At 66.5% G+C, this 47,419-nt stretch carries 41 protein-coding genes (1 of these 41 running past the window's edge); 19 read left to right on the forward strand and 22 right to left on the reverse strand.

What is annotated here, in order from left to right; translation table 11 throughout:
- A protein-coding gene (locus E3T46_RS15890) for a catalase (RefSeq protein WP_134579283.1) crosses the window boundary here: on the forward strand, positions 1-1,201 show its 3' portion. 290 nt of this gene lie to the left of the window's left edge; only the last 1,201 of its 1,491 coding nucleotides appear in the window; the start codon falls outside the window, past its left edge; the stop codon is at positions 1,199-1,201.
- A 109-nt stretch (positions 1,202-1,310) separates the two neighbouring features.
- Here E3T46_RS15890 and E3T46_RS15895 read toward each other — a convergent pair whose 3' ends face one another.
- From E3T46_RS15895 to E3T46_RS15915, 5 genes are all read right to left on the reverse strand, one after another.
- A complete protein-coding gene (locus E3T46_RS15895) occupies positions 1,311-1,670 on the reverse strand; it encodes a Fe-S oxidoreductase (protein ID WP_134467270.1) in 360 nt (119 codons plus the stop codon).
- Between the two features lie 3 nt (positions 1,671-1,673).
- Complete coding sequence (locus E3T46_RS15900; protein ID WP_134579284.1) at positions 1,674-3,137, reverse strand: NAD(P)/FAD-dependent oxidoreductase; 1,464 nt, start codon at positions 3,135-3,137, stop codon at positions 1,674-1,676.
- A gap of 146 nt (positions 3,138-3,283) precedes the next feature.
- Positions 3,284-4,072, reverse strand: coding sequence for a crotonase/enoyl-CoA hydratase family protein (locus tag E3T46_RS15905; RefSeq protein WP_134472207.1), 789 nt, complete (start codon positions 4,070-4,072; stop codon positions 3,284-3,286).
- 195 nt (positions 4,073-4,267) lie between these two features.
- Positions 4,268-5,101 carry an arginase family protein gene (locus tag E3T46_RS15910; RefSeq protein ID WP_134579285.1) on the reverse strand — a complete coding sequence of 278 codons (834 nt, stop codon included), beginning with the start codon at positions 5,099-5,101 and terminating at the stop codon, positions 4,268-4,270.
- Positions 5,102-5,246: 145 nt separating this feature from the next.
- Entirely contained in the window at positions 5,247-5,978 is a 732-nt protein-coding gene (locus tag E3T46_RS15915; RefSeq protein ID WP_134441711.1) for a PspA/IM30 family protein, read from the reverse strand.
- Between the two features lie 218 nt (positions 5,979-6,196).
- Here E3T46_RS15915 and E3T46_RS15920 point away from each other — a divergent pair, with 218 nt between their 5' ends.
- Positions 6,197-6,970 carry a gamma-glutamyl-gamma-aminobutyrate hydrolase family protein gene (locus tag E3T46_RS15920; RefSeq protein ID WP_134579286.1) on the forward strand — a complete coding sequence of 258 codons (774 nt, stop codon included), beginning with the start codon at positions 6,197-6,199 and terminating at the stop codon, positions 6,968-6,970.
- A gap of 428 nt (positions 6,971-7,398) precedes the next feature.
- On the opposite strand, the gene E3T46_RS15925 is transcribed toward E3T46_RS15920, so the two are convergent.
- Entirely contained in the window at positions 7,399-7,629 is a 231-nt protein-coding gene (locus E3T46_RS15925) for a hypothetical protein (protein WP_206751487.1), read from the reverse strand.
- Positions 7,630-7,840: 211 nt separating this feature from the next.
- Here E3T46_RS15925 and E3T46_RS15930 point away from each other — a divergent pair, with 211 nt between their 5' ends.
- Positions 7,841-8,365 carry a hypothetical protein gene (locus tag E3T46_RS15930; protein WP_134579288.1) on the forward strand — a complete coding sequence of 175 codons (525 nt, stop codon included), beginning with the start codon at positions 7,841-7,843 and terminating at the stop codon, positions 8,363-8,365.
- 38 nt (positions 8,366-8,403) lie between these two features.
- Here the strand turns inward: E3T46_RS15930 and E3T46_RS15935 are convergent, their stop codons facing one another.
- The 7 genes from E3T46_RS15935 to E3T46_RS15965 form a co-directional block, all read right to left on the reverse strand.
- The gene (locus E3T46_RS15935) at positions 8,404-9,330 is read right to left on the reverse strand and encodes an FHA domain-containing protein (RefSeq protein WP_134579289.1); all 927 of its coding nucleotides are present in this window, start codon (positions 9,328-9,330) and stop codon (positions 8,404-8,406) included.
- Between the two features lie 41 nt (positions 9,331-9,371).
- The gene (locus E3T46_RS15940) at positions 9,372-9,644 is read right to left on the reverse strand and encodes a hypothetical protein (RefSeq protein ID WP_241980834.1); all 273 of its coding nucleotides are present in this window, start codon (positions 9,642-9,644) and stop codon (positions 9,372-9,374) included.
- Between the two features lie 146 nt (positions 9,645-9,790).
- On the reverse strand, positions 9,791-10,069 hold the full coding sequence (locus E3T46_RS15945; protein WP_092451256.1) for an HPr family phosphocarrier protein: 279 nt from the start codon (positions 10,067-10,069) through the stop codon (positions 9,791-9,793).
- A 44-nt stretch (positions 10,070-10,113) separates the two neighbouring features.
- On the reverse strand, positions 10,114-11,844 hold the full coding sequence (gene ptsP, locus E3T46_RS15950; RefSeq protein ID WP_277870986.1) for a phosphoenolpyruvate--protein phosphotransferase: 1,731 nt from the start codon (positions 11,842-11,844) through the stop codon (positions 10,114-10,116).
- 96 nt (positions 11,845-11,940) lie between these two features.
- A complete protein-coding gene (locus E3T46_RS15955; RefSeq protein WP_134579291.1) occupies positions 11,941-13,965 on the reverse strand; it encodes a fructose-specific PTS transporter subunit EIIC in 2,025 nt (674 codons plus the stop codon).
- Entirely contained in the window at positions 13,962-14,963 is a 1,002-nt protein-coding gene (locus E3T46_RS15960; protein ID WP_134579292.1) for a 1-phosphofructokinase, read from the reverse strand. The genes E3T46_RS15955 and E3T46_RS15960 overlap by 4 nt, the downstream gene beginning before the upstream one ends.
- A complete protein-coding gene (locus E3T46_RS15965) occupies positions 14,960-15,748 on the reverse strand; it encodes a DeoR/GlpR family DNA-binding transcription regulator (protein ID WP_134579293.1) in 789 nt (262 codons plus the stop codon). The genes E3T46_RS15960 and E3T46_RS15965 overlap by 4 nt, the downstream gene beginning before the upstream one ends.
- A 175-nt stretch (positions 15,749-15,923) precedes the next feature.
- Here E3T46_RS15965 and E3T46_RS15970 point away from each other — a divergent pair, with 175 nt between their 5' ends.
- From E3T46_RS15970 to E3T46_RS15990, 5 genes are all read left to right on the forward strand, one after another.
- Positions 15,924-17,105, forward strand: coding sequence for an exonuclease SbcCD subunit D (locus E3T46_RS15970; protein WP_134579294.1), 1,182 nt, complete (start codon positions 15,924-15,926; stop codon positions 17,103-17,105).
- Positions 17,102-20,128 carry an SMC family ATPase gene (locus E3T46_RS15975; protein ID WP_134579295.1) on the forward strand — a complete coding sequence of 1,009 codons (3,027 nt, stop codon included), beginning with the start codon at positions 17,102-17,104 and terminating at the stop codon, positions 20,126-20,128. Before E3T46_RS15970 ends, E3T46_RS15975 begins: the two co-directional genes overlap by 4 nt.
- Positions 20,129-20,257: 129 nt before the next feature.
- Positions 20,258-20,809: a hypothetical protein gene (locus E3T46_RS15980; protein WP_134579296.1), complete on the forward strand. Its 552-nt coding sequence runs from the start codon at positions 20,258-20,260 to the stop codon at positions 20,807-20,809.
- A 346-nt stretch (positions 20,810-21,155) separates the two neighbouring features.
- Complete coding sequence (locus tag E3T46_RS15985) at positions 21,156-21,485, forward strand: hypothetical protein (RefSeq protein ID WP_092451242.1); 330 nt, start codon at positions 21,156-21,158, stop codon at positions 21,483-21,485.
- Positions 21,482-21,778, forward strand: a complete 297-nt coding sequence (locus E3T46_RS15990; RefSeq protein WP_134441689.1) for a hypothetical protein — start codon at positions 21,482-21,484, stop codon at positions 21,776-21,778. The genes E3T46_RS15985 and E3T46_RS15990 overlap by 4 nt, the downstream gene beginning before the upstream one ends.
- Positions 21,779-21,943: 165 nt before the next feature.
- Here the strand turns inward: E3T46_RS15990 and E3T46_RS15995 are convergent, their stop codons facing one another.
- From E3T46_RS15995 to E3T46_RS16010, 4 genes are all read right to left on the reverse strand, one after another.
- Complete coding sequence (locus E3T46_RS15995; RefSeq protein ID WP_134579297.1) at positions 21,944-22,810, reverse strand: amino acid ABC transporter ATP-binding protein; 867 nt, start codon at positions 22,808-22,810, stop codon at positions 21,944-21,946.
- Positions 22,797-23,465 (reverse strand): amino acid ABC transporter permease, encoded by a 669-nt coding sequence (locus tag E3T46_RS16000; protein WP_134579298.1) that lies wholly within the window; start codon positions 23,463-23,465, stop codon positions 22,797-22,799. Before E3T46_RS16000 ends, E3T46_RS15995 begins: the two co-directional genes overlap by 14 nt.
- Before the next feature lie 12 nt (positions 23,466-23,477).
- On the reverse strand, positions 23,478-24,266 hold the full coding sequence (locus E3T46_RS16005) for an amino acid ABC transporter substrate-binding protein (RefSeq protein ID WP_134579299.1): 789 nt from the start codon (positions 24,264-24,266) through the stop codon (positions 23,478-23,480).
- Between the two features lie 131 nt (positions 24,267-24,397).
- Positions 24,398-26,536: a DEAD/DEAH box helicase gene (locus E3T46_RS16010; RefSeq protein ID WP_134579300.1), complete on the reverse strand. Its 2,139-nt coding sequence runs from the start codon at positions 26,534-26,536 to the stop codon at positions 24,398-24,400.
- Positions 26,537-27,067: 531 nt separating this feature from the next.
- On the opposite strand from E3T46_RS16010, the gene E3T46_RS16015 reads away from it, so the two are divergent.
- Both E3T46_RS16015 and E3T46_RS16020 read left to right on the forward strand, forming a co-directional pair.
- A complete protein-coding gene (locus E3T46_RS16015) occupies positions 27,068-27,805 on the forward strand; it encodes a hypothetical protein (protein ID WP_134579301.1) in 738 nt (245 codons plus the stop codon).
- Between the two features lie 48 nt (positions 27,806-27,853).
- On the forward strand, positions 27,854-29,131 hold the full coding sequence (locus E3T46_RS16020) for a M18 family aminopeptidase (RefSeq protein WP_134579302.1): 1,278 nt from the start codon (positions 27,854-27,856) through the stop codon (positions 29,129-29,131).
- A gap of 223 nt (positions 29,132-29,354) precedes the next feature.
- Here E3T46_RS16020 and E3T46_RS16025 read toward each other — a convergent pair whose 3' ends face one another.
- A complete protein-coding gene (locus E3T46_RS16025; protein WP_134579303.1) occupies positions 29,355-30,269 on the reverse strand; it encodes an oxygenase MpaB family protein in 915 nt (304 codons plus the stop codon).
- An 824-nt stretch (positions 30,270-31,093) separates the two neighbouring features.
- Here E3T46_RS16025 and E3T46_RS16030 point away from each other — a divergent pair.
- The 4 genes from E3T46_RS16030 to E3T46_RS16045 all read left to right on the forward strand — a co-directional run bounded on the left by E3T46_RS16030 (position 31,094) and on the right by E3T46_RS16045 (position 36,601).
- Positions 31,094-32,602, forward strand: a complete 1,509-nt coding sequence (locus E3T46_RS16030; RefSeq protein WP_134579304.1) for an AMP-binding protein — start codon at positions 31,094-31,096, stop codon at positions 32,600-32,602.
- Entirely contained in the window at positions 32,599-33,858 is a 1,260-nt protein-coding gene (locus E3T46_RS16035; protein WP_134579305.1) for a beta-ketoacyl-[acyl-carrier-protein] synthase family protein, read from the forward strand. Before E3T46_RS16030 ends, E3T46_RS16035 begins: the two co-directional genes overlap by 4 nt.
- Positions 33,859-33,871: 13 nt before the next feature.
- The gene (locus E3T46_RS16040; protein WP_134579306.1) at positions 33,872-35,056 is read left to right on the forward strand and encodes an acyl-CoA dehydrogenase family protein; all 1,185 of its coding nucleotides are present in this window, start codon (positions 33,872-33,874) and stop codon (positions 35,054-35,056) included.
- A 426-nt stretch (positions 35,057-35,482) separates the two neighbouring features.
- Positions 35,483-36,601, forward strand: coding sequence for a pyridoxal-phosphate dependent enzyme (locus E3T46_RS16045; RefSeq protein ID WP_134579307.1), 1,119 nt, complete (start codon positions 35,483-35,485; stop codon positions 36,599-36,601).
- Between the two features lie 35 nt (positions 36,602-36,636).
- On the opposite strand, the gene E3T46_RS16050 is transcribed toward E3T46_RS16045, so the two are convergent.
- Both E3T46_RS16050 and E3T46_RS16055 read right to left on the reverse strand, forming a co-directional pair.
- Positions 36,637-36,861, reverse strand: coding sequence for a hypothetical protein (locus tag E3T46_RS16050; RefSeq protein ID WP_134579308.1), 225 nt, complete (start codon positions 36,859-36,861; stop codon positions 36,637-36,639).
- Positions 36,862-37,047: 186 nt separating this feature from the next.
- Complete coding sequence (locus E3T46_RS16055) at positions 37,048-38,049, reverse strand: 2-oxoglutarate and iron-dependent oxygenase domain-containing protein (RefSeq protein ID WP_134579309.1); 1,002 nt, start codon at positions 38,047-38,049, stop codon at positions 37,048-37,050.
- A 253-nt stretch (positions 38,050-38,302) separates the two neighbouring features.
- Between E3T46_RS16055 and E3T46_RS16060 the strand changes: the two genes are divergently transcribed.
- Both E3T46_RS16060 and E3T46_RS16065 read left to right on the forward strand, forming a co-directional pair.
- On the forward strand, positions 38,303-39,775 hold the full coding sequence (locus E3T46_RS16060; protein ID WP_134579310.1) for a sugar porter family MFS transporter: 1,473 nt from the start codon (positions 38,303-38,305) through the stop codon (positions 39,773-39,775).
- Between the two features lie 291 nt (positions 39,776-40,066).
- Entirely contained in the window at positions 40,067-41,326 is a 1,260-nt protein-coding gene (locus E3T46_RS16065) for an exonuclease domain-containing protein (RefSeq protein WP_134579311.1), read from the forward strand.
- A 50-nt stretch (positions 41,327-41,376) separates the two neighbouring features.
- On the opposite strand, the gene E3T46_RS16070 is transcribed toward E3T46_RS16065, so the two are convergent.
- Entirely contained in the window at positions 41,377-41,763 is a 387-nt protein-coding gene (locus tag E3T46_RS16070) for a TraR/DksA C4-type zinc finger protein (protein WP_134579312.1), read from the reverse strand.
- A gap of 18 nt (positions 41,764-41,781) precedes the next feature.
- On the reverse strand, positions 41,782-42,579 hold the full coding sequence (locus tag E3T46_RS16075) for an RNase H family protein (RefSeq protein ID WP_134579313.1): 798 nt from the start codon (positions 42,577-42,579) through the stop codon (positions 41,782-41,784).
- A gap of 234 nt (positions 42,580-42,813) precedes the next feature.
- Here E3T46_RS16075 and E3T46_RS16080 point away from each other — a divergent pair, with 234 nt between their 5' ends.
- The 3 genes from E3T46_RS16080 to E3T46_RS16090 form a co-directional block, all read left to right on the forward strand.
- Entirely contained in the window at positions 42,814-44,220 is a 1,407-nt protein-coding gene (locus E3T46_RS16080; RefSeq protein WP_134579314.1) for an MFS transporter, read from the forward strand.
- 6 nt (positions 44,221-44,226) lie between these two features.
- Positions 44,227-46,386 (forward strand): molybdopterin oxidoreductase family protein, encoded by a 2,160-nt coding sequence (locus E3T46_RS16085; protein WP_134579315.1) that lies wholly within the window; start codon positions 44,227-44,229, stop codon positions 46,384-46,386.
- On the forward strand, positions 46,379-47,419 hold a 1,041-nt coding region (locus tag E3T46_RS16090), incomplete at its 3' end, for an FAD-dependent oxidoreductase (RefSeq protein ID WP_166790307.1). The genes E3T46_RS16085 and E3T46_RS16090, both read left to right, overlap by 8 nt.

Raw genomic sequence — 47,419 nt, forward strand, 5'->3', positions numbered from 1 at the left:
GCAGGGCAGCCCAGACACCTGGCGCGACGTGCGCGGCTTCTCGGTCAAGTTCTACACGACCGAGGGCAATTACGACATCGTCGGCAACAACACCCCGGTGTTCTTCATCCGCGACGGCATCAAGTTCCCCGACTTCATCCACTCGCAGAAGCGCCTGCCGGGCACCGGCCTGCGCGACGCGACCATGCAGTGGGACTTCTGGACCCTCTCCCCGGAGTCCGCCCACCAGGTCACCTACCTCATGGGCGACCGCGGCCTGCCGCGCTCCTGGCGTGAAATGCCCGGCTTCGGCTCGCACACCTACCAGTGGATCAACGCTGCGGGCGAACGTTTCTGGGTGAAGTACCACTTCGAATCCAACCAGGGCAACGTCGAGATGGAAGGCTCAGAAGCTGAGCTCATCGCCGGAGCGGATGCTGACTACTACCGTCGCGACCTGTCCGACGCCATTGCCGCCGGCAACTTCCCGTCCTGGAACGTCTCCGTGCAGGTCATGCCGTACGAGCAGGGCAACACCTACCGATTCAACCCGTTCGACGTGACCAAGGTCTGGCCGCACGCCGACTTCCCGCTCATTCCGGTCGGTACCCACACCCTCAACCGCAACCCGGAGAACTTCTTCGCCGAGATCGAGCAGGCCGCGTTCTCGCCCGCCAACCTCGTTCCCGGAATTGCCGCGAGCCCCGACAAGATGCTCATGGCGCGCATTTTCTCCTACCCCGACGCGCAGCGTTACCGCGTGGGCACCAACTACAACCAGCTGCCGATCAATGCGGCGAAGAGCCCGGTCAACAACTACTCGCAGGATGGCGCGCAGCGCCACTACTACAACGCCCCGAGCGAGCCGAACTATGCGCCGAACTCCCTCGGTGGCCCCGTCGCCGACCCGGCCGCGGCCGGCGAGGGCGCTTGGGAAGGCGACGGAACGCTGCTGCGTGCCGCCGCGACCCTGCGCAGCGAGGACAGCGATTTCGGCCAGGCCGGAACGCTGTACCGCGAGGTCTACGACGACGCCGCCAAGGCGCGCTTCCTTGACACCATCACCGGTGCCATCAGCGGCGTGACCCGCCCCGAGGTCACCGAGCGTGCCATTTGGTACTGGACCAGCGTTGACGCCGACCTCGGCGCCAAGCTGCGTGCGAACCTCGCTGTGTTCGCCGCGGCTGCCGCCATCGACGCTGAGTACGTCGCCGCGCAGTAGCGTTTATGCACGACAAAACCGCCCGGCCTGTTCCCAGGCCGGGCGGTTTTGTGTGTGCTGCAGCCGCTCACCGGAATGGGCGGCGGTGTCACGAGCCACGTTGGCTGAACTAGCGGATGTAGCCGCCCTTTTTCAGGCCGGCCTCGATCTCGAAGCGGTTCTGCAGCGGATTGCGCCCGCCGAGCGCGTATAGCAGCGGAAAGACCATGCCGAAGCGCTGCCACTGGCGTTTGTGCACGGCCTCATGCTCGAGCACGGCCGCGGTGACGTTCTGATTGGTGAGGTAGCAGCCGCCGACGCAGGATCCGCCGCGTCCGAACGTCCACGGCGGCATGCCGCGAAAGACATACAGTCCGGCGCGTTTCTCGACCCGGCCGGTGCTCCAGATCGAGCCCCAGACCAGCCCGAACGCGGTCGCGTAGAGGTAGCCGGCGCGACTCACCGGTGAATCAAAGAGGAGTCGCCGCATCCGCTATCGTGATTCTTCGTCGGTGTACCCGGGGCGTCCGTACGCCTCGAGCAGCCGCAGCCAGACCTCGCTCAGCGTCGGGTAGCTCGGCACGGCATGCCACAGCCGGTTGATCGGCACTTCGCCGACAATGGCGACCGTGGCCGAATGCAACAGCTCAGCGACATCCTGCCCGACGAAGGTGACGCCGAGCAGAACCTCGCGGTCGAGGTCGACGATCGCGCGCGCCTTGCCGACGTAGCCGACGGCGAGCACCGAGGCACCGCCCAGGTTGGCCAGGTCGTAATCCAGAATACGGATGCGATACCCCGCCTTCACAGCGGATGCTGCGGTCAACCCGACCGAGGCCACCTCCGGGTCGGTGAAGGTGACCTGGGGCACGGCGGCGTGGTCGGCGGTCGCGACGTGCACGCCCCAGGGCGCCGTGTCGATCGGTCTGCCGGCCGCGCGGGTCACGATCGCGTCGCCGGCTGCGCGGGCTTGGTATTTGCCCTGGTGAGTGAGGAGCGCGCGATGGTTGACGTCGCCGGTGGCGTAGAGCCAATCACCGGCGAGCGCCGGGGAGTCGCCCTGCACGAGCAGGGTGTCGTCGACGGCGAGCCAGTCGCCTTCGTCGAGCCCGACGGTTTCAAGGCCCAGATCCTGGGTGCGCGGGGTTCGGCCGATGGCCACGAGCACTTTCTCGGCCGTGACGGTGCTGTCGTCGTCGAGGGTGAGCGTGACGGTGCCGGCTGCGTCGCGGTGGGCTTCGGTGGTAGACGGGCCGACGAGGACGGTGACGCCGTTGCGCCGCAGGGCGGCGGTGACGAGCTCACCGGCGAAGGGTTCCTGACCGCCGAGCAGTGGGCTGCGCGCGATGACGGTCACTGTCGAGCCGAGTGAGGCGTAGGCGGCGGCCATCTCGGCGGCGACGACGCCGCCGCCGATCACGGCCAGGCTGGCCGGAATCTCCTGGGCGCTGGTCGCGTCGCGGCTGGTCCAGGGTTCGATGTTTGTCAGGCCCGGAATGTCGGGCAGGAGGGCGGCCGAACCGGTGCTGACGACGACGGCGTGCGTGGCGGTGAGCACGGTCACGGTACCGTCGGCGGACGTCACGGTGACCTCTTTCGTGCCGGTGAGGCGGGCGTGGCCGCGTACCAGGTCGATTCCGGCCGACTCGAGCCACTTTGCCTGGCCGTCGTCCTTCCAGTGGCTCGCGATGGCGTCGCGTTGCTTGAGGGCGGCGCGCACGTCGACGGTTCCGGTGACGGCTTCGGCAGCGCCCGGCACTCGCTTGGCCGCAGCGAGGGCGGCGCCGCTGCGCAGTAGAGCCTTGGACGGCATACAGGCCCAGTAGGAGCATTCGCCGCCGACCAGGTCGCTTTCGACGACGACCGTGCGCAGGCCGCCCTGCGCGGTGCGGTCGGCCACATTCTCGCCGACAGCGCCGCCGCCGATCACAATGACGTCGTAGTTCTGACTTGACATTGAATCTCCTTGACTTTGTGGCCCGACCGTTCAGAGCAGCCTATCCCGAGGTGCCCGTCCGGGGCCCACTCTGTGAACGCAGGCCCGGTTTATAAACCGGGCCTGCGTTCTGGGCCCGGTCGCAGAAGAGGAGGGTGCGCGCGTGGCTAACGGCCCACGAAGACGGCGGGGGTCCGGGTCATGAACGACTGCATGCCGATGCGGGAGTCCTCGGTTTGCACCAGGCGGGCGAGGGCCGGCTGCAGCTCTTGTTCAGCGGATGCCGCCCCCTCCCGCTGCGCCAGGCGCGCATTGGCGAGGGTGGCCTGGATCGCGAGGGGTGCCTGGGCGGCGATCTTCTCGGCGAGCTCGAGCGCCCGGTCGAACTGGGTGCCGTCGGGCACGACTTCCTGAACGAGGCCCAAACGATGCGCTTCGGCGGTATCGAACAGCTCACCGGTGAGCAGCCAGCGCATGGCATTGCCCCAGCCGGCCGCACGCGGAAACCGAATCGTCGCGCCGCCGAACGGCAAAATGCCGCGGGCTACCTCGATCTGCCCGAACTTGGTCGATTCGGCGGCAACCACAATGTCGCTCGCGAGCATGAGCTCGATGCCGAGGGTGAGGCAGGTTCCCTGCACGGCGATGACGACCGGTTTACTGAGGGATTCGCCATCCACTTGCCACGGGTTGATGCCGCCCTCGGGCACCATCTCGAGCCCGGCAGGGCCCAGCCGGGGACCGATGTCGGCGAGGTCGAGCCCAGCCGTGAAGTGCTCGCCGACGGCGTAGACCAGGCCGACGCGCAGCTCGGGGTCGCGGTCGAGCTCGCCGTAGGCGAGGGCGAGCTGCCGCAGCAGGGCAAAGTCGGCGGCATTGCGCTTCTCGGGCCGATTGAACCCGATCAGCAGAATGTGGCCGCGGCGCTCGGTGAGGATGCGGGGCTGATCGTTCATGGGGCCTCCATTGGTCGGTGTGTGAATTCGTGCGGTGCTCGCCGGGCCTATCGCCCCGAGTCCATAACTCCTGCAATTCGTTGGCGGTCCCGCAAAGTTGCCCGGAATGATGCCGGTGTGTCCCTGGCCAGCCAGAAATTGCAGGAGTTATGCGCATTCCCACCCACTCAGTCCGGTCACCTGCGAGATCAGTGCCTAGCGGGTGAGTGCCCCGATGATGCGCAGGATGCTCGGCAGATCATCGGTAGCCGCCTCGGGGGAGGCCGGCGCGAACCCGGTGATCGTCGCTCCGGCGAGGGTGAACTCAGCGCGCAGGGCGGTGATCGCTTTACCGAGTTCGGCCACGCTCAACCCGAACGGAATCAGGTCATTCAGGCCGCCAAGAGCTGACGGATCGAGCACATCCAGGTCGATGTGCACGAAGACGTGCTTGGCGCCGATGGCAGCGACGGCCGCGACCAGGGCGACCGGGTCGGTCAACTCGGAGCAGGACACGCTCACCAGGCCGCGCTCCTGCAGGAGAACGTCTTCGGCATCGTCGACATCGCGGATTCCGGCCAGCACGACGCGGTCGAGTGACACGCTGCTCGTGGCGGCGAGTTCCAGCTCGGCTGGCCCTTCGCCGCTGATCGCGCGCAGCACCATGCCGCAGAATCCACCGGACGGTGAGGTCTCTGGTGTGTGCAGGTCGGGGTGGGCGTCGAACCAGACGACGGCCAGATCGCCCGGATGCGTACGCGCCGCGTGCTCGACAGCGGTGAGGGCAATGCCGCAGTCGCCGCCGATTGAGAGCGCCCAATCGGCCGTGTCCTTCAAAACAGCGGTGTGGCGTTCTCGCACCTGCTGGATCGCGGAGAACCGGTGCACCCCGGTATCGAGCGCGTCACCGGCCTCGACCGGCACGTCGACCAGACGCGTGGCCGAAAAGGGCAGGTCGCCTTGAATGGCCGCCGCCCCGTCGACCAGGCGCATGGCGCGCGGAGAAATCGAACCCTGCCACTGCGGTACTACAACGAAGGTGGGAGCCATACCTCAGTATGGCGCAGCGGCCGGGGCCAACAACATCCGCTTCGCCGAGAGCGAATTTCTGGCCGGGCTCGCCGGCCAGGTCCTGAGTGGACAACTCTGGTGGGTGCCACCGGGGTGTCACCCACCAAAGTTGTCCACTGAACGCTCAGCGCTCGAGGGCGGCGGTGGTTCCGGCTTTCAGAGCCGCGAGGCGGGCATCCACTTCGGTGAGCTCGCCGAGGTCGTCGAGGCTTTCGAACTGGGCGTCAAGACTCGACGCGGCGAGCTCCTGCGCGCCGCGAACCCGGGCTTCTTCGCGACGGATCTTGTCCTCGAAGCGGTTGACCTCGCTTGTCGGATCCATCATGTCGATGCTCTTGACGGCATCCATCACCTGCGCCTGCGCCTTGGCGGTCTTGGAGCGCGCGACGAGCTCTGCACGCTTGTTGGTGAGTTGCACCAACTTCTCTTTCATGGCGTTCAGGCCGGTCTTGAGCTGGTTGACGACGGCGGTCTGGGCCTGAATCTGCGGCTCAGCGGTCTTCGCTTCCTTCTCCGAGGTGAGCTGGCGACCCAGCGCGACCTTGGCGAGGTTGTCGAACTTGTCGGCGTCGGCAGCGTTGCCGACCAGGCGCAGCTCGTCGGCCTTGCGGCTCGCGGCCAGGGCCTTGTCGCCCCACTCCACGGCGGCTTCCTGGTCTTCGCGGTAGTCGTCTTCGAGCAGCCGCAGGTTGCCGATGGTCTCGGCGATCGCGCTCTCGGCGTCGGAGATGCTGCTCGAGAAGTCGCGCACCATCTGGTCGAGCATCTTGGCGGGGTCTTCCGCCGAGTCGAGGATGGCGTTGATGTTCGCCTTCGCGAGCTGGGAAATACGGCCGAAGATGGACTGCTTGGTCATTCGGGTGTCCCTTCCAAAGGAGTCGTCCTGGTCGAGCTGACCCGCCAGGAAAGTGCGTGCATGACCAAAGTTTAGGGTGACCGGCAGAGGCGAGTCTGGGAACCTCAGGAAATCCGTGCGATTGCGATGTTGCCCTGTGTTACAGGGCTATTCGCGTGCGACAGGCCCGCAGCCCACAATGGAATCAGGACAGCAATGCGATAGGACGGGAGCCCGGCATGAACCAAGAATTCACGAACCGGATGCTCGTCGTCGTCGAGGTCACCGGAGCGCGCCCAGACCGCCCCGCCTATCACGCCAAGGTGCAGGTGCTCAATTCGCGCGTCGCCGCCGATGCCGAAACCGCCGGCTGGGCCGTCACCCGCGTCGCCGCTGCCGACGTCACACCGGTCGAACTGCTGCGCATCACAGCGGATGCCGACGCCCTCATTATCGTCGGCGGCGAAGACGTCACGCCCCACTTCTACGGCGGCGCTACCGGCTACGAGGGTGAGACGGCGCACTTTGCGGTCGCCGACGAGGGCCAGATCGCTCTGGTGCAGCGTGCCCTCCTGCTCGGCACCCCGTTGCTGGGCATCTGCCGCGGCCTGCAGATCATCAATGTCGCCCTCGGCGGCAATCTGGTGCAGCACATTGACGACGGCATTCACAAAAACATCGACGTGCCGATCGACCAGATTCTCTCCACCCACGACGTCGTCCTGGCCGAAGGCAGCACCTTGGCCGCCAGCCTCGGCCGCATCGACATCTCGGTGCAGAGCGCCCACCACCAGATCGTCGACCGCCTCGGCGCCGGGCTCGCCGCCGCCGCCCACGCCCCCGACGGCCTGATCGAAGCCCTCGAGCACGAGAGTGCTCCGATCACCGGTGTGCAGTGGCACCCCGAAGCGCCCGACTCTCCGGTCGATCAGCTCGCCCTGCTTCTGGCCGGTCTGGCCGAGCAGCACGAGGCGCGCTCGCTGCGCGTCGACGCCCCCGCGCTCGCCGCGTAACCGGCCGGGGTCGGCATCCGCTGAACGACCCGCGCTGGTCTCGGTATCGCCACCAATCCGTTGGCCGAGCCTGCCGAGACCGCCTGGGCGCGTCCCTGGCGGCACCGCGGAACCGAAAAAACCCCGGCACTTCTCGCCTGGGGGGAGGTGAGAAATATGCCGGGGCTTTACGTGGAGTGGGGGAACTCCGTGTGTAACGGTACGGGGCATGGCCTGAGAAGAGGCTGATAAAAAACAAAAAAAAAGAGTCTACCCCCGCGCCAGAATGAGAGCTCCCGGTCGGCCGGTTTGTCACGCATCCGTTGCAACGCGTCGAGCGCACAGCGGTCGGCCGACTGAACTGAACCGAGGCCGCCATTCCACAAAACGAGGCGGTGCCGACCCGGGTAGGGAGTCGACACCGCCTCGGATGCTCGAGTCGGCTGGTGTCAGGCGGCCTGGTGTTTGGTGGCCTGGTGTTCGGTGGCCTGGTGTTCGGTGGCACTGACAGCGCTTGTAGAGTGGCTCCAGGCGAGGAGTTCGGCCTGCGCCCGCTTACGGCTCGCAGCGGTCTGTTTGGGGGGAACCGGAACGATCATTCGGGAGCCCGGGCAATCCTTGGAGGAATTGGCCAGGGAATGGTAGGTCGCGAAGCGGGTATCCGACGTGATCCACACCATTTGTTGGCATTCGGGGCACTCTGTCTGCAACATTTTCACGATTGTCCGTTCCATCGCCGACTCCGGGTGATCGGTTCGATAATTCCAACCTAGCGGGGAGAGACAGCGTGATGTCCTCCCCATGATGGGGACAGCAGGAAACGCCAAATGGTGGTATTTTCCCTCCGGCAAGTGCTTCCGCTCATTCTGATTTCCCCGCCCGCAAGAGCCGATGAAGTGGAGATACGCCTTGAACATTGATTGGGAATTCAACGGACTGCCGCTTCACGTGCTGATCGTGCACGCGGTCGTGATCGTGGTGCCACTCGCCGCTCTGTGCGCGCTGCTCACCGCATTCTGGCCGGCCGCTCGGCGGCGATTGGGCATCGTGACGCCCCTGGTGGCCCTGACAGCGCTCGTGCTGGTTCCGCTCGCCGTGCAGGCGGGGGAGTGGCTGCAGTCCCGGCTGGTCAACGTGACCCCGTTGCTCGGCACGCACACCTCGCTCGGCAACACGCTGCTGCCGTGGGTGATCGCCCTGTTCCTCGTGGCGGCACTGCAGTGGTTTTGGTACCGCTACGTGACCGCCGAGGGCGCCCGTTTCGCATCCGCTCTGCCACACCGCGCCGGACGCCTCGCGGCGACCATTGTTCTTGATCTTGTGGTTCTGGTCAGCGCGCTTGGATCGGTCGTCACGGTTGCACTCATCGGGGAATCGGGTTCTCGAGCGGTCTGGACCGACCTGTTCACCCCGTGAGGGTGCCGCATCGAACGTGCGACACCCTCACGCGCCCCTCAGGCCCGCGGCCTGGGCGGCTGCGGCTTCTGGAATGCCAGCTCGCCGCCAACGCGCCCGCCAAACGGCCGGCCGTGGTCGGCGAATTCCTCCCGAAAGTAGCCCATGCGCCACGGGCCCATTTCGAGCCGTGACCCGGTGCGCAGAATCTGGCTGTTCCCGGTGCCTCCCTCGGCCGGCCGAGAGCTGCTCGCGACGTCACCCATCGCAAACAGAACGTACTCATCGTTGTCATCGTGGCGAATTTCGGCGTGCAGCGGTTTCAACCCGGGCAATTGCAGGTCGGCATCCGCGGACGATCCGATCGTCGTCACGCCCGGCAGCAGGTTGAACTCCCGGGGCATCTGCCCGTTCCAGTTCTCCGAGCCCACGACGAAGATGAGGCGGGGTCGCCCGCTTCCCGGCGTGTAGTGCGTTGTGGTGATCTTTCGCCGGCGGTGTCGATCAAAGGTCGGTGCGAGCGGAAACACCGTCGATGGCGGCAGCGGAATGGCAACCGGCATGCGCGCACGCCCGCGCATTCGTGCCTGCACGAGCGGCCCGAGGGCGTTTCGGGACCCGAGCACGATGTGCGGTGACCGCGTCAGCAGCCGTTGCGAAACGGATGCCTGCACGTCGCCGAGACGCGCAATCATCCCGACCGGGCCTGTGATGGAGACGGTCAGACCGCGGGAGGCTAATTCGGAAGCCAACGCGCGCAATGGTTCCAGATTGAGCGCACGCCCTTGCACGAACATTTCCGGGTTGCTCGTGAAGACGGTGATCTCCGTGCCGTCGGCGGTCACCGTGCCCTGCATGGCATCCGCTGCCCCAAAGGAATCGCCGAACTCTGCTCCGCTCGAATCCGCACCGGAGGAAGCTTTCGACGCACCGACCGCACCCGTCGGTTCGACCAGGGAAAAGGCGAGATCGATGTGCAGACTCACCGGGGAGCCAGCCAGTGTTGAGCTCGCCGAGGAGCTCACGATCAGCCCCGAAACGGATCGGAGCCGAGCGACTTCTCGTCGCTCGTGGTGACCCGCAGGGTGCCGTTGAGCTTCCAGACGGCCCGCGGAGCATCGGGGCCGATGTCACGGGGAACTTCGACGACCATATCGATGAAACTGTAGTTGATGGCCGCACCCTTACCGGTGAGGTACGACCACATTTCCTGGCCGAGATCCGCCCAGTCCTTGATGGTGTGCTCCTCGGATTCAGGGGTGCTCTCAACGTTGCCCAGGTACGTCTGTCGTTCAGTCACGGTAGGTTCCTTTTCGCTCGCACAGATGGTGGTGCAGGTACCGGCAGGTGCGCCGGTCTCGCGCGGGCACAGCGCCCGCGCGATTTACCTAGCGTAGTTACCTAGTTGCGTGCGGTAAAGGATTGTCCCCAAACGGGGAACGGGTATTATTCGGCGTCGAGATCCGTCTCCAGAATCTTGACCAGGGAGTCGAGAGCCTCGTCGGCGCCTTCGCCGTCGGCACGCAGCACGACGGTATCGCCGTTGGAGGCGCCGAGACTCATAATGGAGAGGATGCTCGACGCATCCATGGCGTCCTCGGCCGGCTCGCCGGCCATGGCGATGGTGACCTCGAGGGGCAGCTCACCGACCGCGGCGACAAAGATTCCGGCGGGGCGGGCGTGCAGGCCTACGCGGCTTGCGATGACAGCGGTTCGTTCAGACATGGGGTCCTCCAGGGTAAGCGGTGTTGACAAAGAGTGAGGGTAGATTACAAACCCAGCGTATTAAGTATGGGAAGTTTCTCGCGAACGATTCGACGGGCATCCGTTGCTGAATGTGATTTGAGGGCCAGGGCAGCCAGTTGCTGTGCCTCGGGCAGCGTCACGCTCGCGAGCACGGCAGCGACGGCGGAAAGGGCCCGTGCGGTCATGGACAGCGTCGAGACGCCGAGTCCGACCAGTACCACCGCGAGGGCGGGGTCGGCGGCAGCTTCACCGCAGACCCCAACCGGCTTGTCGTTGCCCTCGTCGCGCGAACCGGCCACGGTCAGGCGGATCAATTGCAGCACTGCTGGCTGCCACGGCGTGTTGAGGGCCGCGAGTGGGCCGAGCTGGCGGTCGGCGGCCATGGCGTACTGGGTCAGGTCGTTGGTGCCGAGGCTGACGAAGTCGACGTGTTCGAGAATGCTCGCGGCGGTGAGCGCGGCCGAGGGGACCTCGACCATGACGCCGGGTGTCGTGAGCCCCGCCGCGGCGCACAGGCCGGCGAAATGTTCGGCTTCCTCGGCGGTGGAGATCATCGGCGCCATCACCCAGACCTGCGCCTCGGTGCCGTCGGCTGCCTGCGCGATGGCCTGGAGCTGACGCTCAAGCACTCCGGGGGAGGTGAAATCGGTGCGGTAGCCGCGCACGCCGAGGGCGGGATTCGGCTCGGAGGCATCGGTCAGAAACGGCAGCGGTTTGTCGGCGCCGGCGTCGAGGGTGCGCACGACGACCTTCTTGCCGGGGAACGCGTCGAACACGCCGCGGTAGGCCTCGACCTGTTCGGCGATGGTGGGCTCGGTGTCACGTTCCAAGAAGCAGAATTCGGTGCGCAGCAGGCCGACGCCCTGGGCACCGGCGGCTGCGGCTTTGACCGCATCCTTGGCGCCGCCGACGTTGGAGAGCAGCGGAACCAGGTGGCCGTCTTTCAGGCGCCCGGTGCCGTCGAACAGGGCCAGGGCGGCGGTGGTGGTCGCCCAGGCCTGGGCCAGGTCGATCTCGTCGGCGCCGGGGTCGACCAGAATCGTTCCGGCCGCGCCGTCCACGAAGACGGTGGTGCCCTCGGTCAGGCCTTCGACGCCGACAGCGGCGACCACGGCCGGCAGCCCAAGGGCGCGGGCGATGATGGCCGTGTGCGACTGAGGTCCGCCGCTCGAGGTGACGAGGGCGAGAACCTTCGCCGGGTCGAGAGTGGCGGTGTCGGCCGGCGCAAGATCCTCGCCGACCAGAATGAACGGCGTGTCCGAGTACGGGATTCCGGGGGCCGGAACGCCGCGCAGTTCGGCCACGATCCGGCCGCGCACATCGAGCACGTCGGTCGCCCGCTCGGCCATGTAACCGCCGAGGTTGTGCAGCATTTCGGCCACCGAGGCGGCCGCATCCCAGATCGCCCGTTCCGGTGAGGAACCGTTGGTGATGAGCTTGACGGCCGCCTTAACCAGCATGGGGTCGTTCGCCATCAGTGCCGTCGCCTCCAGCACCTCCCGGCCGGCGCCCGAAGCGCCGACCGAGCGAGCTGTGAGACTGGTTTGCACGGCCTTTGCTGCGACCCGCAGGGTAGCGGATGCCTCTTCCGGCGTGGTTCCCTCGGCCAGGCGTTCGCCCGCAGCGGGTTCCCGCACGGGCTGGGGCATCAACAGGATGGAGCCGACGATACGGCCGGGGCTGACACCGACTCCGGTGAAGGTGCGGCCGGTTTCGGCCTGGTCGGTACTGGCCTTGCCTGAAAGCGTCTGCACGATCGTCCTCAATTCCTTGAACCCCAGCCTGCGGCTGGCGTCACTGTACTGCGTGGCATTCTTCGCGGGGAGTTCCCGCACGGGGTACTTTCCGGGTCAGGCGTTGGTCGGGGCGGCGTCCACGACTGCGGGCTTACGCACCGCGTAACGCTTGAGCCCGACCACGGCGAACGCTGATACCACAGTACCGATCGCAATGGCGAGCACGAACAGCAGGAAGTTGTCGATGGCGAAGAAGACGAACATTCCACCGTGCGGCGCTTTGCTCGTGATGTTCCAGGCCATGGACAGCCCGCCGGTGACCGCTGCGCCGAGCATGGCGGCCGGAATTACCCGGAACACGTCGGCGGCGGCGAACGGAATGGCGCCTTCCGAGATGAACGAGGCACCCAGCAGCCAGGCCGCCTTACCGTTCTCACGCTCAGACAGGCTGAACAGCTTCTTGTCGATCACGGTGGCGAGGGCCATTGCGAGCGGCGGAACCATGCCGGCGGCCATGACCGCGGCCATGATCTGCCACGGTGCCTGGTTGGCGAGGCTCGCCGCGCCGAGGCCGGCGACGGCGAACGAGTAGGCGACCTTGTTGACCGGACCGCCAAGGTCGAATGCCATCATGAGACCGAGAATGACACCGAGAATCACAGCGGATGCCCCGGTCATGCTGTTCAGCCAATTGCCGAGTCCCACGGTGAGCAGCGCGATCGGACCGCCGAGAACGAGGAACATCAACCCGGACGCGACGATCGATGCGATCAGCGGAATGATCACGACGGGCATCAGGCTGCGCAGCCAGCGCGGAACGCTGATCCTGGCAATACTCATGGCGACGACACCAGCGAGCAGCCCGCCGACTATGCCTCCGAGGAAGCCAGCGCCCATGAAGCCGGCGACGGCGCCCGCGACGAAGCCGGGCGCGATACCGGGACGGTCGGCGATGGCGAAGGCGATATAGCCGGCCAGTGCGGGAACGAGGAAGCCCATCGACAGGGCGCCGATCTTGAAGAAGACCGCCCCGAGGTAGATGAGCATGCCGCCGTCGGGCAGGTTGAACAGGCTGTTGTTGATCACGACGTCATCGGCGACCTCCGTGATCTCGTAGCCGCCGAGCAGAAAGCCGAGGGCGATCAGCAGGCCTCCGCCGGCGACGAACGGAATCATGTAGCTGACACCGGTGAGCAGCGCGCGCTTGAGTTTCTGGCCGAGGTGCTCGCTCTTCTCGTCCGATGCGCCGCCGAGGTCGACGGTGCCGCTGACGCGACGGGCGTTCGGGTTGAGTGCGGCCGCGAGGGCTTCCTCGATCAGTCGGCCAGGCTCGTCGATGCCGCGCTTGACCGGGGCGTTGATGACGGGCTTGCCGGCGAAGCGTTCGCGGCCGCGCACGTCGACGTCGACGGCGAAGATCACGGCGTCGGCGGCAGCGATGACCGCTGGGTCGAGCGGGGTGACGCCAGCCGAACCCTGGGTTTCCACCTGCAGGTCGACGCCGACGGCCTTGGCAGCGGCCACGAGCGAGTCGGCGGCCATGTAGGTGTGCGCGATGCCGGTCGGGCAGGCGGTGACGGCGACGATGCGCCCCCTGCTGGTTGACTCGGCGCCGGTCTGAGCCGGACCGGTACCGGCGTTTGCGTTCTCGGCGGCACCGGCAGCGTGGGCGCCAGCGGCAACCGGAACCGGGGCGACGACGTTGCCCACGAGTTCGACGATCTGCTGCGCGGTCGACGCGTCCCGAAGGGCGGCGGTGAAGTCCTTCTTCATGAGCGACCGGGCGAGCTTGGCCAGAATCTTCAGGTGTTCCTGGTCGGCGCCTTCCGGGGCCGCGATGAGAAAGACCAGGTCGGCGGGGCCGTCCTTCGATCCGAAATCGACTGGGGTCGACAGACGGGCCAGCGCGAGAGTGGGTTCCAACACGGCCGACGAACGGCAGTGCGGAATGGCGAGGCCACCCGGAATGCCGGTGGCGGTCTTCGCTTCGCGAGCGAGGGCATCCGCGTACAACGCCTCGATCTCGGTGGCGCGACCTGATTCGACGACGAGCTCGGCCAGGCGCCGAATGACGTCCTTCGGCTCGCTGCCGAGATGGGTGTCCAGAGCAACGAGCTCCGGGGTAATCAGTGCAGTCACTGGTCATCCTCCTTTGGATGTGCGGCCAGGACCGGCCGGGGGACCGATTCTGGGGCAAGGTCCGTCACGGTGACGGCGCGGGGGTTGGTTTGGTGCAGGGCGGGAACAGTGGAACCGGGTAGGGAGGCTGCGGCGGCGCCGTGGGCGGCGGCCTGGCGCAGGCGGTCGGGGGCGCTCGCGCCGAGGTTGCTTTGCAGCAGGTAACCGGCCAGGGCCGAGTCGCCGGCACCGACGGTGCTCACGGCGATCATCGGCGGCGTGGTCGCGAGCCAGCTGCCCTCGGCAGTGACGAGCACGGCGCCCTTCGCTCCGAGGGTGGCCAGTACGGCACCGACACCGCCTGCGATGAGCACGCGCGCCGCGTCGACGACAAGGTCGGGGTTTGCCTCCAGTGTGTCGCCGTCGAACAGACCGCTCAACTCCGCGAGTTCCTCACCGTTGGGTTTGAGCAGATCGGGGTGGGCCAGCGCCGCTTTCGCCAGTGGGCCACCCGACGAATCCACGGCCACTTTCGGTGCCGCCGAGCCGAGGCGTTCGCGCAGCTCGCGGATGATGCGGGCGTAGAAATCGTCGGGCACGCCGGGCGGCACGGACCCGGCCAGCACGAGCCAGCTGGCGCCGGCCGACCGCTCGAGCACCAGGTCGACGAGGGCGTTTTGCTGGGCCGGGCTCAGTTCCGGTCCGGGTTCGTTGAGCTTGGTGGTCGTGCCGTCGGGTTCGGTGATCGCCACGTTGCTGCGGAGCGGTTTGCCGATGTGCAGGCCGAGGTGCGGAATGCCGTGGCTGGTCAGGGCGAGCAGCACCGGGTCGTCGGCGTCGCCGGGGAGGATGGCCAGGCTCGAGATGCCGCTCGCTTCGAGGGCGCGGCAGATGTTGACGCCCTTGCCGCCGGGTTCGCCGTGGGCGGCGACGGCCCGTTGCACTTCGCCGCGGGCGAGCGGGCCGGCCAGTTCGATGGTGCGGTCGAGGCTCGGGTTGGGGGTCAGCGTGACGATCACGCGATCACCACGTCGACGTCGGCTGCGGCCAGCGCGGCGGCAAGGTCGGCGGATGGCGCGGCATCCGTTATTAAGGTGTCGATCGCTGCGAGGGCGGCGAAGGAGACCAGGGTCTCCTGGTCGAGCTTGCTGGAATCGGCGAGAACGACGACGCGCCGGGCTGCCCGGACGATCGCGGACTTGACCGCTGCTTCGACCGAGTCCGGGGTGCTGAGGCCGAAGGTCGCGCTGATGCCGTTGGTGCCGATGAAGGCGATGTCGGGGCGCAGCGCCGCGAGCTGGGCGACGGTGCCGGCACCGACGATCGCGCTGGTCAGCCCGCGCACCCGACCGCCGAGAATGTGCAGGTTGATGGCGTCGTTGCGGGAGAGTTTGGCGGCGATCGGAACGGCGTTGGTGATCACGAGCAGCTGGTCGCCGGCGACGGCGGGCGTCCAAGCGGCGAGGCGCTCGGCGAGGCGTTCGGTGGTACTGCCGGAATCGAGCAAGATCGAGCCGGTTCGACTCGCGGGAATCATGCGCAGGGCGGTAGCGGCAATGCGGGACTTCTCGTCGAGGCGTTGGGTCTGACGCTCGTCGAGGCTCGGCTCTGACAGGCTCAGGCGATCGATCGCGACGGCACCGCCGTGCACTCGGCGCAACTGGCGGGCGGCCTCGAGGGTGTCGAGGTCACGGCGCACGGTTTCGGCGGTGATGGTGAAACGCGCGGCGAGGTCGGCCACGGTGACCCGTCCCTCGGTTGCCACGAGTGCGGCGATCAAGAGTTGACGTTCTTCGGCGAACACGAATTGCCTCCTCGACGATGAGTGACGTTGGTCACATAAATTTGGTTTCATTGACTTTAGCTGTGTTTATTTTTGTTTGTCAAGAAAAAACAAGATAAACAAAGAATTTGCCTCATTCGGGTGGAACGGATGCTGTCGGTCGGCCGTGTCGGTGGCCGACGGTAGCGTGATTGCTATGAAGATTCTGCACACCTCGGACTGGCACATCGGGCGCACCTTCCACACCCATTCGACCCTCGAACACCTGGCGGTCGTGCTCGACGCCGTCGTTGCGGTGGTGCGCGAGCGAGGCGTCGACGTGGTGGCCGTGGCGGGCGATGTGTTTGATTCCGCCATGCCCTCGAAAGAGAGCTACGCGCTGCTGACTCGCGTCTTGCGGCGTCTGAAGGAGGCCGGGGCATCCGTTGTGATGACCAGCGGAAACCACGATTCGGCCACCCGTCTGGGCTTTCAGGCCGAGTGGGCGGCGCTGGCCGGCATCCACGTGGTGACCCGTCCGGAGCAATACCTCGAGCCGATCACCATCAGTGATGAGCACGGGCCGGTGCACTTCTATGGCATTCCGTTTCTGGAGCCCGTACTCATTCGACATCTGCATCCCGGCGAGCTGCTGAAGACGCATGAGCAGGTCCTGAATTTCGCCATGACGCAGATTCGGGCCGACCGATCACTGCGCCGACTTGCTGCGGGCGGCGGGCGCAGCGTGGTGCTCTCGCACTGCTTCGCTGCCGGAGTGACCCCGGCCACGGCGGCGAGTGATGTGGAGCGTGATATCACCGCCGGCGGCCTCGACGTCGTTCCGCTGAGCGTCTTCGACGGCTGTGACTACGTCGCGCTGGGGCACATCCACGGCCGGGCCACCCTCACCGACCGCGTACGGTATTCCGGGTCGCCACTGCACTACTCCTTCTCTGAGGTTGGCAAACCGCGGGGAGCCTGGCTGGTCGAACTGGATGCCTCCGGCCTCGGGCGGGTCGAGTGGGTCGACCTGCCGGTGCCGCGCCGACTGGCCGTGCTCACCGGCGAGCTCGCCGATCTGCTCGAAAATTCCAGCTACGCCGACAACGAGGGCGACTGGGTGAAGGCCATCCTCACCGATCAGGTGCGGCCGCTCGACGCCATGCGTGCGCTGCAGGCCCGGTTTGCGCACGCGGTGGCGCTCGAGCATCGCCCGGCGGTTCGGGTCGACCCCGGCGATAACAGCTACGCCGAGCGCATTCGCGCGGCGACGAGTGACCCCGAGATCGTGGCGGGCTTCCTCTCTTTCGTGCGCAACGGCGTCGGCCCGACCGAATTTGAGAGTGCGCTCGTCGCCGAACTACTCACCGAGCAGTCCACCCGGGCGGTGAATTCGTGAAGATACTGCGGTTGCGGCTCGCCGGGTTCGGCCCGTATAAAGACGAGCAGCTCGTGGACTTCGAGCGCTTCGACAGTGACGGCATCTTTCTGATCTCCGGCAAGACCGGGGCCGGCAAATCGAGCATTCTCGACGCCATTTGTTTCGCCCTCTACAACCAGGTGCCGCGCTTCGATGGCAGCGAACTCAAGCTGCGCAGCGACCACTGCGAGGCTGGCGACCCGACCTTCGTCGAACTCGACTTCAGCGTCAACCAGTCCCGATATCGGCTGCGCCGCAGCCCGGCGTACGAACGACCCAAGAAGAATCAAGCCGGGGTCACCACGGCCGCGCCGACCGCCGTGCTGCAGGTTCTGGACGACGCCGACGGTTCCGATAGTGGCGGCTGGCGCGGCATAGCGGCCAAGCCCGGTGCCGTCGGGCACGAGCTTGACACCATTCTGCCGCTGAAGGTCGACCAGTTTCTGCAGGTGATACTGCTCGCGCAGAATCGATTCCAACGATTCCTGCTCGCCAAGACCGAGGAGCGCCGCGCTGTCCTGCGCACCCTGTTCAACACCGGCCGCTTCGAACAGCTCGAGGCCGCGCTGATTCTGCGCCGCAAGGGATTGGATGAGCAGCTGGCGACGAGCCAGCGTGACCTCGAGCAAGATCAGACCGCTGCCGCGCAGCTGCTCCGCGACGAGGGGCCGCTCGCCGCACCAACCGCTGGGTGGTTTGCCGCCGCCCAGCACGACCTCGCCGGGCAACTCGATGCTGCGACCATTGAGCGGGCGCGCACCATGGCCGAACTGACCGCCGCGACCGACCGGCACCGGTCCCTGCTGCAGACCGAGCAGCGTCAGCTGCGTCGATCCGCTGCCGCCAGTGCTCTGGCCGCACTCGACTCCCGGCAGGACGACATCGTGCGGGAGCGCTCCGATCTGCAAAACGCCGCGCGTGCGGCCCGAGTCTGGCCGCAGGTTCGGGCGCGCCACGAGGCCGCCAGCGCACTCGCGGCGGCCGAGAGCGCCCTCGCCGCCGCACAGGCGCAGCGCGCGGGCGATCGCCCGGCCGAGACTGCGGGTGCGGGTGCTGCAGGTCGTTCGCGATCGGATGTGGCTTTCCCGGAAACGCTCGGGCAGCTTCAGCTGGTCATTGACGGGCTGCTCGGTCGCCTTGGTGCGCTCGAAGATGCCCTCGCCGACGAGCTCGCCCTCCCCGGGCTCGACAACGAGATCGCCGAGCTACTGATCGAACAGCTGGAAGGCACTCGCGCGCTCGATGCTGCCCGTGCCCAGGCCGATGCTTTGCCCGAACAAATCGAGGCAATCGCCGCTGAGCACTCCGCGGCACAGCTCGCGGCTGCTCGTCAGCCCGACACGATGATTGCCCTCGACCGCGCCACCCTTACCCTGGCGGCCGCGCAGACTGTCACGCGGCTCAGTAGCGTCCTGCTCACCGCGCAGCAGGCCGAGTTGACCGCGAGCGGCGACAACGCCGACGCGGCCGCGCACTACGAGAGCGTGCTCGCTCGTCGCTTCTCGGGATTCGCCGCTGAGCTCGCCACCCGGCTGGTCGCCGGGGACGCCTGCGCGGTGTGCGGGTCAACGGCACACCCCCAGCCGGCCATCGGCCACGATGATCCGGTCACCACCCACGATCTGAACACCGCGCGCAGCACGGTCACCGACCGGCAGGGTCAGCTCCTTGTGGCCCAGAACGCGGTGCAATCGGTCGATCTGCGTCTGGCTGAAGCCCGCGCCCTCACCAGCGGCCGCGACGCGGCCACGATCACTGCCGAGCACGACGCAGCAACCGCGGCGCACCGGCTGGCCGATCGGGCCACCGCGACTCTGCCCGATTTGCACGCCCGGCTCGCTCAGCTGCAGTCCACGATGACCCGGGCGGCCACGAGCGTCGACCAACTACGCGGCCAATGCGATCAAGCCAGCACCGCTCATGCCTTCAAGGTCAGCCAGAGGGAGGCCAACTTCGGCCGGATCGCCGCGCAACGCGGCGAGTTCGACAGTGTGCGCAGCCAGGCCACTCACCTGCACGACGAACTGACGCAGGCCCGCACCCTCGCCACCGCACTGAGTGTGGTCGATGAGTGCGGCGCAGCCGAAGACGCCGCGCAGAGCCGCCTCGCCGCGCAATTGGCTGAGGAAGCCTTTACCGATGAAGCAGCAGCGCTCGCCGCGCGGCTCGACCAGCCCGAGATTGAGCGACGCACGAGAGCTCTGCGGGTGCATGACGACGGTCTGGCGGCAGCCCGCGCGACCCTGGCCCAGCCCGACCTCGCCGATTTACCCACCCAGCCCGTCGACGTATTACCGGCCGCGGCCGCCGCTGCCGCTGCGAGCACGGCCCGTGATGCCGCGTTGACCTGGCAGAGTTCGCTGGTCGATCGCACCGGGACCCTCTCGGCGATCGTGCGCCGGGTTGGAGCGCTGTTCGCGGCATCCGCTCAGCTGCACGAGATGCAGCAGCAGGTGCGTCAGCTGGCCGACGTCGTGCACGGCGACGAACCCAACACCAAACGCATGCGACTGGAGAATTACGTGCTGGCCGCGCAGCTCGAGGAGATCGTGGCGGCCGCTAACATTCGGCTGCTCACCATGACGAGCGGCCGCTACACCCTTGAACACGATGACTCCCTGGCTTTCGGCGGGGCACGGTCGGGCCTGGGACTCGCCATCCGCGACGAATACACCGGACGGGCCCGTCCAACGCACTCGCTGTCGGGCGGTGAGACATTTCTCGCCTCTTTGGCCCTCGCTCTCGGGCTCGCCGAGGTCGTGACCGGGCAGGCCGGCGGCGTCACCCTCGACACCCTCTTCGTCGATGAGGGCTTCGGCTCCCTCGACGGTGAAACCCTCGAGACGGCCATGAGTACGCTCGATTCCCTGCGTGCCGGGGGCCGCACCATCGGGCTGATCAGTCACGTCGATTCCATGAAGGAGCAGATCCCCGCAACTCTTCGTATCGTGGTGACCGATCGGGGCTCTAGCGAAATTGAGGGCGGTGACGCCACGGGGTGACCGGCGCCGCTGGGCGTGCCAATCGTTCGAGGTTGTCTTCGAGGTTGTCTTCAGGTATTGCCGATCTGGGGTGGCCCTGTCACCATCGGAGCGTTGCCGCAATGATGCGAGCCGCATTTGGGAGCCCGAATGAAAAAGATCCTCTATATCGACCTCGACAACACACTCGTCAACGTGCAATCGGGAATCGACCGCCTGACCAACGCGGAATACAGCCGCTACGAAAAAAGACTCGATGAGGTGCCGGGCGTTTTCGCCCGGATGGAACCGATCAGCGGCGCGATAGAGGCCTTTCGTACCCTGGCAAAATCCTTTGACACCTATATTTTGTCGATGGCGCCGTGGGGCAACGCGAGTGCCTGGCAGCACAAGCTGGAGTGGGTGCAGGAACATTTAGGAGCGGATGCGACCGGTCCGGCCTACAAGCGGCTGATCCTCTCGCACCACAAGCATTTGAATCGCGGAGACTTTTTGGTCGACGATGGCATGGCCGTCGGTGCTGACCGGTTCGAGGGGGAGCTGATCAAGTTTCTGACACCGAAGTTTCCGGACTGGCACACGGTCACGCGCTATCTGCTGGAGCGGGCCGAAACGCCGCTTTGTTCGGAGCCGCGCGCCAAGCGGGAATCCCGGTCGCTGCGCTCGAGTGATCTGCAGACCGTGGTGTCCTCGGCTCGGTGATTTTTCCCGGCGGAACAGTCAGCCACTAGATGTTTTGGTGCTTGAGCAGGTGCCCTCGGCGTTGTATATTAATGCTGTCTAGATCAGTCCGATCGCCCTGCCGGCCGGACTGATCTTTCTGTGTGCGGTGGGATTTCACCGTGCGATCTGTCTGCGACCAGCGCCTGAACTCGCCGTCACCAACCCTGAGAGACCTCTGTGGGTGCGGAGTATACATCTTCTGAAAGTCCTGACTAGGGGTTTACCCACATGTAAATCTGGGGTAATCTCATTTTTCAGACGGGCAATGTCCTGCCAGGGTGTTTTACCCTCGCGAGTCAATGCCACCAGATGATTGGGTGACGACATGGTGGAACTGAAGTCGGATTTCGTTCCGATGGGCGAAGTGAGCGCCGATGAGCGCTCCAGAATGGCTTTTGGCAAGGCCGGCGTGCACCGTGATGATCGGTATGCCGTTGCGGTGAATGCCGAGGGTGAAATTCTTCTGACGCCGCTCGTGTCCATTCCCCGCCGGGAACTTCTGGTCTGGGATGACGAGGGCATTCGTGCCGCTCTGGTGCGTGGCCTCGAGCACAGTTCCAAGGACGAAACAAGTGAGGGCGGTGACTTCACGCGGTACGCCGAGGAAGACCACCCGCTCGAGGACGAGAACGCCTCCGCCGAGCCCCGGTCATGAGCTTTACGCTCCTGCTTACTCGGGAAGCGGCATCCGGACTCTCCATGCTGGAAGCGAAACCGCAACTGGTCGGCCGACTCAAGCGCGTGCGAACCGCGCTCGGTCGGCTGCAGCTGAACCCCGAAGATCCGGCCCTGCGCTCGCACAAATATGTGTCGCTCGCGGGCAAGAAGGGCGAGGCCGTCTGGGACTCCTACATTGAGCACCGCACGCCCACGGCCGGTCGCATCTACTGGCATTACGGACCAGGACTCGACCGCATCACCGTCGTGATCATCACGCCGCACCCGTAGCGCCCGCCCGCGCCCTGCGGTAACGAACCGGCGTAGCGGCTACCCGTTTCGGGCGTGGTCGTGCGGGTAGCGGATGCCGCGGCAGCTGCTCGGGCCGTTCGGACCCCGGTCACGCCGCGCTCTGCTCAGTGTCTGCTGCGCGGTCGGCGGCTCAGCGCCCGCAGCCTAGAACGGGTTGAGCAGTCGGTGCAGAAACTGGCGGGTGCGTTCATGTTGCGGGTGCCGCAGCAGCTGTTTCGGGTCGCCGTGCTCGACGATCGTTCCGCCGTCGACGAACGCAATCTCGTGGGCGACCTCTCGGGCGAATTCGAGTTCGTGGGTGACGATCACCATGGTCCAGCCCTCGTCGGCGAGTTCCTTGATCAGGCGCAGCACGTCTCCGACCAGCTCCGGATCGAGAGCGGATGTCGGCTCGTCGAATAACAGCACCTGCGGACGCAGGGCGAGTGCCCGAACGATTCCGACCCGCTGTTGTTGGCCGCCGGAGAGCTCGAACGGGAAGCTGTCCCGCTTGTCGGTCAGCCCGACCCGATCGAGGAGGGCGAGTGCTTCGGCGGTCACCTCGGCGGCCGGGCGTCGCTGCACGACCACCGGTCCCTCGATCACGTTCTGCAGCACCGTTTTGTGCGGGAACAGGTTGTAGTGCTGGAAGACCATCGCCGACCGGTCGCGCAGGCTGGCCAACTCTTTCGGTGAGGTTTTCGCCGCAAAATCGATGGTCAACGGTGCGGCCGAGCGCTCGCCCCGGCCGGCAGCTGAACCGCCCGGACCCCGGTCACTCGCGCTGGCGACGGCGACGTCGATCGTGCCGCCGTCGGGTAGTTCCAACCCGTTCAAGCAGCGCAAAATGGTGGTCTTGCCTGAGCCTGACGGTCCGATCAGCGCGAGCACCCGGCCACGGCCCACGGTGAGGTCCACCGATTCCAGTACTCGGTTGCTGCCAAAACTTTTCTGCAGGCCTCGCACGCGCAGCAGGGGAGCGGCATCCGTTTCGCCGGCGGCAAAGCCGGGCGAGAGATCAGCGGGCGACATAGCGGTCCAATCGTTTTTCGACGAAGCCCTGGCCGGTGGAGAGTACGAGGCAGATGACCCAGTAGATCAGGGCTGCTTCAAGGTAGATCAGCATGAACTCCTGGCTGAAAGCCGCGATCTGCTGCGCCTCACGAAACAGCTCGGTGACCAGGATCGTGGAAGCCAGCGAGGTGTCCTTCACCAGGCTGATGAAGGTGTTCGACAGCGGCGGCACCGAGACCCGGGCTGCCTGCGGCAGGATGATGCGGGTGAGAGCCCGACGGTGCGACATGCCGATCATGTAGGCCGCTTCCCACTGGCCCTTGGGTACCGAGAGAATCGCGGCCCGAATGACCTCGGCAGCGTAGCCACCCACATTGATCGAGAAGGCGACCACAGCGCTCGGCCACGGATCGATCGTCACGCCGATCGACGGCAGCCCGTAGAAGATCACAAACAGTTGCACCAGCAGCGGAGTGCCGCGCACGATCGAGATGTAGCCGCGTGCGATTCCGGACAGCCATCGGCGGGTCGACAACCGCATCAATGCCAGTGCAACCGCGAGCACGAGCCCGATCGCGAACGACATCAGGGCGAGCGGAATCGTGCCGCGCACCGCGCCGTCGAACATTGGCCACAGCGAGCTGAGGAACAAATCCCAATCAGGTTGGATCATCGACGTGTCGGTTTACTGGCTGACGTCGGCGCCGAAGTACTTGTCCGAGAGCTCGGCCAGCGTGCCGTCGGCGCTGAGGGTGGCGAGCGCTTCGCTCACGGCGTCGGCCAGAGCCGTGCCGTCCTTGGCGAAGGCGAACGCGCTCTCCGAGCGCGCCTCGGTCTCGGCGGCGATCTTCAGGTTGTCGGCGCCGTTGGTCTTCTGGTAATCGAGGAAGGTCAGCTTGTCGTTGACCGTGGCATCCACTCGGCCCTGTTCGACCAGGGCGACCGACTGGGCCCAGCCCTCAACGCCCTCAACAGTGGCGCCACTCTCAGTAGCGAGGGTGTTCCAGTTGCTGGTCAACGACTGCGCGGTGGTCTTGCCGTCGAGGCTCGCGAACGAGGTGATCGAGGTGTTGTCGGACGGAACCACGATGACGCCGGTGGAGTAGGTATACGGCGTGGAGAACTTGTAGGCGTCCAGGCGTTCCGGCGTGATGGACACCTGGTTGGCGATGGTGTCCCAGCGGCCGGCGGTGAGGCCGGCGAAGATGGCGTCCCACTGGGTTTCTTCAAACTTGGCGTCAACGCCGAGCTCGGCGGCGACGGCGCGAGCGACTTCGACGTCATAACCGGTCAGTTCGCCGGATCCGTCTTCGTGGAACGAGAACGGCCGGTAGGTTCCCTCGGTGCCGATCACGAGGGTGCCGGCGTCGAGCACACTGCTGAGCGAATTGTCGGTGGCGCTTGAGCCGGAGCATCCGGTGAGGGTGAGAGCGACGACACTGAGCAAAGCGGCCGGGATGAATCTAAACTTCATGAAAAGGAACGCCTATCAAACTCGGTGGGGGTCGTGCTGCCCCAAAATGGTGCGGATACCGCGGAGAGCGGCTCACACCGAATAACAAGGAGCCGCAAGCCCCAATTATTCCGGTTACGCCCGATAACGGCCTACGAGCGCAGTGCGAGAGTGAACGGCAATACGGACGAGGCGCCGTGTTGGCGCAGCACGCGGGCCGCCACGGTCACGGTCCACCGGCTGTCGGCCAGATCGTCGATGAGCAGAATAGGGCTCCCGGCGAACGGTGCGAGCGCTTCGGCGAGGTCAGGCCCCACCGAGAATCGGTCCCAGACGCTCGACAAGCGGTAGGCGCTGTTGCCGCCCGGCTCGCCGGTCGGCCCGCCGTTCGCCCAGTCCAGGGCGCCGAGCCACGGCAGCCGGCCGACCTCGGACAGTGACTGGGCCACCGAATCGATCAGAAGCGGATGCTGCCGCGACGGCATCGAGACAATAGCCGCCGGTCGATCGGCCCACCCCCACTCGGCCAGCACCCGCACGCAGGCGGCCAGCATGGCCGGCGGTGCGGCAGCATCGGCTGCACCGGTGGCGAAGAGATCTCGCAGGGGGCCGCCCCAGCCGAGGTCGGTCAGCCGGGCCAGCGCGCGGCCGGGTTCGGCGCGTTCGGTGAGGGGGATCTTGCCGGTGGCCGCGACGCCGAGGCTGCTCATGCCGGTGGGCCATTGGGCGCGTACGTCGATCGCGACGCCCACCCGGTCGAGCGATTGCGCGGCCGTGGTGGCTGCTCCCTCGGCCAGGTCGACCGGATACCAGGAGCCCTGGCAGTTGTCGCAGCGGCCGCAGGGCACGGCGGTATCGTCGTCGAGGGCGCGTTGCAGAAATTCCATGCGGCAGCCGGTGGTGCTCTCGAATTCGAGCATCGCCCGCTGTTCGCCGAGCCGCGCGGCGGCGATGCGTTCGTAGCGTTCGGAGTCGTAGACCCAGGGCTGCCCGGTGGACTGCCAGCCGCCCTTGACCCGGTGCACGGCGCCGTCGACGTCGAGCACCTTGAGCAGCAGTTCGAGCGGGGTGCGCCGAAGGTCGACCCTGGCCTCGAGCGCTGGCGTCGACAGGGGTGCGCCGGCAGCTTCGAGCGCGCCGATCACGGCGAGCGCCTTGGCCTGATTGGGCATCGAAGCGGTCGCGAAATAGTGCCAGATCGCCTCGTCTTCGGTGCCGGGCAACAGCAGCACGTCGGCCGAGGCTGTGGCGCGACCGGCACGTCCCACCTGCTGGTAGTACGCGACGGGGGAGGAAGGCGCCCCTAGATGCAGCACGAAACCGAGGTCGGGTTTGTCGAATCCCATGCCGAGGGCACTCGTGGCGATGAGCGCCTTGACCTGGTTGGTCTTGAGTAGCCCCTCGGACTCTTCGCGCTCAGCCGTATCGGTTTGCCCGGTGTAGGCGCGCACCGCGTGGCCGGCCTCACGCAGCAGCCGGGCGGTGTCTTCGGCCGCCGCCACGGTGAGGGTGTAGATGATGCCGCTACCGGGCAGATCGCCGAGGTGGCTGAGCAGCCAGGCCAGTCGAGCACGCGAGTCGGGCAGGCGCAGCACGCCGAGGCGCAGCGAAGAACGGGCGAGCGGGCCGCGAATCGTGACGACCTCTGCGGCGCCAGTGCCGGCACCAAAACCAGCGGCGACCATACCCACCTGCTCCGCGACATCCTGCACGACCCTGCTGTTGGCGGTCGCCGTCGTTGCGAGAACCGGCACCCCTGTCGGCATCTGGGCGATCAGGTCGCGCAGGCGACGGTAGTCCGGGCGAAAGTCGTGGCCCCAGTCCGAGATGCAGTGTGCTTCATCGACCACGAGCAGGCCGACGCGGGCGATCAAAGCGGGCAGCTGCTCATCGCGGAAAGACGGATTGTTCAGCCGTTCGGGCGACACCAGCAGCACGTCAACCTCGTCGGCATCGAGCTGACGCAGCACGTCGGCCCACTCGTGCGCGTTCGACGAGTTGATCGACACCGCTCGTACCCCGGCTCGCGCCGCCGCGGCAACCTGGTCGCGCATCAGTGCGAGCAGCGGCGAGACCAGAATGGTCGGGCCGGCGCCCTGGCGTCGCAGCAGCAGGGTCGCCACAAAATACACGGCCGATTTGCCCCACCCGGTGCGCTGCACGACGAGTGCGCGGCGGCGCTGGTCGACCAGGGTCTCGATCGCCTCGTACTGGCCGTCGTGCCAGGAGGCGTCGTCCCGACCAACCAGGGTGCGCAGAATGGCCAGAGCGGATGCGCGGGTGTCGGTCATCCTTCAAGGGTGCCAGATACCACCGACAGTCCCGCCCGCCCTCGGGTTTGCGGGCGCGGAATGCTGCTCGACGCACTGAAAATCGCCGGGAAAGCCCATTCCGGTCGGGCGTCCGTGCGCGTACTGTTCTGTCATCGCTAGACTCTGGTCGGTGGGTATCTGTGTGGCGGGGGCACGCTCCCGCGCCCTTCCGATCTGGTTATGCGTCCTGGGATTCGTCGCCGGCCTCCGGCTCGTGATGCTCATGGCTGGTCCATTCCTGACGGCAGCAGGTATCGACTTCCCGGGTTTCTTTGGGTTGCCTCCCTGGCACTGATCCTGCTGGGAATGCTGTGGTGGCTGGGGCTCGGCGTTGTACTGCTGGTGAAGTCCCACCACTGCGGATAGGGGCCGGTCGATCCGGCAGCACCACAACGATTCGCTGACCAAGCAGCCGCAGAACCCGCGCGATAGATTCTCGAACACCGGTCCAGTGTGCGTGTCGCGGGGCATCCGTCAGTTTTGAGCGACATCGCTCAGTAGGCTCGGTGGGTGAACGTGATTCAGGAGATCGAGACGCGGCTGCCGGAACAGGCGGTCGTCGGTTTTCGCCGACTCATCGGCCAGGCCCGGGTCAAAGACCCGATCCTGTTGCAGGAACGAGCCATGGCACGCATGGTCGCGCAAGCGCAGTGGATTTTGAACCGGGTCGGCACCGACGGCATCCGTTTGACTCAGGCCGGACACCTGCCGCCGGCCGTCGTGGTGGAGGCAGCCGCCGCACTCGACTGGGGCTGGCCGATCAGCGTCAACCGCGAAGTCCACTTGAGCCCGCTGCAGGAGCTGCGCGGGCACCTGCGCGATGTCGGGTTGCTGCGCATCAGCAAGGGGATGCTGCTGCTCACCAAGAAGGGTCGCGCCCTTGCCGGGAATCCGCGCGAACTGTGGTGGCACCTCGCCCGCACCATTCATCACAGCCGCACTCCCGCAGTCAGCGACGCCACCCGACTGTTGTTGTTGTTCGTCGCTACCCGCGGCTTGGACCGACGCGAAGACTATCTGGTGACCCTCGCGCGCGCGCTCGGCTCACTCGGCTGGGTGCAGTCCGACGGTCAGGAACCGACGACGGACTCGGTCTGGCACCTCGTCGACACCAAGTGGCGCCTGCTCAACCGGCTCAGCGTGTTCGAGCAGACCGATGCCTGGCACGGCGACCGCAGCGCTGTCACCGTTGGCGGCGCGGCCTTCGCCCGAGCGGCCCTGCAATCCGAGGCGCCGGTCGCCGGGTAGATCACGCCCACGGCATCCGCTGCCCGGCCCGAGTGGTTGGATGGAGGAATGGATGCAACGCCCGACTACATCACCGATTTCACTGCTTTTCTGCAAGCCTCTCCGTCGTCGTACCACGCCGCAGCCGAGGTGGCCCGGCGCCTCGACGCGGCCGGTTTCACCCGGCTGAGCGAGTCAGACAACTGGATCGATGCTGCAGAGCGTTGCTACGTCGTGCGCGACGGCGCCGTGATCGCCTGGTCCCAGCCGGCCAACGCCGGGCCCACCACGCCGTTCCGCATCCTCGGCGCGCACACCGACTCCCCGGGGTTCAAGCTCAAGCCGAAGCCCACGATCGGCGCACACGGCTGGCTGCAAGCCGGCGTCGAGGTCTACGGCGGGCCCCTGCAGAACTCCTGGCTCGACCGCGAGCTCGAGCTCGCCGGCCGGCTGGTCACCCGCGATGGCGTTGAGCATCTGGTGCGCACCGGACCGTTCCTGCGTATCCCGCAGCTCGCGGTGCACCTCGACCGCGAGGTCAATAACGGCCTGACCCTCGACAAGCAACGCCACCTCACGCCGGTCTTCGGCGTCGGCGATGCCGCCGAGGCCGACCTGCTGGCTCATCTGGCCAGTCTGGCCGGTCTTCGGGCAGCGGATGTCGCCGGTTACGACATTCTCACCGCAGACACCAACCCTCCGGCGACGTTCGGTCTCGGCCAGGAGCTGTTTGCCGGCGGGCGCCTCGACAACCTCACCTCGGTGTACGCCGGGCTGCGCGCCCTGATCCTGACGAGCGAGCACACCACCGGCCCGATCAGCGTGCTGGCCGCCTTCGACCACGAAGAGCTCGGCTCGCAGTCCCGCTCCGGCGCGAGCGGGCCGCTGCTCGATGACATTCTCACCCGGATCGGCGCCGGTCTCGGCGCATCCGTTTCGGAGCGGCTGCAGGCCTACGCCGAGTCCTGGTGCCTCTCCGCCGACGCCGGACATGCCGTGCACCCGAACTACCCCGAGCGCCACGACCCGGCGAACGCGCCCATTCTCGGCGGCGGCCCGCTGCTTAAAATCAATGCCAACCAGCGTTACGCAACGGATGCCCATGGCGCGGCACTGTGGGCGCGCACCTGCGCCCAGGCGGGCGTCGAGTACCAGGAATTCGTCTCCAACAACAAGGTTCCCTGCGGTTCGACCATCGGACCACTGACCGCGACCCGGCTCGGCATCCGCGTCGTCGACGTTGGCGTGCCGTTGTTGTCGATGCACTCAGCGCGGGAACTCTGCCACGTCAACGATCCCCAAGCGCTCAGCGCGGCTACGGCTGCGTTCTTCGTGCCCGAGGCGTAACCGGACCCGGTCCGGACGGCACCCATTCGAGGGCTGGGTCAGGAGCGGGTGCTGATAGGGCGAGGGCTGGGGCGATGGTGTATCCGCTGTCGCCCGCCCCGACGAGGTCAATCTGCACGCCGATGAAGTCACTACCGCAGTGCTCGATCACGGTTTGTGGAATGCCTTCCGGCGCCAGGGCCTGATCTTACCGAGCAATAGTCGATCGCGGCCCGAGCGGAGGCTACGTCTCGGGAGCGAGCTGGTCGGTGCGTGTGATGCGCGCCAGACGTGCGCGGGCAGCATCCTCTGAGGTCGACGAAGGGCCGAGCAGGGTGCGCACGACGCCCAGAACGAGGCGGGTGGCCCAGAGGGAGGGCAGTCGGGAGCGTTTCAGACCGAGCATGTCGCGATACTCGCGGGGGATCGAGGCGACGGCCCCGGCGAACATGATGCGGTAAAAGGGCAGCATGCCACGGCTGAGCGGCGGGTAGCGGATGAATCGCACCGCCTCGGCCACGCGGGCGTCGCTTTTCAGGGTTCCGGCGCTGCGAAAGGCCTCAAGCTGGGCGGCGAGTTCACTGGCCGAATGTGGAGCATTTTGCACGCCGATCAGCTCGCCGGCCGTGGCCCATTCGTTGACGTAGCCGTCGGCACCGCCGGGAATGGCGTCGCCCCAAAGCAGGTGGGCCTGCAGGAAGGCGTCGGTGAAGACCACGTGCACCCACGAGAGAAGCTCGGGGTCACCCGCGGTGTACGGCCGTTCCTGGCCCCGCGCATCGAGGTAGGTTCCGGCGACGCGTTCGTGAAAGTGAGCCACCCGGCCCGATTCGCGCTGAGCCACCACCGTGTCCGCGAAGGTCACGGTGACGAGCCACTGAATCGTTCCCGACAGGCGGCCGAGCGGGTCTTCGTGATAGCGCGACCAGTCGTGCACCCCGGCCATCGCGCCCGGGTGCAGCGTTTGCATGAGCAGGGCCCGAATGCCGGCGACCATGGTCGCCATTCCGCCGTGCACCGCCCAGGCCGCGCTGCCCGGGCCGAAGTACCCGGCGTCGTCGCCCGTCGCGATCTGGCCGACCCATTTCGGCCGGCCTTCGCTGTTGCCCGACAGCGTCACCAGAAGGTGCGAGCGCCAGCTGTCCAAAAATTTGCCCATCTTCGGATGGTAGCCCTGCGCTGCTGGACGCTCGCCGCGAGTGCGGCAGCGCTGGCGTTGCGTATCGCGAGTTCTGCGGATCTTACGTTGAGTTTGTCGTGCTGTCGCGGTATGGGTTGCAGGCTCTGTCGAATCCGTCCTTGGTGGTGGTGGTGGCGACGATTGGCCATGAGCCACCGCAGCGAGGTCAACCGTCGCAATGAAAGTAGGTTCAAGCTCCGTGAGAAAGCCGATGCGGAGGGCGCGGAGCTGGGTGATGGTCATGATGAGTCTCCTCGGTTAGGCGTTGCTGTCGGCATAGCGGGTAACAGTGCACGTTTCGTCGGGCTGGGTGTCGACACGGCCCTCGCCGGCCAGCCCGAAGGCTGGCCGACCTTGGCTCCTACAGTTCGGCGGCGTCGGTCGCGTCGGTGATGATCCGCGCCCCGAATTCTTTGATGAGGCGGTGGCATCCGGCACTGCTAGTGGGTGAGGTGGCCGGGCCGGGGACGGCGCCGAACGGGTTCCCAGCGCGGCAGTGTGACCGTTGGTGTTCAGCGAACCAGAACGCCACTCCGTCTTCACCACGAGCGTCGTCGTACTGCCGGCGGCGATCAACCGTCTTCGCATCCGGAATCTTCGGACTAGAAAATCCAGACCCGCTCGAGCAGGTCGGTGACGATCTGCTCTAATCAGCTGCGCTGAGCCGGATCGAGCCTGACCGTCAGAGCAGAACTCTCGGGTCACCACGCCGCCACAACCCACGCAGACCGGTCGATTGAGGATTAGGTGGGGATTAGACTGATCGCATCGATCCAGGGCGTGGTCGCGCAAGGAGGTCGCGGGTGCCGATTACGCGGACCGTGCTGGAAGTCGCCGAGCAGTATCCGGACCAGCTGGCGATCGTTGCAGCTGATATTCGGCTTACGTATGCGCAACTCGTTGAGAATTCCCGGTACATGTTCGCCGCCGTGGAGGAGCTTCACCGGAGGCAGCACACGCCGCCGGTACCCGCCGCTGAAACCGGCGGCATCCCGATCACGGCTGTGAGCATCGCATCAGCGTTCCATACGGCACGCATCATTGCGGGGCTCGCGGGGTTCCGCGCTGTGTCGGCGACTATCGACCCACGGTGGCCGCTGGAGCACAGGGTCGGCGTCATTCTTGCCACGGGAATCGGTGTGGTGATCAGTGATGCTACCGACCTTGCGGATGCCCTCGCCGCGCGCGGCTGGACCGGTACGATCCAGCCGCTGGCCGACTTCATGCAGTGCGAGGCATCTGCCACGGCGGCGGCAGCACCGACGGTGCGGCACGGCAACGAGCCTTTCCTCCTCTTGTTCTCATCGGGCACGACGAGCAACCCCAAGGCATTCCTGAAGACGCGGCACCAGTACCGCGAGAACTTCGCGATCTCCAGTGCGCACCTGGAACCATGGCCCGGCGTCGCAACGCTCGCGCCCGGCCCAGTGTCGTACAGCCTCACCCTCTACGCGCTGATCGAGTGCCTCGCCTCCGGAGGCAGCGCGCACATGGCGGACGTGTTCAATCCGCTGGAAATGGCCGCGCGCATCCCCGACGAAAAGATCACCCGCGTCGTTACGGTCCCTGCCGTCGTGCAGGCACTGGTGAATGCCGCCCGTCGTGACCCCGCCCGCTTCACCAAGCTCGAACTGATCGTCACTGGCGGCGCGAATCTACCCGCCGTTCTTCGTGCGGGTCTGGCCGACGTGCTGCCCGATGTGCGGCTGATCAGTTATTACGGTGCAGCTGAGATCGGGTTCATCGGTGACAGCCGTGACGGTGACGGCACAACTATCAACATCTACGATGGTGTCAAGGCGAGTATTCGCGACAAGGATGGCGCCGAGCTGCCCGACAGCGAGCCCGGCACGCTGTGGATCCGGGCCGCCGCTTGCTCCGACGGCTACATCGCCGGTACGACAAATGCCGTTCTGAAAGGCTCCGACGGCTGGTCAACCGTACATGACCACGGCCGGCTGGTCGACGGTGCGTTGGTTCTGGTGGGCCGCGCCGGAGACATCGCCGTCACCGGCGGACACAAGGTGGCGTTACCGGAGGTGGAACGCGCATTCGAGGGACTGCCGCGCCTAGGCGCGATTTGCGCCGTGGCGCTTCCTCACGAACGGCTGGGCACGGTCATCGCCCTCGTCATCGAGGGTGAAACACCAAACAAGGGCCAGCTGCTCACCCACGCGCGGCACAACCTGGCCCCGCAATTCGTCCCACGCCGTTGGTACTGGGTCGAGCGGCTGCCGCGCACAATCGGCGGAAAGATTCGCCGCGCCGCCACCGCGCAGCTCGTCGCGCGGGGAGAGGCCGTGCGGCTGTGAGCGATCGGCGCCGCGTGGTCATCACCGGGCTCGGGGCGATCACCCCGAGCGGCTTGGATGTGCCGACGATGTGGGATGCCGTCCGCCACGGCCGCAGCGCCATTACGACACTTGACGATCCCGAATTCGCCGACCTGGCCGTGCGCATCGGCGGACAAGTGCACGGGTTCGAGGTATCCAGCGTCCTCGCACCGAGCCTTGCCCGTCGGCTGAGCCGCAGCCAACACTGGGCCGTCGCGGCCGCTGACCAGGCACTGGCGCAGGCAGGCTGGACGCCCGGAACCGGCGAGATGCCGTGGGACCCGCACCGATTCGCGGTGATCGCCGCCACGGGCTCCGGACCGGTCAACGCCATGCAGCACGCCACCCGCGCCCTCGACGAGCGCGGCCCCCGAGCAGTGCCACTGACCCTCGCGATCTACGGTGTACCCGACGCAGCGGCGGCCCTACTCAGCCAGCGCTACCAGGCATTCGGGCCGGCACAGAGCGTATCGGCGACGTGCGCGAGCGGCGCGATCGGTCTCGGGGAGGCGCTGCGTCGCATCCGCCACGGCTACGCCGACGCAGTCCTCGTCGTCGGTGTCGAGGACTGCCTGAACCCGGTAAATCTCGCATCGAACGCGAACATACGCGCCCTGGCAGCTGGGTACGAGCATGATCCCGCCGCCGCATCCCGCCCCTTCGATCGGGCACGCTCCGGCTTCGTAATGTCGGCCGGGGCCGCTGCCATCCTTCTCGAGTCCGAGGAGGGCGCGCGCACCCGCCGGGCTACCGTGTTAGCCCAGCTGGCCGGTTTCGGGGCGGCCAGCGATGCGTACCACCCGACCGCACCGCATCCACAAGGTCGAGGAGCGGCGCAAGCTGTGCGAGTCTGCCTTGCCGACGCCGGCGTCACGCCAGATGCCGTCGACCACATCAACGCACACGGCACCGGAACACCGACCGGTGATGCCGCCGAACTGAACGCGATGGATGCCGCGCTCGGTGATCGAGCTCGCAGCATCCCGATCAGCGCAACCAAGTCCAGCACAGGCCACCTCCTCGGCGCGTCCGGGGTGGTGGAGGCGATCATCGCCGTGCAGTCGTTGCGTGACGAGGTATTACCGCCCACTCGCAACCTCGACGACCTCGAGTTCGCGGGCTGGGATATCGTGGCCGGCAAGGCCCGCCGACAGCGTGTTGATACGGTGCTGTCGAACTCGTTCGGGTTCGGCGGCCACAACGGCGCGGTACTGATCAGACGCGCCAATGCATGACGACGGAGCAGACATGTCAGATCGGGAAACCCGACACGCAGAGCTGGCCTCGACGTACCTGCCCGACGACCTGTTGGGCCGTTTCCGCGCGCGGGCCGACATCTACGATCGGGAAAACCGCTTCTTCGATGAGGACCTCGCCGAGCTCACAGCGCAAGGCTATCTCACCCTGTTTGTGCCGGAGGAGTTCGGCGGCGCAGGTCTGAGCCTCAACGAAGTATCTCGGCTGCAGCAGCGTCTGGCCACGGCAGCGCCCGCGACGGCCCTCGCTATCAACATGCACCTGATGTGCGTCGGGGTTGTACGTGCGATGTTCGAGCGCGGCGACCGGTCGCTGACGTACGTGTTCGACGAGGTGATGGCCGGTGAGATCTTCGCGTTCGGGGTGAGCGAGCCAGCCAACGACTGGGTACTGCAGGGGTCGAACACCGTTGCTCAGCCGCAGGAGGACGGCGGTTACCTGCTGACCGGGGTGAAGGTTTTCACCTCACTGTCGCCGGTATGGACGCGCCTGATCACCCACGGGCTGGACAGCACCGATGCCGACAACCCGAGGCTCGTGTACGGGTTCATCGAGCGGAGCGCGGAGGGCATCAGCGTGTCGGACCAGTGGGACGTGCTCGGTATGCGCGCGTCGCAGAGCCGTGCGACGATCCTGAAGAACGTGCGGATGCGGCCGGAGAAGGTCGCTCGCAGAATTCCGACGGGGCGATACCCCGATCTGTTGACGTTCGCGATCACGAGTAACTTTCAACTGCTGATCGGGGCTGTGTACACGGGTGTCGCGCGCCGTGCGCTGGATCTGGGCGCCGCGGGGCTGAAGAGCCGGAAGTCGGCCAAGAACGGCACTACCTACGCCCAGGTGCCGGAGTTCCGGGCACGCCTGGCCGACGCCCTCATGGCGTACATGGCGGTGCCCGCGCAGTTGGACGCTTACACTCGCGACTTCGACGACCTCATCGACCACGGCGCAGGCTGGCCGCTGCGTCTGGTCAGCGCACGCATCAACGCATCGAACGTGGCCCGGCACGCGACCGAGACCGCGCTGATGTGCGCAAGTGGCAGCGGATTCAACAACAGCACCGAGCTTAACCGCCTGTTCCGGGATGCTACGGCCGGACTGTTCCATCCGCCGAGTGCCGACGCCGCCCGGCCGATGTACGCGGCCGCATTACTCGACGAGCCCACCGTTGACTGACGGGCTTCGTCCGCCAAAGCTGATCCCTGTTCGCTGGTCATTCCATTGTCCTGGCAACTCGATTGCGGCTGGGTGCAATCTCCCCCGGTTAGATCAAACCGGACGAGATCGTGGCATTCTCGGCACGAACAGGGCCGGAAAAATCACGATCATCACGATGGCCGCGACTCTTCTGCAGCCAACCCACGGGAGAACGTGAATTTCATTGCCGACCTCCGAGACACCAACAGCAAACGTAGAAGTCGACTCAACTCGGACTGGAACTGGAAGGAGTGAATTTTAGACGATTAGTCATGAAACAGATTCTTCTTATCTCTGTCTCAATTCACCATACGAGCGCAAGTCTCTGGAGACCGTTACCCGCGTGCTCCACGGCGTCATCATCGACTATTGCGGAACGAACTCTTTAGGAAAAGTAGAGGTAGCATGACTGACAATTTCTACTCCAACCCGGCCGCCAGGCGGTGGCGAACGGATGCTGTGGGCGACTCGATCCTGCAATTCCACCGCAGCCTGCCCGACTACCGGCCGAGCCCGCTCACGGAGGTTTCCGCCCTGGCCGACGAGTTGAGGGTCGGCCGTGCCTTCGTGAAAGACGAATCGTTCCGATTCGGCCTGCCGGCGTTCAAGATGATGGGCGCGTCGTACGCGGTGTCGCGCGTGCTGTCGGCTCGGGTAGGGTCGCCGGATGCGGCGCTTCCGCTGGACGAGTTGCGCGACCGGCTGACCGCGCAGGCACCGTTCACCCTGGTCGCCGCGACCGACGGCAACCACGGACGCGCGGTCGCCCATATGGCGTGGCTGCTCGGCCTGCCCGCGCGCATCTTCGTCTCGAACTACCTGTCGAAGCTCCCCTGGGCGGCGATCGAATCGGAGGGTGCGGGGGTATTTGGGGTGGACGCACCGTACGACGGCGTGGTGGCTGCCGCCCGCGCCTATGTCGAGTCGGCGGGGGAGAGTGCACTCCACATCCAGGACACCGCCTGGCCCGGCTATGAGCAGGTACCGCAGCTTATCGTCGACGGCTATTCGACCATCTTCAGTGAGGCTGACGCGCAGCTGGGGGAATTGGGGCTTCTCGCCGACCTGGTGACGGTTCCCGTCGGTGTCGGGTCCCTGGCTGAGGCGGCCATCCGCCACTATCGCTCGCGACCGGATGGAGTCGCCGCGGCTCCGACAGTGCTGAGCGTCGAACCCGAGAACGCACCATCCGTCATCGTCTCGCTGCAAGCCGGTACGCTCACCTCAGTGCCGACCTCATACACGATCATGGCCGGCCTCAACTGCGGCACGCCGTCGAGCAACTCCTGGCCATATTTGATCGACGGCCTGGATGCCGCAGTCACCGTCTCGGAGGACGACACGCGGCGCGCTGTGCACGACCTCGAGCTGCTCGGGGTGGACGCCGGCCCGTGCGGCGCGTCGTCCCTGGCGGCGATGCGCGCAATCGCAGGCGATCCGGGCAGACGCACCGCAGCGTCGCTGACTTCCGATGCCGTGGTCGTGCTGCTGAGTACAGAAAGCCGCTCGGCAAATCCGATCTGAGCCGAGGGATCCGGGTCAGGCCAGCCGGATGCCCGTCACAGGTGGCTCAGCACGTCCAGTCGAAGCTGCGCGACGACGGCGACTACGATGCAGCTGGCGACGGTGATGGTCTGCACCCAGCCGTGGACCGAGCCCAGTGTCCGAGCCATCCGCTCGTCGAAACGGCCCTGGCTGGGTTTGTGCAGGGTCACGGCCCAGGACAGCGGGACTTTCCGATCGTCTTTGAACTCCTGGGTGAAACGCCTACGTGCTGCGGTCATGCTGATCTCTACTTTCAGTAGACCCTCATTTTAAGAGGGCCCACTGTCCGAGATATCCGCAGCAGCTCACCTTGGGATTTAGTGCTCTAATGCTATTCAGACCCGGAAGGAGGTCATCATCGAGTAGACGGTTTAGGTAACGCGTATGACGGTTGTCTCGGCCCGGGCATCATCTGTTATCTGGGGTTAGATCAGATCGGCGTGGTGGGCCGCAGCCACGTTGGGGTGGGCGCGTAAGCGGTAGCGCAGGGCGTTGTCACCGTAGGTCGTCTCGAGAATGGGGCTGTTGGTCGGGTCGGCAGAGAGCCCGCGGGCCTCGCGAGTCAGACTCTCGTCGAGCTGCAGTCGCGGCATTACGGTGTCGAGTGAAGGGTTGAAGAAGAACGGCACGGAGATGCGGTCGGACCCGTCTTCAGGGGAGAAAACGCGGTGCAGGGTCGCCTTGAGGTAGCCATCCGTTGCCAGTTCGAGCATTTCGCCGATGTTCACGACGAAGGCGCCGTCGAGCGGGGGAGCGTCGATCCACTCGCCATCGTGCTCGACTTGCAGGCCGTCTTTGTCTGGTTCGACGAGCAGCAGTGTGAGAACTCCACCGTCGCGGTGCTCGCCCACACCCTGGGCACGTACCGGTTGGCCGGGATAGCGCACGATCTTGGTCAAGAGAAACGGGTTCTCGGCGAAAGCGGCGTCGAAGACGCTCTCGGGGCTGCCGAGGGCGAGTGCCCAGGCGCGCAGCAGGCGAAGCGCGATGCGGCTCAGCTCCTCATTCCAGCGCAGGGCGACGGTCTTCAGCTCGGGCAAGGACTCCGGCCAGAGGTTCGGGCCCTCGAGGCGCCAATAGTCTGGAGTTCCGACGGCGAGGGGCACGGGCTCGCGGTCTACTCCGATATCGATTTGCTCACGCCAGTCAACGGCGTTGGCGGTGAGCTCCCCGCCAACGCGGGTATAACCGCGAAACTGGGGACTGTGGATGTTTTCCAGCTTGAGTTTCTGGTCGGGCGGCAGATCAAAGAATTTGCGGGAGACGGCGAGGAGCTCTTTCGTCAGCTGCGGGTCGACACCGTGGCCGGTCAGGTAGAAGAACCCGACCTCGTGGGTGACGCGCAGGAGTTCGGCGCGGAATACCGCAGCTTCGGCTTCGCCAGCGTCGAGTTGAGAGAAATCGAGGATCGGCAGTGAGAACACCATGGTCTAAGTCTGGCACCGAGCAGGCCACGCCGCGAATCGTTGCGCCTCCGAGCCTGAGACAGGGTTGTAAGTGTCGGCTGACATTCGCTTGGATGTGCGCGGTGTAGCACCACTCAGCGGAACGCGGACATCGGCGAAGGCTGAGGGCAGGACTTCAGGAACGAGTGGCACCCGAAGTAGGCTAGTCAGGTTGCACAATCGATGCACCAGACGCGCGCGTACAGCGCGGGTCACCTGACTCAGGGGGCGGCACTTGACCGACAGCACGACATCCACGACCGACCGCGGCATTCCGAGCACGAACCGAAAGGTCATCGCGCTGGCCATCGCCGGTGCCCTCGGCGGGTTTCTGTTCGGATTCGACTCCTCGGTCATCAACGGGGCCGTCAACGCGGTCCAGCAGGAATTCGGGCTGAACGCCACCCTGACCGGGTTCGCCGTGGCCTGCGCGCTGATCGGCGCCGCGGCCGGAGCGTTCTTCGGCGGGCGCTTCGCCGACCGTTACGGCCGCATCCCCATGATGGTGGTCGGCGGCGTGGTGTTCCTGGTCAGCTCGATCGGCTCCGGCTTCGCCTTCGGCGTCGTCGACCTGATCATCTGGCGGGTGGTCGGCGGACTCGGAATCGGTCTCGCATCCGTTGTCGCACCGGCCTATATCGCCGAGATTTCGCCGCGTCAGATGCGTGGGCGCCTCGGCTCGCTGCAGCAGCTCGCGATCACCCTCGGAATCTTCACCGCTCTGCTCTCCGATGCCCTGTTCGCCGAGAGCGCCGGCGGCGCCGGCAGCGAGTTCTGGTTCGGCCTCGAAGCCTGGCGCTGGATGTTCCTGGCCGGCGCGGTTCCGGCCATCGTCTACGGCGGAATCGCGTTCATCCTGCCGGAATCCCCGCGTTTTCTCATTCTGAAAGATAAAGAAGCGGATGCCCGCGCCGTCTTCACCCGGCTCTGGCCGAGCGGCGACGTCGATCGCGAGATTCGCGACATGCGACGGTCGATCGAGGTCGACGCGCGATCCCAGAAATCGGGCTCGCTGCGGGGGAGTACCTTCGGGCTGAAGCCGATCGTCTGGGTCGGTATCATACTGTCGGTGTTCCAGCAGTTCGTTGGCATTAACGTGATTTTCTACTATTCGACCACCCTCTGGGAGGCGGTCGGGTTCGAAGAATCCAACTCGCTGACCATCTCGGTGATCACCTCGGTGACCAACATCCTGGTCACCCTGGTCGCGATCGCCCTGGTCGACCGGATCGGACGGCGACCGATTCTGCTCACCGGTTCCATCGGCATGACGGTGTCGCTCGCCACCATGGCTATCGCGTTCAGCCAGTCGGTGACGGTGGGTGGCGAGCTGAGCCTGCCGGGGGCGTGGGCGCCGATCGCGCTCGTTGCGGCCAACCTGTTCGTGATCTCGTTCGGCGCGTCCTGGGGTCCCGTGGTCTGGGTGTTGCTCGGGGAGATGTTCCCGAACTCGATTCGGGCCAAGGCACTCGGGCTCGCCGCGGCGGCCCAGTGGATCGCGAACTTCCTGATCACAGTCAGCTTCCCCCCGATGGCGGATGCCTCACTGCCGATCACCTACGGCCTCTATGCCCTGTTCGCCGGGTTGTCGTTCTGGTTCGTGCTGCGCAAGGTTCCCGAGACGAACGGTATGTCCCTCGAAGAGGCCGATACCCTGCTGCCGCCGAAGAACTCGGCGAAGAAGGCGGCCGCCGCCCCGGCAAGCTAGCCCGGGCGCCGTCGCCCAGCCCGCTGTCGTGGCTGCAAATTTGTGATTGCGCGCCCGAAAGCTGCTCGCACGCCTGGCCTGCCGGACGCGTGAGCAGCGTCCGCTCGCGCCTGCAGCATTCAGTCTCGGCCGTACTGGGTTAGACCCAACGCCTGAGCAGTTTTTGGCCACGCGACGAGACCCACTGCGCATAAAATAGTAGTTCAGGCGACGCGTCAAGCCCCCGAAGGGGAATTCGCACAGCCGGCGGTTTGTCGATAACTTCACAACACAAGATTGTGGAGTGTGACCATGCCCGAACGTGGATACGCCGTTATAAGTTTGAAAACCACTGGACTGTTCCCGTACCAACGGGACCGGGTCGTCGAGGTCGCCGTGGTGCACCTCGACGAGGGTGGTCACATTACTGCGCGGTGGGAGACTGTCGTCAACCCGGAAAGCAACGTGGGGGGCGCGACGAACCATGGCGTCAGCACGGCCGAGCTGCTGCGCGCACCGACGTTTGCCCAGATCGCTCCGCGCCTGGTCGATCTGCTCAGCGGACGAGTGCTGGTCACCCACAATGCCCAGTTCGTCACCGGCTTTCTGATGAGCGAGTTCGACCAGATCGGCTACGCCCCCGGACGCGGACTCGAAGCTGTCTGCACCATGCAACTGGCCCGCAGCTACCTGCCGGGTGCCGGACGACTGCTGGTGGATTGCTGCGCGGCCTACGACATTGAGATCGAGCCCGGCCCTGGAGCACTCGTGCAGGCCGTCGCCGGTGCGAGCCTGCTGGCGGCCTATTTGCACGGTTCGCCGAGCGCTGCCCCGTGGACCGACGCGCTCGACCGGGCCGCGCTGAATGTCTGGCCGGCCCTCCCGCGCGCAACCACGGGCACTGCGCCGGTCGGCACTGCGCCGGTCTGGGTGCACCGCGACCCGACACCCACGGATGTCCTGGCGACGCCGAGTTTTCTCGCCAGGGTGACCGTGAAGCTGCCCGACTACACCGGCCCGGAGGAGCACCTCGACTATCTCGCTCTGCTCGATCTGTGTCTGCTTGATCGCGTGCTTCTGCCGCGTGACACGCGTGAGTTGCGCATACAGGCGGAAGTCAGCGGGATCAGCCCGACCGACTGCACCGCCCTGCACCGCAGCTACTTCGAAGACCTCGTGCGCGTCGCGTGGTCGAGCGGCGCGCTGAGCATTGCCGATTCGGCCGAGCTGATCGCCGTCGCCCGCATGCTCGATGTTGCCCCTGAGGTCGTTGCGACCGCGCTGGCTACGCCCGCCTTGGCGCCGCGTCAACCGGTCACCTCCATCGAGGAAGTACTGCTGGAACGCGGCGATATCGTCGTGTTGACCGGTAACATGGCCCGCGCACGCGCCGACTGGGGCAAAGAATTGGTTGCCCGCGGACTGTCTCTGGGCACGGCGGTCACGATGCGCACCCGGCTGTTGGTCGCCGCCAACCCGGAGTCGTTCACCGGAAAGACCGGCAAGGCCCGCGACTACGGCATCCCGATCGTCTCCGAGTTCGGGCTGCGCTCGCTGATCGGCGTGCGCTGACGCGGCATCTGCTGCTGCACAACTCCCGCGTAGCGTGAAAGTGGGTGCAGCTAGCGTCGGCGCGGCGCGGCCGTCTCGGCGCAGGCGATGCAGAGGTCGGCGGCGGGCTTGATCTGCAGCCGGCCCTCGGGGATGATCTCGCCGCCGCGCACGCACCGACCGTAGTTGCCGTCGACGATGCGCTGCAGGGCCCGGTCGATGGCCGAGAGCTCTTCGACGGCCTCGCCCTGAAATCCCGACATGCGTGACCATTCGGTGCGCAGCGAGGAAGCCTCAGCGTCGTGGGCGCCATCGGCCGAGCCGTCGCTACGGGAGCTTTGCACGCCGGCGAAGGTGTCGGCGAGACGCTGGGACTTCTCGGTCAGTTCGAGGCGGCGTTCCCCGAGTGCGGTCTCGAAAACGTGCAATTGCGTGGGATTAAAGGGTGAAACGGTCATCTTCCATGGTCTCACGCCCTAGATCAGACCGCGTAGGTACTCCTCGACGGTCACGTTGCGGGCAACGGCCCGCTGCACCAGGCGCCGGTGCTCCTCGGCGCTGAGCGACACGGTCACCCGGTGCAACTCGCCCGCGCTGCGCACCGCGCTCGTGCTGTGTGGGTCGGTCAGGTCGCGAAAATCCTCGCCGATGTCGTGACCGAGATCGTCGAAAGAGAACAGCTCATCGTGTGCGTAGGCCGAAGCCTGCTCCGTCACCCGGTCCGCGGTCAGCGTCGGCGAGCGCTGACCGACGGATGCCGCAGCCGTCGCAGCGAGCCCTCCGCTAAGACCAGGCTCGGCCGCCGCTCCGCCCGCGCGAAAACCAGGCCCGGCCGGTGCCGGACGGCCGCGCTGAAACGCCTCGGCCGCCCCGCGCGCACGCTCGTCGGCGGCCTCGTTGAGCGGATGCCCGACGTGCCCCTTGACCCACTCGAACCGGTAGCGACGCCCGGCGATGGCCTCGTCGATCTCCTTGAGCAAATCCAGATTCATGACCGGTTTGCCGTCGCCCTTGCGCCAGCCCTTCGCTTTCCAGCCCTTCATCCACTTGGTGACGGAGTTGATCACGTACTGGCTGTCGCAGAGCACGAGCAGATCGTCATCGATGTGTGCGGTCGCCCGAAACAGTTCGAGCACGGCCTTGAGCTCACCCTGGTTGTTGGTCGCGTGCTTCCAGCCGCCAGCCGCCCAGGAGGAATCGTCGACGTACCAGGCCCAACCGGCTGGTCCGGGGTTTCCGAGGGCAGAACCGTCGGCGGCAGCGGTGATCGTCATTAGGTGGCCTTTCAAACAGCGGAGCGCAGGTTGACTAAGTCTGCCACCCTCGTCATCCGTTGCCCGTATTGTGTCCGTCATGTAACAGCGCCCCATCACGTCCCCCGAGCTGGTGTGATCATCTCGTGATCGAAAGGTAACCAGTGCCACGGTTGCCGGAAACACGCGCTGGCTAACGTCGAAGTCATGGCCAGCCGCTCGGGCTGCCTGCCGTTTCATCCCGAGGGGACTTCGATGACATCCAGCACCGTTGAATCAGCATCGAACGTGATCGATACCGACACCGCGGTGCTCGTGCACCGTCCGGGCCGGTGGATCGACAATTGGAACCCGGAGAACAAGAAGCAGTGGGAACAGGGCGGCAAGCTCATCGCCGCTCGCAACCTCAAATGGTCGATCTTTGCCGAGTTCCTCGGCTTTGTGGTCTGGCAACTGTGGAGCATCGTCGTCGTGTCGTTGCCGGCCGCCGGCTTCACCTTCTCCACCACCGAGGTGTTCTGGCTCATCTCGATGCCGAGCCTCGTCGGCGCGACCCTGCGCTTTCCGTACACGTTCATGGTGCCCAAGTTCGGCGGTCGCAATTGGACCATCATCTCGGCCGGTCTGCTGCTGATACCCTCGACCGCCCTCGGATTCTGCGTCGGCAATCCGGACACCCCGTTCGGCGTCATGCTGTTCGTCGCCGCGCTCGCCGGCTTCGGTGGCGGCAATTTCGCCAGCTCGATGTCGAACATCACCTACTTCTACCCGCAGAGCCAGAAGGGCTACGCGCTCGGTCTCAATGCCGCAGGTGGCAACCTCGGCGCCGGGGTGGCCCAGCTCATCGTGCCGATCGTGATCACCCTCGGCGCCGTCGGCACCCTGAACATCAGCTTCGCCGGCTGGTTCTGGATTCCGCTCATCCTCGTCGCCATGTGGGGCGCCTGGAAGTACATGGACAACCTCACCAACGCCAAGGCCGACTTCGCCGGTTCGATCGCCGCGGTCAAGGAACCGCACTTCTGGATTCTCGCTGTGCTCTACATCGGCACCTTCGGCTCCTTCATCGGCTTCGCGAGCGTCTTTCCCAAGCTCATCGCCGACCAGTTTCCGGCCTACTCCACCTTCCAGGTCGCATCCGCCTCCTTGTCGCTCGCTTTCATCGGCGCTCTCGTCGGTTCGCTGGCCCGCCCTGCCGGCGGACGCCTGGCCGACCGCTTTGGCGGGGCATCCGTCACCGTCGCCGCCTTCGGCGTGATGGCCGTCGGAGCTCTCGTGGTCGTCGCGGTGCTGCCGCTCGGTAACTTTTGGGCCTTCCTCGGCAGTTTCCTGCTCATCTTCGTCGCCACCGGAATCGGCAACGGCTCGACCTACCGCATGATTCCGAGCGTGTTCTCGGCCCGCAGCGGTGTGAAAGACGCCCACCAGAACTCGGGCGACGTTAACACCCAGCGTAAAACGGCCGCGGCCCTCGGCCTCATCTCCGCGGTCGGCGCCTACGGCGGGTTCATCATTCCGCAGGTGCTCGGCCATTCCAAGACCACCACCGGGGACTATTCCAGCGCGATCTACGCCTTCGCCATCGCCTATGTTGTGATGATGTGCGTCACCGCGTTCGTCTACCTCCGCCGCGGTTCCTCCGTCGCCGGCCAGAAGATCTAGGACCCTATGCCCGCGACCGCCACCCACTGCCCGTACTGCGCTTTGCAGTGTGCGATGACACTGAGCTCCGCTGCTGCGACTGCGAGAGAAGCGGATGCTGACGGCTCCGCTTCGCTGGCCGCCGCGGTAACGGTCGCGGGCCGGGACTTTCCGACCAACCGTGGCGGCCTGTGCAAGAAGGGCTGGACCTCGGCCGAACTGCTCGTCTCGCCGGACCGGATTCTCGAACCCCTGCTGCGCCAGGCCGACGGAACCTTCGAGCCGGTCGCCTGGAGCTACGCGCTCGACCTCGTCGCCGCGAAGCTGCGCGAGACCCGTGCGGAGTTCGGGGCCGACGCGGTCGGCGTGTTCGGCGGCGGCGGCCTGACCAACGAGAAGGCCTACCAGCTCGGCAAGTTCACCCGGGTGGCGCTTCGCTCCAGCCGCATCGACTACAACGGCAGGTTCTGCATGTCGAGCGCCGCAGCGGCCGGCAACCGTGCCTTCGGCCTCGACCGCGGGCTGCCGTTTCGGGTGGACGAGCTCGATGCGGCCGACACCATCCTCATTCTCGGCTCCAACGTGGCACAGACCATGCCTCCGTTCATTGGCCACCTCGACGGAGCCCGCGCCGCCGGTGGCCTCGTGGTCGTCGACCCACGGCGTACCGCGACCGCCCGGCTCACGGCGGACGGCGCCGGCATGCACGTGCAGCCGACCCCGGGCAGCGACCTCGTGCTGCTGCTCGGGCTGACCCACATCGTCATCGCCGAGAAACTCGCCGACCAGGACTACCTCGAAGCCCGCACCACCGGGTTCGACTCCGTGCGCCGCAGCGTGAGCCAGTGGTGGCCGACCCGCGTGCAGGAACAGACCGGCGTTCCGGTCTGGCAGCTGCGCGAACTCGCCCGCCGCCTCGCCGCCGGCGCTGCCCGGGGAGCCGCGACCGGCAGTGGCACCTACATTCTCACCGGGCGCGGCGTTGAGCAGCACGCCGACGGCACCGACACAGCCACCGCGGCCATCAACCTCAGCCTCGTGCTCGGCCTCGTCGGCACGAGCCATTCCGGTTACGGCACCCTCACCGGCCAGGGCAACGGGCAGGGCGGTCGCGAGCACGGGCAGAAGTGCGACCAGCTACCGGGCTACCGCAAGATCACCGACCCTGCCGCCCGGGCCCACGTCGCCGGGGTCTGGGGCGTCGACCCCGACAGCTTGCCCGGTGTGGGCCTGCCCGCGGTCGAGCTGCTGAGCGCACTCGGCGAGCCGGGCGGCATCCGCTGTCTGCTGGTACACGGCTCCAACGTCGTCGTCTCCGCGCCGAACGCCGACCGGGTGCGGGCCGCCCTTAAAACGCTCGACTTTCTGGTCGTGGCCGACTTCTTCTTCTCCGAAACCGCGGTGCTAGCGGACGTGGTGCTGCCGGTGACCCAGTGGGCCGAGGAAGAGGGGACCATGACGTCGCTCGAGGGCCGCGTTATTCGTCGTCGCCAGGCCGTCGAGGCTCCGGGGGGAGTGCGCAGCGAACTGTGGATCTGGCAGGAACTCGCCAGACGGCTGAATTCCCCGGGAACCTTCAGTGCCGAGGCGGCTGCGGTGTTCGACGAACTCTGCCAGGCCTCCGCGGGCGGGCTGGCCGACTACTCCGGCCTGAGCTATGCCCTGCTCGACTCCGAGGAACCGGCCTTCTGGCCCTACCCGGTCGGGTCCACCGGAACGCCGCGGCTCTTTCTGGACCGCTTCGCCCACCCCGACGGCCGCGCGCACCTCGTCGCCGTCACGGCGCGGCGCCTCGGCGCGCCGGCCCAGGTCGGCGGCACCCTGACTCTGATCACCGGTCGCCTGCTCGAGCACTATCAGAGCGGAACCCAGACCCGGCGGGTGAAAGAACTGGCCGATGCCCAGCCGGAGGCCCGCCTGCAGTTGCACCCGGCCACCGCCGAGCAGCTCGGGATCGAGGACGAGGCCTGGGTCGAAGTCAGCAACGACCGCGGAACGGTGCGCTGCCGCGCCCAGGTGAGCACCGACATCCGCTTCGACACGGTGTTTCTACCGTTTCACTTTGCCGGCGACCAGCGCGCCAACCTGCTGACCGATGACGAGACCGATCCCATCAGCGGCATGCCCGAATTCAAGAAGACGACCGTTCGAGTGAAAGCACTCGTGGAAGCAGGCGCCCATGTCTGAGCAACCCGAGCGCATCGTGCTGGTCGGCTACGGCCCGGTCGGTGCCCGTTTCGTTGAAGAGCTGCTGCCGCTCGTGCGCCAGGGCGCGGCCACCCTGACCGTGGTCGGGGCCGAGAGCGCCGACGCGTACAACCGGGTGCTGATCGCCGAATATGCCGTCGGCAACGCCGACCGGGAGAGCCTGGATATCACCGACACGCTCGCCGCCCGGGAGGCCGGCGTGCACCTGCGCCGCGGTGTGAGTGTCACGGCCATTTTGCGCAGCCGCCGGGCGGTGTCCCTCAGCGATGGCACCCTGCTGCCCTACGATCGGTTCGTGCTCGCGACCGGCGCCCGCGCCAATATCCCCACGCTCGACGGCGTCACCCGGGTGCGCCGAGACCGCCAGATACCTCCAGCGGATGCCGCCACCCTCGACACAAGCGGCGCCCCGCTCCCGCGCGGGGTCACCGTGTTGCGCGACCTGGACGACGCTGAGCGGGTACTCGCAGCAGTGACGGCCGGCAAACGCATCGTCGTGCTCGGGGCCGGCGTGCTCGGCATGGAGATCGCGCTCGCCGCTGCCGCCGCCGGGGGAGAGGCCTGCGTCGTCTACCACGGAGAGATTCCGATGGCGCGCAACCTCGACCGGGGCGGTGGCAGCGTGCTCGCCCAGAGCGCCCGGCGGGCCGGCGTCACCATGGTCAATCACTCCCGCGCCGAAAGCCTGCTGTTTCACCAGGACGACGACGGCGTCGACCGCTTCGACGCCCTGATCTGCGCCGACGGCAAACAGATTCATGGCGACCTGTTGCTGCTCTCCTGCGGGGTCGGCGCCCGCACCGAACTGGCCCAGCTGGCCGGACTGCCGGTCTCGACCGGGATCCTGGTCGATGAGAACCTGCAGAGCTGGACCGACGCGCGCATCTACGCGATCGGCGACTGTGCCCACGTGGCAGCCGCGCCCCGCGCCGGCGATTCGACGGCGCCGCCGGCCGGCGGGCCGAGCGGCCTGATCGGTCCGGGCTGGCGCCAGGCCGACTGGCTCGCCGCA

Source organism: Cryobacterium sp. Hh11 (assembly GCF_004404045.1).
Lineage (GTDB): Bacteria > Actinomycetota > Actinomycetes > Actinomycetales > Microbacteriaceae > Cryobacterium > Cryobacterium levicorallinum.

Excerpts from the sequence above, each read along its gene's own strand:
- E3T46_RS15990 (WP_134441689.1), top strand. The coding sequence starts at position 21,482 with ATGAGCTTTACGCTCCTGCTTACTCGGGAAGCGGCATCCGGACTCTCC.
- E3T46_RS16080 (WP_134579314.1), top strand. The coding sequence starts at position 42,814 with ATGACATCCAGCACCGTTGAATCAGCATCGAACGTGATCGATACCGAC.
- E3T46_RS16055 (WP_134579309.1), bottom strand. The coding sequence starts at position 38,049 with ATGGTGTTCTCACTGCCGATCCTCGATTTCTCTCAACTCGACGCTGGC.
- E3T46_RS15985 (WP_092451242.1), top strand. The coding sequence starts at position 21,156 with ATGGTGGAACTGAAGTCGGATTTCGTTCCGATGGGCGAAGTGAGCGCC.
- E3T46_RS15930 (WP_134579288.1), top strand. The coding sequence starts at position 7,841 with ATGAAGTGGAGATACGCCTTGAACATTGATTGGGAATTCAACGGACTG.
- E3T46_RS16020 (WP_134579302.1), top strand. The coding sequence starts at position 27,854 with ATGGATGCAACGCCCGACTACATCACCGATTTCACTGCTTTTCTGCAA.
- E3T46_RS15945 (WP_092451256.1), bottom strand. The coding sequence starts at position 10,069 with ATGTCTGAACGAACCGCTGTCATCGCAAGCCGCGTAGGCCTGCACGCC.
- E3T46_RS15995 (WP_134579297.1), bottom strand. The coding sequence starts at position 22,810 with ATGTCGCCCGCTGATCTCTCGCCCGGCTTTGCCGCCGGCGAAACGGAT.
- E3T46_RS15905 (WP_134472207.1), bottom strand. The coding sequence starts at position 4,072 with ATGAACGATCAGCCCCGCATCCTCACCGAGCGCCGCGGCCACATTCTG.
- E3T46_RS15980 (WP_134579296.1), top strand. The coding sequence starts at position 20,258 with ATGAAAAAGATCCTCTATATCGACCTCGACAACACACTCGTCAACGTG.
- E3T46_RS15910 (WP_134579285.1), bottom strand. The coding sequence starts at position 5,101 with ATGGCTCCCACCTTCGTTGTAGTACCGCAGTGGCAGGGTTCGATTTCT.
- E3T46_RS16050 (WP_134579308.1), bottom strand. The coding sequence starts at position 36,861 with ATGACCGCAGCACGTAGGCGTTTCACCCAGGAGTTCAAAGACGATCGG.
- E3T46_RS16075 (WP_134579313.1), bottom strand. The coding sequence starts at position 42,579 with ATGACGATCACCGCTGCCGCCGACGGTTCTGCCCTCGGAAACCCCGGA.
- E3T46_RS16085 (WP_134579315.1), top strand. The coding sequence starts at position 44,227 with ATGCCCGCGACCGCCACCCACTGCCCGTACTGCGCTTTGCAGTGTGCG.
- E3T46_RS16010 (WP_134579300.1), bottom strand. The coding sequence starts at position 26,536 with ATGACCGACACCCGCGCATCCGCTCTGGCCATTCTGCGCACCCTGGTT.
- E3T46_RS16005 (WP_134579299.1), bottom strand. The coding sequence starts at position 24,266 with ATGAAGTTTAGATTCATCCCGGCCGCTTTGCTCAGTGTCGTCGCTCTC.
- E3T46_RS15970 (WP_134579294.1), top strand. The coding sequence starts at position 15,924 with ATGAAGATTCTGCACACCTCGGACTGGCACATCGGGCGCACCTTCCAC.
- E3T46_RS15925 (WP_206751487.1), bottom strand. The coding sequence starts at position 7,629 with ATGGTGTGGATCACGTCGGATACCCGCTTCGCGACCTACCATTCCCTG.
- E3T46_RS16045 (WP_134579307.1), top strand. The coding sequence starts at position 35,483 with ATGACTGACAATTTCTACTCCAACCCGGCCGCCAGGCGGTGGCGAACG.
- E3T46_RS15900 (WP_134579284.1), bottom strand. The coding sequence starts at position 3,137 with ATGTCAAGTCAGAACTACGACGTCATTGTGATCGGCGGCGGCGCTGTC.
- E3T46_RS16000 (WP_134579298.1), bottom strand. The coding sequence starts at position 23,465 with ATGATCCAACCTGATTGGGATTTGTTCCTCAGCTCGCTGTGGCCAATG.
- E3T46_RS15920 (WP_134579286.1), top strand. The coding sequence starts at position 6,197 with ATGAACCAAGAATTCACGAACCGGATGCTCGTCGTCGTCGAGGTCACC.
- E3T46_RS16065 (WP_134579311.1), top strand. The coding sequence starts at position 40,067 with ATGCCCGAACGTGGATACGCCGTTATAAGTTTGAAAACCACTGGACTG.
- E3T46_RS16040 (WP_134579306.1), top strand. The coding sequence starts at position 33,872 with ATGTCAGATCGGGAAACCCGACACGCAGAGCTGGCCTCGACGTACCTG.
- E3T46_RS15895 (WP_134467270.1), bottom strand. The coding sequence starts at position 1,670 with ATGCGGCGACTCCTCTTTGATTCACCGGTGAGTCGCGCCGGCTACCTC.
- E3T46_RS16025 (WP_134579303.1), bottom strand. The coding sequence starts at position 30,269 with ATGGGCAAATTTTTGGACAGCTGGCGCTCGCACCTTCTGGTGACGCTG.
- E3T46_RS16070 (WP_134579312.1), bottom strand. The coding sequence starts at position 41,763 with ATGACCGTTTCACCCTTTAATCCCACGCAATTGCACGTTTTCGAGACC.
- E3T46_RS15915 (WP_134441711.1), bottom strand. The coding sequence starts at position 5,978 with ATGACCAAGCAGTCCATCTTCGGCCGTATTTCCCAGCTCGCGAAGGCG.